Origin of the sequence: Streptomyces lunalinharesii (assembly GCF_039532155.1) — a bacterium.
In the GTDB taxonomy this organism is placed as follows: Bacteria; Actinomycetota; Actinomycetes; order Streptomycetales; family Streptomycetaceae; genus Streptomyces; species Streptomyces lunalinharesii.
Window position 1 is genome coordinate 1 of sequence record NZ_BAAARK010000035.1, and the last position, 57,225, is coordinate 57,225.

48 protein-coding genes, 1 tRNA gene and 1 riboswitch (1 of these 50 only partly in view) are annotated in these 57,225 nt (G+C 72.4%); of the genes, 19 read left to right on the plus strand and 30 right to left on the minus strand.

All coding sequences use genetic code 11. From position 1 onward, the window contains the following. Positions 1-169: 169 nt before the first annotated feature. Genes ABD385_RS33360 through ABD385_RS33370 form a run of 3 tightly spaced genes read right to left on the minus strand, consistent with a single transcriptional unit; the run spans position 170 to position 3,116 of the window. Positions 170-1,342 (minus strand): dipeptidase, encoded by a 1,173-nt coding sequence (locus ABD385_RS33360; protein WP_344583014.1) that lies wholly within the window; start codon positions 1,340-1,342, stop codon positions 170-172. Beyond that, the gene (purE, locus tag ABD385_RS33365) at positions 1,339-1,926 is read right to left on the minus strand and encodes a 5-(carboxyamino)imidazole ribonucleotide mutase (RefSeq protein WP_344583016.1); all 588 of its coding nucleotides are present in this window, start codon (positions 1,924-1,926) and stop codon (positions 1,339-1,341) included. Before purE ends, ABD385_RS33360 begins: the two co-directional genes overlap by 4 nt. After that, a complete protein-coding gene (locus ABD385_RS33370) occupies positions 1,923-3,116 on the minus strand; it encodes a 5-(carboxyamino)imidazole ribonucleotide synthase (protein ID WP_344583017.1) in 1,194 nt (397 codons plus the stop codon). The genes purE and ABD385_RS33370 overlap by 4 nt, the downstream gene beginning before the upstream one ends. Positions 3,117-3,275: 159 nt before the next feature. On the opposite strand from ABD385_RS33370, the gene ABD385_RS33375 reads away from it, so the two are divergent. Both ABD385_RS33375 and ABD385_RS33380 read left to right on the plus strand, forming a co-directional pair. Continuing rightward, positions 3,276-3,716, plus strand: a complete 441-nt coding sequence (locus ABD385_RS33375; RefSeq protein ID WP_344583019.1) for a protease inhibitor I42 family protein — start codon at positions 3,276-3,278, stop codon at positions 3,714-3,716. A 155-nt stretch (positions 3,717-3,871) separates the two neighbouring features. Continuing rightward, complete coding sequence (locus ABD385_RS33380) at positions 3,872-4,381, plus strand: GtrA family protein (protein WP_344583020.1); 510 nt, start codon at positions 3,872-3,874, stop codon at positions 4,379-4,381. Between the two features lie 24 nt (positions 4,382-4,405). On the opposite strand, the gene ABD385_RS33385 is transcribed toward ABD385_RS33380, so the two are convergent. Together ABD385_RS33385 and ABD385_RS33390 are read right to left on the minus strand one after the other, a co-directional pair. Continuing rightward, positions 4,406-5,653 (minus strand): ATP-binding protein, encoded by a 1,248-nt coding sequence (locus ABD385_RS33385; RefSeq protein WP_344583022.1) that lies wholly within the window; start codon positions 5,651-5,653, stop codon positions 4,406-4,408. A gap of 6 nt (positions 5,654-5,659) precedes the next feature. Next, the gene (locus ABD385_RS33390) at positions 5,660-6,340 is read right to left on the minus strand and encodes a response regulator transcription factor (protein ID WP_016575659.1); all 681 of its coding nucleotides are present in this window, start codon (positions 6,338-6,340) and stop codon (positions 5,660-5,662) included. A gap of 509 nt (positions 6,341-6,849) precedes the next feature. On the opposite strand from ABD385_RS33390, the gene ABD385_RS33395 reads away from it, so the two are divergent. Beyond that, positions 6,850-8,376: a peptide MFS transporter gene (locus tag ABD385_RS33395; RefSeq protein WP_344583024.1), complete on the plus strand. Its 1,527-nt coding sequence runs from the start codon at positions 6,850-6,852 to the stop codon at positions 8,374-8,376. Positions 8,377-8,489: 113 nt separating this feature from the next. Here the strand turns inward: ABD385_RS33395 and ABD385_RS33400 are convergent, their stop codons facing one another. From ABD385_RS33400 to ABD385_RS33425, 6 genes are all read right to left on the minus strand, one after another. Beyond that, positions 8,490-9,938 carry a hypothetical protein gene (locus ABD385_RS33400; RefSeq protein WP_344583026.1) on the minus strand — a complete coding sequence of 483 codons (1,449 nt, stop codon included), beginning with the start codon at positions 9,936-9,938 and terminating at the stop codon, positions 8,490-8,492. Then, the gene (locus tag ABD385_RS33405; protein WP_425585537.1) at positions 9,938-11,011 is read right to left on the minus strand and encodes a hypothetical protein; all 1,074 of its coding nucleotides are present in this window, start codon (positions 11,009-11,011) and stop codon (positions 9,938-9,940) included. Before ABD385_RS33405 ends, ABD385_RS33400 begins: the two co-directional genes overlap by 1 nt. A 137-nt stretch (positions 11,012-11,148) precedes the next feature. Beyond that, positions 11,149-12,240, minus strand: a complete 1,092-nt coding sequence (locus tag ABD385_RS33410) for a COG1470 family protein (RefSeq protein WP_344583028.1) — start codon at positions 12,238-12,240, stop codon at positions 11,149-11,151. A 19-nt stretch (positions 12,241-12,259) separates the two neighbouring features. Beyond that, positions 12,260-12,994, minus strand: a complete 735-nt coding sequence (locus ABD385_RS33415) for an LPXTG cell wall anchor domain-containing protein (protein ID WP_344583029.1) — start codon at positions 12,992-12,994, stop codon at positions 12,260-12,262. Between the two features lie 247 nt (positions 12,995-13,241). Next, positions 13,242-13,730, minus strand: coding sequence for an ATP-binding protein (locus ABD385_RS33420; protein WP_275464386.1), 489 nt, complete (start codon positions 13,728-13,730; stop codon positions 13,242-13,244). A gap of 171 nt (positions 13,731-13,901) precedes the next feature. Then, positions 13,902-14,270 (minus strand): STAS domain-containing protein, encoded by a 369-nt coding sequence (locus tag ABD385_RS33425; protein ID WP_344583030.1) that lies wholly within the window; start codon positions 14,268-14,270, stop codon positions 13,902-13,904. Positions 14,271-14,541: 271 nt separating this feature from the next. On the opposite strand from ABD385_RS33425, the gene ABD385_RS33430 reads away from it, so the two are divergent. Next, entirely contained in the window at positions 14,542-15,480 is a 939-nt protein-coding gene (locus tag ABD385_RS33430; protein ID WP_344583032.1) for an RNA polymerase sigma factor SigF, read from the plus strand. A 132-nt stretch (positions 15,481-15,612) separates the two neighbouring features. On the opposite strand, the gene hutI is transcribed toward ABD385_RS33430, so the two are convergent. From hutI to hutU, 4 genes are read right to left on the minus strand one after another with little or no spacing between them, the layout of a single operon-like run. Further along, positions 15,613-16,794, minus strand: a complete 1,182-nt coding sequence (hutI, locus tag ABD385_RS33435) for an imidazolonepropionase (RefSeq protein ID WP_344583033.1) — start codon at positions 16,792-16,794, stop codon at positions 15,613-15,615. A 59-nt stretch (positions 16,795-16,853) separates the two neighbouring features. Further along, positions 16,854-18,209 (minus strand): formimidoylglutamate deiminase, encoded by a 1,356-nt coding sequence (locus ABD385_RS33440; RefSeq protein WP_425585535.1) that lies wholly within the window; start codon positions 18,207-18,209, stop codon positions 16,854-16,856. Beyond that, positions 18,200-19,417, minus strand: a complete 1,218-nt coding sequence (locus tag ABD385_RS33445; protein ID WP_344583112.1) for an allantoate amidohydrolase — start codon at positions 19,415-19,417, stop codon at positions 18,200-18,202. The genes ABD385_RS33440 and ABD385_RS33445 overlap by 10 nt, the downstream gene beginning before the upstream one ends. Positions 19,418-19,434: 17 nt before the next feature. After that, positions 19,435-21,099 carry a urocanate hydratase gene (gene hutU, locus ABD385_RS33450; protein ID WP_344583035.1) on the minus strand — a complete coding sequence of 555 codons (1,665 nt, stop codon included), beginning with the start codon at positions 21,097-21,099 and terminating at the stop codon, positions 19,435-19,437. 236 nt (positions 21,100-21,335) lie between these two features. Here hutU and ABD385_RS33455 point away from each other — a divergent pair, with 236 nt between their 5' ends. From ABD385_RS33455 to ABD385_RS33475, 5 genes are all read left to right on the plus strand, one after another. After that, positions 21,336-21,860: a hypothetical protein gene (locus ABD385_RS33455; RefSeq protein ID WP_344583037.1), complete on the plus strand. Its 525-nt coding sequence runs from the start codon at positions 21,336-21,338 to the stop codon at positions 21,858-21,860. Next, positions 21,857-22,201, plus strand: coding sequence for a transcriptional regulator (locus ABD385_RS33460; RefSeq protein ID WP_344583039.1), 345 nt, complete (start codon positions 21,857-21,859; stop codon positions 22,199-22,201). The genes ABD385_RS33455 and ABD385_RS33460 overlap by 4 nt, the downstream gene beginning before the upstream one ends. Further along, positions 22,198-23,235: an ABC transporter ATP-binding protein gene (locus ABD385_RS33465; RefSeq protein WP_425585536.1), complete on the plus strand. Its 1,038-nt coding sequence runs from the start codon at positions 22,198-22,200 to the stop codon at positions 23,233-23,235. The genes ABD385_RS33460 and ABD385_RS33465 overlap by 4 nt, the downstream gene beginning before the upstream one ends. Before the next feature lie 26 nt (positions 23,236-23,261). Continuing rightward, the gene (locus ABD385_RS33470) at positions 23,262-24,242 is read left to right on the plus strand and encodes an ABC transporter permease (protein ID WP_344583041.1); all 981 of its coding nucleotides are present in this window, start codon (positions 23,262-23,264) and stop codon (positions 24,240-24,242) included. 294 nt (positions 24,243-24,536) lie between these two features. Beyond that, the gene (locus ABD385_RS33475) at positions 24,537-25,871 is read left to right on the plus strand and encodes a type III PLP-dependent enzyme domain-containing protein (RefSeq protein ID WP_344583043.1); all 1,335 of its coding nucleotides are present in this window, start codon (positions 24,537-24,539) and stop codon (positions 25,869-25,871) included. Between the two features lie 22 nt (positions 25,872-25,893). Here the strand turns inward: ABD385_RS33475 and ABD385_RS33480 are convergent, their stop codons facing one another. Both ABD385_RS33480 and ABD385_RS33485 read right to left on the minus strand, forming a co-directional pair. Next, positions 25,894-26,814, minus strand: a complete 921-nt coding sequence (locus ABD385_RS33480; protein WP_344583045.1) for a MurR/RpiR family transcriptional regulator — start codon at positions 26,812-26,814, stop codon at positions 25,894-25,896. A 215-nt stretch (positions 26,815-27,029) separates the two neighbouring features. After that, positions 27,030-28,082: a sigma-70 family RNA polymerase sigma factor gene (locus ABD385_RS33485; protein ID WP_344583047.1), complete on the minus strand. Its 1,053-nt coding sequence runs from the start codon at positions 28,080-28,082 to the stop codon at positions 27,030-27,032. Between the two features lie 192 nt (positions 28,083-28,274). Between ABD385_RS33485 and ABD385_RS33490 the strand changes: the two genes are divergently transcribed. Both ABD385_RS33490 and ABD385_RS33495 read left to right on the plus strand, forming a co-directional pair. Then, positions 28,275-29,687, plus strand: coding sequence for a purine-cytosine permease family protein (locus ABD385_RS33490; protein WP_344583114.1), 1,413 nt, complete (start codon positions 28,275-28,277; stop codon positions 29,685-29,687). Positions 29,688-29,728: 41 nt separating this feature from the next. Beyond that, positions 29,729-30,133, plus strand: coding sequence for an alpha/beta hydrolase family protein (locus tag ABD385_RS33495; RefSeq protein WP_344583049.1), 405 nt, complete (start codon positions 29,729-29,731; stop codon positions 30,131-30,133). A 290-nt stretch (positions 30,134-30,423) separates the two neighbouring features. Here ABD385_RS33495 and ABD385_RS33500 read toward each other — a convergent pair whose 3' ends face one another. Then, positions 30,424-31,812 carry a cystathionine beta-synthase gene (locus ABD385_RS33500; RefSeq protein WP_344583051.1) on the minus strand — a complete coding sequence of 463 codons (1,389 nt, stop codon included), beginning with the start codon at positions 31,810-31,812 and terminating at the stop codon, positions 30,424-30,426. A 226-nt stretch (positions 31,813-32,038) separates the two neighbouring features. Between ABD385_RS33500 and ABD385_RS33505 the strand changes: the two genes are divergently transcribed. From ABD385_RS33505 to ABD385_RS33515, 3 genes are all read left to right on the plus strand, one after another. Beyond that, entirely contained in the window at positions 32,039-33,067 is a 1,029-nt protein-coding gene (locus tag ABD385_RS33505) for an SGNH/GDSL hydrolase family protein (RefSeq protein WP_344583053.1), read from the plus strand. A gap of 234 nt (positions 33,068-33,301) precedes the next feature. Next, positions 33,302-34,522, plus strand: coding sequence for an acetyl-CoA C-acetyltransferase (locus tag ABD385_RS33510; protein ID WP_344583055.1), 1,221 nt, complete (start codon positions 33,302-33,304; stop codon positions 34,520-34,522). 457 nt (positions 34,523-34,979) lie between these two features. Then, the gene (locus ABD385_RS33515; protein ID WP_344583057.1) at positions 34,980-35,996 is read left to right on the plus strand and encodes a hypothetical protein; all 1,017 of its coding nucleotides are present in this window, start codon (positions 34,980-34,982) and stop codon (positions 35,994-35,996) included. Here the strand turns inward: ABD385_RS33515 and ABD385_RS33520 are convergent. Continuing rightward, entirely contained in the window at positions 35,960-36,352 is a 393-nt protein-coding gene (locus ABD385_RS33520; protein WP_344583059.1) for a hypothetical protein, read from the minus strand. The genes ABD385_RS33515 and ABD385_RS33520 overlap by 37 nt on opposite strands. Before the next feature lie 106 nt (positions 36,353-36,458). Between ABD385_RS33520 and ABD385_RS33525 the strand changes: the two genes are divergently transcribed. After that, positions 36,459-36,686: a DUF4287 domain-containing protein gene (locus tag ABD385_RS33525; RefSeq protein WP_344583061.1), complete on the plus strand. Its 228-nt coding sequence runs from the start codon at positions 36,459-36,461 to the stop codon at positions 36,684-36,686. 83 nt (positions 36,687-36,769) lie between these two features. Here ABD385_RS33525 and ABD385_RS33530 read toward each other — a convergent pair whose 3' ends face one another. Then, positions 36,770-37,600, minus strand: coding sequence for a Bax inhibitor-1/YccA family protein (locus ABD385_RS33530; RefSeq protein ID WP_344583063.1), 831 nt, complete (start codon positions 37,598-37,600; stop codon positions 36,770-36,772). Between the two features lie 556 nt (positions 37,601-38,156). Here ABD385_RS33530 and ABD385_RS33535 point away from each other — a divergent pair. Together ABD385_RS33535 and ABD385_RS33540 are read left to right on the plus strand one after the other, a co-directional pair. After that, entirely contained in the window at positions 38,157-41,006 is a 2,850-nt protein-coding gene (locus tag ABD385_RS33535; RefSeq protein WP_344583116.1) for a bifunctional glycosyltransferase/CDP-glycerol:glycerophosphate glycerophosphotransferase, read from the plus strand. Then, positions 41,006-42,175 (plus strand): glycosyltransferase, encoded by a 1,170-nt coding sequence (locus ABD385_RS33540; protein WP_344583064.1) that lies wholly within the window; start codon positions 41,006-41,008, stop codon positions 42,173-42,175. The genes ABD385_RS33535 and ABD385_RS33540 overlap by 1 nt, the downstream gene beginning before the upstream one ends. A gap of 113 nt (positions 42,176-42,288) precedes the next feature. Here the strand turns inward: ABD385_RS33540 and ABD385_RS33545 are convergent. Next, positions 42,289-42,370, minus strand: a tRNA-Leu gene (locus ABD385_RS33545). Between the two features lie 500 nt (positions 42,371-42,870). Between ABD385_RS33545 and ABD385_RS33550 the strand changes: the two genes are divergently transcribed. Next, entirely contained in the window at positions 42,871-43,653 is a 783-nt protein-coding gene (locus tag ABD385_RS33550) for an ABC transporter ATP-binding protein (protein WP_344583066.1), read from the plus strand. Between the two features lie 63 nt (positions 43,654-43,716). After that, complete coding sequence (locus tag ABD385_RS33555) at positions 43,717-46,245, plus strand: ABC transporter permease (RefSeq protein WP_344583068.1); 2,529 nt, start codon at positions 43,717-43,719, stop codon at positions 46,243-46,245. A 127-nt stretch (positions 46,246-46,372) separates the two neighbouring features. On the opposite strand, the gene ABD385_RS33560 is transcribed toward ABD385_RS33555, so the two are convergent. From ABD385_RS33560 to ABD385_RS33600, 9 genes are all read right to left on the minus strand, one after another. Then, positions 46,373-47,683: a class I SAM-dependent methyltransferase gene (locus ABD385_RS33560; RefSeq protein WP_344583070.1), complete on the minus strand. Its 1,311-nt coding sequence runs from the start codon at positions 47,681-47,683 to the stop codon at positions 46,373-46,375. 201 nt (positions 47,684-47,884) lie between these two features. Next, a complete protein-coding gene (locus ABD385_RS33565; RefSeq protein ID WP_044376135.1) occupies positions 47,885-49,273 on the minus strand; it encodes an NAD(P)/FAD-dependent oxidoreductase in 1,389 nt (462 codons plus the stop codon). A 470-nt stretch (positions 49,274-49,743) separates the two neighbouring features. Then, positions 49,744-50,685: a Ppx/GppA phosphatase family protein gene (locus ABD385_RS33570; protein WP_344583072.1), complete on the minus strand. Its 942-nt coding sequence runs from the start codon at positions 50,683-50,685 to the stop codon at positions 49,744-49,746. Further along, complete coding sequence (locus ABD385_RS33575) at positions 50,682-51,284, minus strand: DUF501 domain-containing protein (RefSeq protein ID WP_344583073.1); 603 nt, start codon at positions 51,282-51,284, stop codon at positions 50,682-50,684. Before ABD385_RS33575 ends, ABD385_RS33570 begins: the two co-directional genes overlap by 4 nt. Before the next feature lie 125 nt (positions 51,285-51,409). Continuing rightward, positions 51,410-51,901, minus strand: coding sequence for an FtsB family cell division protein (locus tag ABD385_RS33580; RefSeq protein WP_344583074.1), 492 nt, complete (start codon positions 51,899-51,901; stop codon positions 51,410-51,412). Between the two features lie 198 nt (positions 51,902-52,099). Further along, positions 52,100-53,416 (minus strand): phosphopyruvate hydratase, encoded by a 1,317-nt coding sequence (gene eno, locus ABD385_RS33585; RefSeq protein WP_344583075.1) that lies wholly within the window; start codon positions 53,414-53,416, stop codon positions 52,100-52,102. Positions 53,417-53,722: 306 nt separating this feature from the next. Next, positions 53,723-54,406 (minus strand): transglycosylase family protein, encoded by a 684-nt coding sequence (locus ABD385_RS33590; RefSeq protein WP_344583077.1) that lies wholly within the window; start codon positions 54,404-54,406, stop codon positions 53,723-53,725. 7 nt (positions 54,407-54,413) lie between these two features. Then, positions 54,414-54,583: riboswitch (cyclic di-AMP (ydaO/yuaA leader) on the minus strand. A gap of 259 nt (positions 54,584-54,842) precedes the next feature. Next, positions 54,843-55,865 carry a transglycosylase family protein gene (locus ABD385_RS33595; protein WP_344583079.1) on the minus strand — a complete coding sequence of 341 codons (1,023 nt, stop codon included), beginning with the start codon at positions 55,863-55,865 and terminating at the stop codon, positions 54,843-54,845. 238 nt (positions 55,866-56,103) lie between these two features. Then, positions 56,104-57,225: the 3' portion of a cytochrome P450 family protein gene (locus ABD385_RS33600; protein ID WP_344583080.1), read on the minus strand. It continues 255 nt past the right edge of the window; only the last 1,122 of its 1,377 coding nucleotides appear in the window; its start codon lies off the right edge, out of view; the stop codon is at positions 56,104-56,106.

Genomic DNA, 57,225 nt, shown 5'->3' on the forward strand with positions numbered 1-57,225 from the left:
CGGGTTGGCGGGTGGTGGGGTGCCCGGACGTAAAGCGCAGCAGTCCGGGCACCCCACCACCCGCCAACCCGACACCGCACCTACCTACAAGCCCCGCGCAGCGGCAACGCGCCGCAGGCGCAAACAGCAACCACGGCGGGGCAACCGACAACGTGGGAAGAAACGCCCGTCAGGGCGTAACGTTCGACGGCCCCCGTCGCCCCGCCTCCGCGCGGGCGACGGACTCCGCGTCGCGGAGCACGCGGACCGCGTTCTGCCAGGTCAGTTTGGCCAGGTCGGACGGTGACCACGTGCGGTCGAGGAGTTCGGCGACGAGGTTCGGGTAGCCGGCGACGTCGGCGAGGTCGGCGGGGGTGAAGGCGGTGCCGTCGAAGTCGCCGCCGATGCCGATGTGGTCGATGCCGGCGACCTCGCGCATGTGGTCGAGGTGGTCGGCGACGGTGGCCGCGGTGGCCGTCGGGCGCGGGTGGGCGGCCTCGAAGGCGCGTTGGACCGCCATGCCCCGTTCGGTGGTGTCGAGGTGGTGCAGGCCGTGGGCGCGCATGTTCTCGTCGGCGCGCAGCGTCCATTCGACCGCCGCGGGCAGCACGAACTTGGGGACGAAGGTGGCCATCGCGACGCCGCCGTTGGCGGGCAGTTGGGCCAGGACGTCGTCGGGGACGTTGCGCGGGTGGTCGCAGACCGCACGGGCGGAGGAGTGCGAGAAGATCACCGGCGCGGTGCCGACCCGGAGCGCGTCGCGCATGGTGTCGGGCGAGACGTGCGAGAGGTCGACGAGCATCCCGCAGCGGTTCATCTCGCGGACGACCTCTTCGCCGAAGGCCGAGAGGCCGTGGTGGCGCGGGGTGTCGGTCGCCGAGTCCGCCCAGTCGTTGTTGTCGTTGTGGGTGAGCGTCATGTAGCGGACGCCCAGGGCGTGGAAGGCGCGGAGCGTGGCCAGCGAGTTGTTGATCGAATGGCCGCCCTCGGCGCCCATGAGGGAGGCGATCCGGCCCTCGGCGCGGGCCGCCTCCATGTCGTCGGCGGTGGTCGCCAGGCGTAGGTCGGCTGCGTAGCGGGTGGTCAGCTGGTGTACGACGTCGATCTGTTCCAGGGTGGCGCTGACGGCGTGGTCGCCGGCGTAGTCGGAGCGTACGTACACCGACCAGAACTGTGCGCCGACCCCGCCGGCCCGCAGCCGGGGGATGTCGGTGTGCAGGCTGGCACTCTGGTCGGTGGCGACGTCGCGCCGGTCGAGGTCGTAGCGGACCTGTTCGCGCAGCGCCCAGGGGAGGTCGTTGTGGCCGTCGACGACCGGCCAGTCGGCGAGGAGTTGCCGCGCCGCGTCCAGGGCGGCCGTCACTTGCCGCCTCCGAAGCCGAACCCGGCGGATCCGGCGACCTTGTTGCGCAGCCGGCGGCCCTTCTCGGTGGCCTGCTCGTTCAGTTCCTGCTGGAACTCCCGCATGCGGGCGAGGAGTTCGAGGTCGTGCGCGGCGAGCATCCGGGCCGCGAGCAGTCCGGCGTTGCGGGCGCCGCCGACCGAGACGGTGGCGACCGGGACGCCGGCCGGCATCTGGACGATGGAGAGCAGGGAGTCCATGCCGTCGAGGTACTTCAGCGGGACGGGGACGCCGATGACCGGCAGGGGGGTGACGGAGGCGAGCATGCCCGGCAGGTGGGCGGCTCCCCCGGCGCCGGCGATGATCGCCTTGAGGCCGCGGCCGGCCGCCTGCTCGCCGTACGCAACCATCTCGTGCGGCATGCGGTGGGCCGAGACCACGTCGACCTCGTAGCGGATCTCGAACTCTTCCAGGGCCTGGGCGGCGGCTTCCATGACGGGCCAGTCGGAGTCGGAGCCCATGACGATGCCGACGACGGGGGAGTCGGTGGCGCGCGGGGCGGCGCTCGTCGAGGGGTGGCGGTCGGGCGACGGGCGGGCAGTCATTCCGTGATCGTTCCTCGCAGGTAGCCGGCGGCGTGCGCGGCGCGCTCACGCACGTCCGCCAGGTCGTCGCCGTAGGTGTTGACGTGCCCGACCTTGCGGCCCGGCTTCACGTCCTTGCCGTACATGTGAATCTTCAACTGCGGATCACGGGCCATGCAATGGAGGTAGGCCGCATACATGTCCGGGTAGTCACCGCCGAGGACGTTGGCCATCACCGTCCAGGGGGCGCGCGGGCGGGGATCGCCCAGCGGGAGGTCGAGGACGGCCCGGACGTGGTTGGCGAACTGCGAGGTGATCGCGCCGTCCTGGGTCCAGTGGCCGGAGTTGTGCGGGCGCATGGCCAGCTCGTTGACGAGGACGGCGGGCGCGCCGTCGGCGTCCCTGACCTCGAACAGCTCGACCGCGAGGTGCCCGACGACGCCGAGTTCGTCGGCGATCCGCAGGGCGAGCTGCTGGGCGCGGGCGGAGAGGTCGGCGGAGAGGTCGGGGGCCGGCGCGATCACGGTGTCGCAGACGCCGTCGACCTGGACGGACTCCACGACCGGGTAGGCGACGGCCTGGCCGTGCGGGGAGCGGACGACGTTGGCGGCGAGTTCGCGGACGAAGGGGACCTTCTCCTCCGCCAGGACGGGCACGCCGGCGAGGAAGGGCTCCGCCGCCTCCTTGGAGGATCGCACGACCCACACGCCCTTGCCGTCGTAGCCGCCGCGGACGGTCTTCAGGACCACCGGGAAGTCGCCCGGCCACCCTCCGTCGACGGGGCCGTCCGCGCCGCTTCCGCTGATCTCGGCCGCGAAGCGCGCCGCGTCGGCCGGGTCGGACACGATGCGGTGGCGCGGGCAGGGCGCCCCGATGGCGTCCAGTTTGGCCCGCATCACGCCCTTGTCCTGGGCGTGCACCAACGCGTCCGGGCCGGGCCGGACGGGGATGCCCTCGGCCTCCAACGCCCGCAAGTGCGCGGTGGGGACGTGCTCGTGATCGAAGGTGATCACGTCGCACCCGCGGGCGAAGGCGCGCAGGGTGTCCAGATCGCGGTAGTCGCCGATGACGACTTCGCTGACCACCTGCGCCGCCGCATCCTGCGGGGTGTCACTGAGGAGCTTGAACTTGATGCCGAGGGGGATACCCGCCTCGTGGGTCATACGGGCGAGCTGACCGCCGCCGACCATGCCGACTACCGGGAACGTCACGCCCCCAGGGTAGCCGCCGACAGTCGTGCACCCGACCCCGAGTTGGAGGATCGTCCGAGGCAGGCGTTCGAGGATGATCGGGAAGATCGACCACCGCGGTGAGGTTCCGGACCGGCGGCGGGGCGGTTCCGCCCCGGCCCGGTGATGGGGGGAGTCCGCATGGAGAGCGGCGACATAACGAGGAGTTCCCGGGCGCTGGTGACCGTCATCGCGGTCGCCGCGCTGCTGATCGCCGTCTACACGGTGATCAGCGAACTGTCCGGGCCGGAGGTGTACGGCCCCGACGACACCGAGATCGCGGTCTCCGCCGGCGACCGCTTCACCATCGAGGTGCCCGACGACCCCGCGGACGGCTACCGGTGGATCGTCGCCGCCCCGCGACCGGATCCGGCCGTTCTGCGGGCCGCCGGCGAGGAGGCCGTGCCGGCGGCCGCGGCCGGTGGGCGGCCGTCCCCGGGCCAGGACTCGCGCGCACTGGACTTCGAGGCCGTCCACCCGGGCCGCACCGACCTGCGGTTGCTGCGGTGCCGGCGGTGCGCGACCGGGGCGGCGGACGAGCCGGGGGCGCACGCCCTCAACTTCCGGATCACGGTCGACTGAGCGGCCTCGCGCCCCACCCGCCGTGACCGCATTCGTGCGCCCCGTCGCGGGACGGACCGCCCGCGCACCGGCGCACAGGAGCCGTGGTTAGCATGAGGGTGCCTACCGGGTCGCCGGCCCGCCTACCGCCCACGACGGGGAGCTGAACGATCACCATGAGTGAACGGAGCGCACTGCGGTCGAGGCTGGAGGCGCTCACCCGGGAAATCGTGAAGTTCGGTGCCGTCGGCGGGGCCGGCGTGGTGGTGAACTTCGCGGTCTTCAACCTCGTCCGGCACCTGACCGAGCTGCCGGTGGTCCGGGCGAGCATCGTGGCGACGGTGGTGGCCACGGTCACCAACTACGTCGGCTACCGCTACTTCGCCTACCGGGACCGCGACAAGCGCGGCCGGACCCGCGAGCTGACGCTGTTCCTGCTCTTCAGCGTGGTCGGGCTGGTCATCGAGAACGGCATCCTCTACACCGCGACCTACGGCTTCGACTGGGACAGCCCGCTGCAGAGCAACGTCTTCAAGTTCCTCGGCATCGGGATCGCCACGCTCTTCCGCTTCTGGTCGTACCGCACCTGGGTCTTCCAGGCGCTGCCCGCCCGGGAGGCGGTGGAGACCGCCGAGTCGTTCCTGGCGGACGGCTCCCGGCTGCCGAGCGGCGCCACCCGGAAGTAGCCGCCGCCCACCACCCGGTGGGGCTCACTCCTCGGTGGGCTCGCCCTCCCGGGCCAGGAAGAGGGCGAAGACCGGCGGGTGTTGCTGGAGCAGCTCCAGACGGCCGCCGTCCGCCTCGGCCAGGTCACGGGCGACGGCGAGCCCCAGGCCGGTGGAGTTGCGGCCGGAGACGGTCCGTTCGAAGACCCGCGAGCCGAGGTCCGGCGGGACGCCGGGACCGGCGTCGGTGACCTCCACGACCGCCTGGTTGCCGGTGACGCGGGTGCGCAGCGCGACCGTGCCGTCGCCGTGCATCAGGGAGTTCTCGATCAGGGTGGCGAGCACCTGGGCGACCGCGCCGGGGGTGCCGACGGCCCGCAGGCCCTTCTTGCCGGAGCGGACGATGGCCCGTCCGGCGCTGCGGTAGGCCGGGCGCCACTCCTCGATCTGCTGCTTGACCACCTCGTCGAGGTCGAAGGCGACCGCCGAGCCGGAGCGCGGGTCCCGGGAGTTGGTCAGCAGCCGCTGCACCACGTCCGTCAGCCGCTCCACCTGGGCCAGTGCGATGGTGGCCTCTTCCTTGACGGTGTCCGGGTCGTCGGTGAGGGTGATCTCCTCCAGCCGCATGGACAGCGCGGTCAGCGGGGTGCGCAGCTGGTGGGAGGCGTCGGCGGCGAGCCGCCGCTCGGCGGTGAGCATCCGGGCGATCCGCTCGGCGCTGGCGTCCAGCACGTCGGCGACCCGGTCCAGTTCCTGGACGCCGTAACGGCGGTGGCGGGGCCGGGGGTCGCCGGAGCCGAGCCGCTCGGCGGTCTCGGCGAGGTCGGTGAGGGGGGCGGTGAGCCGGCGGGCCTGCCGGACGGCGAGCACCACGGCCGCCAGGATCGCCAGCAGCGCGACGGCCAGGATCACCAGCAGGGTCCGGCCGATCTCCGCGCTGACCGTGGAGCGGGACTCCTGGACCCGGACCGATTCGCCGCGGTCGCCGCGCACCTCCGACTCGATCACGTCGCCGACCGGTCGCTGCCCGATCTCGATCTTCGGCTTGCCGGGGACCGTGATCTCGGCGTAGCGGTGGGCGGTGATCTGCTCCGAGAGGATCTGCGGGGTGATCTTCTCGCCGCTGCCCAGTCGGCTCTCCACTATCCCGACCAGCCGGACCGCCTCGGAGGCCACGCTCTCCTGTGCGCCGGACTGGATGGTGCGGGTCTCGACGATCACCAGGGAGACGCCGAAGACGGCGATGACGACGAGCACCACGGCGAGCGTGGAGTTGATCAGTCGGCGGCGCACGGGCCCCTAGCTCTTTTCGAAGCGGAAGCCGACCCCACGGACGGTGGCGATGTACCGGGGGTTGGCGGCGTCGTCCCCGAGCTTCTTGCGGAGCCAGGAGATGTGCATGTCCAGCGTCTTGGTGGACGACCACCAGGTGGTGTCCCAGACCTCGCGCATGAGCTGGTCACGGGTGACAACCCGGCCGGCGTCCCGCACCAGGACCCGCAGCAGGTCGAACTCCTTCGCCGTGAGCTGGAGTTCCTCGTCGCCCATCCAGGCGCGGTGCGACTCGACGTCGATCCGCACGCCGTGGGTGGCCGGCGGCTGCTGGGGCTCGGCGGTGGAGCCGCGGCGGAGCAGGGCCCGGACCCGGGCGAGCAGTTCGGCGAGCCGGAAGGGCTTGGTGACGTAGTCGTCGGCGCCGGCGTCCAGCCCGACGACGGTGTCCACCTCGTCGGCGCGGGCGGTCAGCACCAGGATGGGGAAGGAATGGCCTTCGTTGCGCAGCCGGCGACAGACCTCGAGACCGTCCATGCCGGGCAGTCCCAGATCCAGGACCACGAGGTCGATGTTGCCCTGGAGACCGGCGTCGAGGGCAGTCGGGCCGTCCTCACGCACCTCGACGTCGTAACCCTCGCGGCGCAGGGCGCGGGCGAGCGGCTCCGAGATGGACGCGTCATCCTCGGCGAGCAGTACACGGGTCATGGGCCGATGGTAGTCCGATGTATCGACAGGCAGGGGCGGACCAGCACGGATGGGCGACAGCGGGCCGGTTTCCACGCCCGCTCGCACGTCTCGTGACCGCGGGCGCACGGGTGCGGGCGCGGTCGTACGGGCGGTTGCGGACGGTTCCGCACGCCAGTGTGAGCGTTCTCTCACCACTCCCAACCGGCCGGTGCGCGGACGTATGGTGTCCGGAACGTTCAACGCACAACCCCAGGACCCGTGGCGCAGAACTGACGTCATCGGTCCTTGTTGTGTGCGGGCCTGGCATCCCCAGTCCCTTACACAGTGAAAGACCTGTCGACCGGGTCCGCCGGCCGCGCTGTTGCGGCACGGGGGCGTGGATCCCGGTGTTCGGCCTCCCGCTGGCCCCCTCTTATGGGTCGAACCTCCCGGACGTGAGGGCGGGCAGGGCGGCGCCGGTGCCGGTCATCCCCCACCCGGGCGCATACCGAACCCCTCGGACGCGTCCCGAGCAGCAAGGAACCACCATGGCGTCCAGCCTGACGAAGGACGCGGCCCAGCAGGGAACCCCTGCCAACGGCGGCAAGACCTTCTTCGGCCACCCCCGCGGCCTGGCCACTCTCTTCATGACCGAGATGTGGGAGCGCTTCAGCTTCTACGGCATGCGTGCCCTGCTCGTCCTGTACCTGATCTCCGGCGGGGCGGACGCCAAGGTGGGCTCCCAGGGCGGCGGACTGGCCATGACGGCCGCCTCCGCGACGGCGATCTACGCCGTCTACATGGCCCTGGTCTACCTGCTCGCCATGCCCGGCGGTTGGTTCGGCGACCGCGTCTGGGGCCCCCGCAAGACGGTGATCGTCGGCTCGTGCGTGGTCATCGCGGGCCACATCGTGCTGGCGATCCCGGGCCAGACCTTCTTCGTCGGCCTGGCGATGGTGGCGTGCGGCTCCGGTCTGCTGAAGTCCAACATCTCCACGATGGTGGGCCACCTCTACGACGGCCCGCAGGACCCGCGCCGGGACGGCGGTTTCACCGTCTTCTACATGAGCATCAACCTCGGGTCCATGGCCGCCCCGATCATCGTCGGCGGCATCGGCCAGGGCCTCAACTGGCACCTGGGCTTCGCCACCGCGGCGCTCGGCATGGCGCTGGGTCTGATCCAGTTCCTGATCGGCACCCGGAACCTCAACCCGCAGAGCAGCCAGGTGCCCACCCCGCTGACCGTCGCGGAGCGCAACGGCTGGCTGCGCAAGGGCCTGATCTGGGCCGTCGTCGCCGCGGTCTTCTACGGCATCGTCGTCGGCACCGGCCACTTCACGCTCAACTGGGCCCTGGTCCCGCTGGCCGTCATCGGCATCTGTGTCCCCTGCATCGTGCTGCTGCGCATCAAGCGGGACAAGGACCTGAGCAGCACCGAGCAGGCCAAGGTCAGTGGCTACCTGTGGTTCTTCTTCGCCGCCGCGGTCTTCTGGATGATCTTCGACCAGGCCGGTTCGACGCTGAGCGTCTTCGCCGAGAAGAACACCGCGGAGTCGGTCTTCGGCCTGGGCTTCCCGTCCTCGTGGATGCAGTCGGTCAACCCCGTGTGGGTGCTGGCCCTGGCCCCGGTCTTCGCCTCGGCGTGGATGGCGCTGGCCCGCCGCAACCGCGAGCCCAGCACCCCGGTGAAGTTCGCCATGGCGATGGTGCTGATCGGCGCCTCGTACTTCTTCTTCCTGCTGCCGATCGCGATGTCGTCCGACGGCACCAAGGTCAGCCCGATGTGGCTGATCACGGTCTACGGCCTGCAGACGATGGGCGAGCTGTGCCTGTCCCCGGTCGGCCTGTCCGTGACCACCAAGCTGGCGCCGCAGAAGTACGCCAGCCAGATGATGGGCGTCTGGTTCCTCGCCGTCACCGCCGGTGACAGCGTCATCTCCCTGGTGTCCATCTCGGGCGCGGACCTCAGCGGGGTGGGAGTGCTGGTCACCGAGGCCGCACTCGCCGTCCTGGCGGGCCTCGCGGTCTTCATGTACCGCAAGAAGATCACGCCGCTCATGGGCGACGTGCACTGATCGGATCCCGGTAGGGGAAGGGCCCGGCGCGCTGGTGCGTGCCGGGCCCTTCCCCCTTTTTTGACCCTGGGGGCGGGTTCTCGCCCTGAGGGGCGCGCCGCGGGCGCGGTCCGTCAGCGGCGCAGTCGCCGCGGGGCGAAGGTGAAGACCGCGGCGCCGAGCAGGAGCACGGTGCCGGCGAGCACGCCGAGGGCGGTCAGCGCGCCGTGGTCGTCCGCACCGGTCTGGGCGAGGCCACCGGCGCTGCCGCTGCCGCCGGACGCGCTGCCCGTACCGGCCGTGCCGCCGGCGCTGGACGTCCCGCCGGTCGAGCCGCCCGAGGTGCCGCCGGGCTGGGCGGCGGTGTCCAGCGCGAGCGAGACCCCGGGGTCCTTCTCCGGGGTGCAGGTGGTGGTGGTGCCGAGGGCGTTGACGGTGAGGACGCCCGGGGTGAGCGTGGCCTTGCCGCTCGCACCGGGCTTGTAGGTGCCCTTGAGGTCGGGGATCTCGATGGGCTGGCCGGACTTGATGGGCTGGGCGTTGGTGGGCCCCTCGACCTTGACGGCGCCCTTGTCGGCGCCGCCCACCTTCACGTCCATCGACGGTTTGACCGACCCCTTGGGGATGTCGGCGGGGCTGTCCATGACGGACTTGGCGAAGTGCACCGTCAGGTCGTAGCCGCCGCCCTTCTTGACGCCGTCGATCTGGACCGGCGAGGTGGCCTTCTTGTCGCCGATGGGCGTCTTGCAGGCGTAGGGGACCGCCACCTCCTTGCCCTTGTACGCGGTGCCGTCGGGGTCGCCGCCCGAACCGCCCGAACCGCCGCTGGTGCCGGATCCGCCGGAGGAGCCGGCGGAACCACTGGTACCGCCGGTGCCACCGGTGCCGCCGCCGGTGGTCGCGCCGCCGGAGCCGGTGGTGCCGGAGCTGGTTCCGCCGGCCGTGGTGCCGCCGCCGGTCGTCCCCCCGCTGCCCGTCGTGCCGCCGGAGGTACCACCGCCGGCCGTCACCTTGAGGGTGACCGCCGGCTGCACCGCCTCCTTGGGCGTGCACTTGGTGTCCGTGGAGATCGGCTTGTTGACGTTGATGTTGTACGCGCCGGGCGTCAGCGTGACCTCGCCCGGCGCGGTGAGCTTCAGCGTGCCCTTCATGACGGACAGCTTCATCGGGCTGTTCTTCGGGATCGGCGGGTTCTGCCGGGGGCCCTGCACGGCCAGGTCGCCGGTCTGCGCCCCGGCGACCTTGATCGTGCCGGTCGGCTGGACGGTGTCCTTGGCCAGGTCGAGGATGCCGGGGTTCTGCGAGGCGGCCTGGACCGTCGTCCAGACCACCTCGACCGCATCGCCGACCTTGGCGGTCGCCGGCGCGGTGACCTCGACCTTGGTGGTGCCCTCCACGGGCGGCAGGCCCGATATCGGCGGCGGCTGGCACTCGGTCTTGTACGCCACGTCGGCCGCCTGCGCGGTGCCGGCGGCGGTGACCACGCCCGCCCCCGCGAGCACCAGCGCGGCCGTCGCGGCCAGGGTCGCTCTCGTGCGCCGTCCGGTCGGCCTCGGGGGCCCGGTCGGCCTCATCAACGTCATCACGGGGAACCTTTCGACGGGGGTCGTTCGGTTGATGTGGTGGACGGTGCGGTGTCCTGGGTGAACCACGGCAGGGCGGCGGTGCCGGCCGGTGCGGTGCCGGGGCCCGTGTCGGGTCGTTCCTGGTGCCGGCTCCGCGGCCGGCCCTGCTGCCGGCCCGTACCGGTGCGCCGCGGGTGCGGGCGGTGCCTCGCCCCTCGGGGGCGGACGGTGGTGCCCGGTCGGGGCGGGCGGACGCGGTCGACGACCGCCATCCCGATCCGGAACACCGCCGTCGGGACGACCAGGCACAGCAGCACCCAGAAGAGCGTCACGCCCCACGGCCGGCCGACCTCCCACGGCTGTTCGACCAGCAGCTTGCCGCCGTACTTGAGGGAGACCAGGTAGTCCCCGTGCGCGCCGGCGGCCAGCTCCACCGGGAGCCTGACCTCGGTCTTCTGCCCGGCACCGACGGTCCCCCGCCACTGCTGGTCCTCCCACTGGGGCGCGAAGACGCCGTGCGAGGTGCCGACCTGGAAGACCGGGTCCTTGGCCGGCGCCGAGCCCAAGTTGCCGACGGTGAGGGTCAGTTCGCGCTGCGGCGGGGCGCCGAACCAGGTGAGCAGTCCGCTGCTGCCGGTCAGTCGGGGCTGCGCGACGACGGCCAGCCGGCCGGTGCTGACGTCCTGCGGCAGCGGTGCGACCGGGTGTCCGGCGACCTTGAACGCGGCGTCGGCGGCGGCCGCCGGGCCGGTCGCGGTCGCCACGTGCACCACGCAGGGGCAGGGTTTGGGCGGTTCGGCGACCGGCAGGGCCTTGCGGAAGGCGCCCCGGTCGTCGGTGGTGACGGTCCGCCCGTCGGCGTTGGCGCACGCGTTGGTACCGCCGATCATGTTCTGGCCGCAGATCAACAGCATCAGCAGGGTGTGCGGGCGCCAGCCCCGCCCGGTGACGGTGACGTCGCCGCCGACGCCCGCCTCCGGCTGGGCGACCGCGGCGGAGGGCTGGTCGACGGCCGCGGCGGCGTGCGCGGCCGGGGCCGGCAGGCCGGGCAACAGGACCGGGAGCACGGCCAGGACGAGGGCGGCGAGCAGGGCGGGCGGCCGGCACCGTCGTCCGCGGCGCCCGGCGGTCCGTCTTCCGTTCGGCCGCGCGCCCGGCCGGCGGCCCGCGCGGGCCCCGCCGTTGCGTCCGTTCCCGGCGTGCTCGCCGCTCTCGCCGTTCTCGCCGTTCACCCGCGCGCCCCTGATCCCGTCTTCGCGACCGTCGTGGTGGAGCTCGTCGTGCCCGTCGTGGTCGTACCGGCCGCCCCGGGCATCCCGGTGCCGTTCGCCGGTCGTGCGCCGGCCGTCGCCCGGGCACCGGGCCGGTGGGACGGGGGCCCACCCCCGTCGTCGGGTCCGGGGCCGGCCCCGCCGTCGCCGGTCGGCGCCGCGCGTCCGGTACGTCCGCGGCGCCGGCGGAGGGCCCAGGCGCCCCCACCGGCCGCCAGGAGGAGCGCGGGCGCGGCGGCCGTGCCCCAGGGGACGGCGGTGTACCCGACGGTGCCGGTGTCCTGCGCCCCGTCCGCCGCGGTCACGGTGAGCGTGACGTCCACCGCGTCCAGGGCGGGCGGATCGGACCAGGTCTCGGTCCGGTCGGTGCGAGCGCCGGGCGGCAGGACGGCCGGCAGGGGGCGGGCCGGCCGGTGCAGCAGCGTGCCGAAGAGGCCGTCGGCGCGGACCGCCACCCGCGGCCGGAGCGCGGTGTTGCCGCGGTTGACCAGGGTGTACCGGATCACCGCCGCGCTCCCCCGCCGGGTCACCGAGACGTGCTCGACGGTGAGCGCGGACAGCGTCGGCCCGCTCACCCGCAGCCGGACGGGGATCCGGATCCGGGTGCCGGGACCGGTGACGGTGAGTGCGGCCGGGTGGCTGCCGGGGGCGGCGGTGCGCGGCACGGCCGCCGTGAACGGCACGCTCGCCTGCGTCCGCGGCGGAACCGTCACCTCCGTCGTGCCGAACGCGAGCCATCCCCCGGCGCCGCGACCCTCGCTCCCGCCGTCGCCGTCGCCGTCGCCGTCGCCGGCCAGTCGTACGGTCACCGGCCGGTCGGACGGGTTGCGGACGGCCAGCCGGTCGGTGAGCGCGCTGCCCGCCGGCCCCTCCAGGTAGAAGGACGTGCGGGCGGCCCCGGTCGGCGCCGCGGACCAGCCGGGTGCGGCGGTGGTGGACGGCCCGGCCGCCGCGGCGGGCGGACGGGCCGCGGCCACCGCGGGGCACGGCAGGACGACGGCGGCCGCGAGGACGGCGCCGGCGGCCGCGGTGCGGGGTCGGAACGGCATCGGCGGCTCCCGGTGGAGGTCAGGCCCGTTGGTGACGGCGGGTCAGCCAGAGCGCGCCGGCCGCGCCGGCCAGCAGCACGGTGCCGCCGAGGGTGCCCAGGGCGATCGCGGAGTCCGCCGGTCCGGTCTGCGGCAGTTGGCCGCCGCCGGTCGACCCGCCCGCCGCCGCGGAGCCACCGCTACCGCCGGATGCGCCGCTACTGCCGCCCGTACCGCCGCTGCCCTTCACGTCCAGGGTCAGCGCCGGCTTGGGGTGGTTGCTCGGCGTGCAGGTGGTGGTGGTGCCCAGCGCCTTGATGGTGAGCGTGGAGGCCGTGAACGTGACCTTCCCGCTGGCCTTGGGGGTGTAGGTGCCGCTCAAGTCGCTGATCTTGATGGGTGTGTTGGCCGGTATCGCCTGGCTGTTGGGCGGGCCGCTGACCGCGACCGTGCCGCTCTCCGCGCCGCCCAGCTGGATCACCGCGCTGGGGCTCATCGCCCCCTTGCCCAGTTCGACGGGGCTGGAGGAGACGCCCTTCTGGAACGACATCACGAGCTTGTACGAGCCGCCGCTGGGCGTCCCCTTGATGTCGATGGGCGAGACCGCCCCCTTGTTGCCGATCGGCGTCTTGCACTGGTAGTTGACGTCGACGACCTCGGCGTGCGCGACGGGCGCGGTGCACAGCACCGCGGAGCCGGCCGCCGCGACCGCGGCCGCGGCCAGCCCGGCCACCCGCCGCGGCCGCCTGCCGTGTTGTGTGTGGAAGCGGGCCACCTTGAGTTCCCCTTCTCCCGGGTGCGCGCCGCCGAATGTTACTGACGGCACATCAGATTGGGCGCTCAAGGTACGCCCGGGAGGGTGTTGAGGGAAGGCACAGCACACCCCCGATGCGCGGCACCGACCGGATCCGTCCACCGGGCGGGCGCCCGCCCCGGCCGCACCCCGGCCCGGCTGCGGCCCGGAACACGACGAAGCGCGGGCCCGTGGGCCCGCGCTCGCCTTCCGTTCGTCCGCCGCCCCTTCAGGAGGGTGCGGCCAGCTCCGCCCAGACGGTCTTGCCGGCGCCGTCGGCGTTGCGCACCACGCCCCAGTCCAGGCACAGCCGCTGCACGATGAACATGCCGTGGCCGCCCGGGCGGCCGGGGCGGTGCGGGCTGCGCGGCGACGGGGAGCCCGCGCCCAGGTCGCTGACCTCCAGGCGGAGCACCTTCGCGGCGCAGCGCAGTCGCAGTTCCTCGGGCCCCTCGGCGTGCAGGCAGGCGTTGGTGACCAGCTCGGAGACGACGAGGAGCACGTCCTCGGCCGCGGCCCGCTGGTCGGCGGTGGCGGCCGGCAGCCAGCCCCAGTCGTTCAGCGCCTCCCGGGCGAAGTCGCGGGCCCGGGCCACCGCGCCCCGGGTGCCGGCCAGGCGCAGCCGACGGATCTGACCTGTGGGGACGGCAGCGGAAGCGCCGGCGCCGCCCGGCTCCGGGCCGAGATCGCCCGGCGGGTACGGCCGGGTGGTGCTCATCAGCGCTTCACCTCACCGATTCGCCTGTTCACGGACAACAGATACCTGACTGATTCAACGGATTCAGGTGTCTCCTGCCCGACCGGACCGTGAGAACACCCACTTCTTGGGAACGGAAGTTGTGACGCCGACTACGTGCCCGGAACGGAGCCGTCCGGGCTTCGCGTCCGGTCAGTCGGCCAGGGCCGCTTCGAGCGAGTCGTGCACGGTGAAAACCGCCTCCGCGCCGGTGATCTCGAAGACCCGGGCCACCACCGGTTGCATCCCGGCCAGATGGACGCCGCCCCCCGCGGCCTCGGCTTTCAGCCGGGCGCCGAGCAGGACGTTCAGCCCGGTGGAGTCCATGAATTCCAGGGGTGAGCAGTCCACCACGAGGCGTGCGTATCCCTCGTCGATGCAGCCTTCCAGCGATTCCCGCAACAGATCCGCGGTGTGGTGATCCAGCTCACCGGCGACCGTCACCACCGCGCTGGCGCCGTGATGGCGGATCTCGACGTGAAGCCGGCCACGGCTTGCACTGCCGACCGTCCCGCGGTCCATCCGAGCGCACCCCTCTTGCTGCCTAAACGACTGTTGTGGTGACGACATTGCTATGACTGCGCGGGTCGAACCCTACGCCTTCCTGACGTTCACCGGTAGCCGTAGAAGGGGCATAGCGCAAGATTGCGGACAACACGCACTTGCCTTCTTCCAGCGAACCCAGGTAGGCGTAGAAGGACACATTCGAAACGGCCGGCTTTGGAGGCGCCGCACACCGCAGCTTCATGCAGAGGCTTCGGCAGCCATATGCCGAGAACGATGGAGGAGACACATGTCACCCCGGCTCGACGAATTGCGTATCGAGGACGAGCAGCGAACCGCTTCGTCGACACCCCGGTCCGATGCGACCGGACGCATTCCTTCCCAAAAGCATGCCGCGGCAATCGACCCAGCGCGCGTGCCCGAGCTCGACGACCTGCCCGAGATCCCGCCGTTCGACGAAGTGGGTCCGGTGGATGCCAGGGCGCTGTCGAAAACGCTCTTCGGGCGGCTGGAAACGCTGGAAGAAGGCACGCACGAATACGCGTACGTCCGCAACACCCTGGTCGAGCTGAACCTCGCCCTGGTGAAGTTCGCGGCCTCTCGGTTCCGTTCCCGCAGTGAACCGATGGAGGACATCGTCCAGGTCGGCACGATCGGTCTGATCAAGGCCATCGACCGTTTCGAGCTCAGCCGCGGCGTGGAATTCCCGACGTTCGCGATGCCGACCATCGTCGGCGAGATCAAGCGTTTCTTCCGCGACACCAGCTGGTCCGTGCGGGTTCCGCGACGTCTGCAGGAACTCCGCCTGGACCTGGCGAAGGCGGGCGACGAACTGGCGCAGAAGCTGGACCGGTCGCCCACGGTCGGCGAACTCGCCGAACGCCTCGGCATCACCAAGGACGAGGTCGTCGAAGGGATGGCCGCGAGCAACGCGTACACCGCGAGCTCGCTGGACGCCCAGCCCGAGGAGGACGACAGCGAAGGCGCGCTGGCGGACCGGATCGGTTACGAGGACCACGGCCTCGAAGGCATCGAATACGTCGAGTCGTTGAAGCCGCTGATCGCCGAACTCCCGCCCCGGGACCGGAAGATCCTCTCCCTGCGGTTCGTCGCCAACCTGACGCAGTCCGAGATCGGCGACGAGCTGGGCATCTCGCAGATGCACGTCTCCCGGCTGCTCTCCCGCACCCTCGTCCGGCTCCGCAAGGGCCTGATGATCGAGGAGTGACCTCGCGGTCGGCGCCGGCCCCGCACGGCCGGCTGACGCCCGTGCACACGAGGGCCCGCCCCGGAATCGTCCGGGACGGGCCCCCTGTGCGTCCGGGGCGTCCCCGCGCCCGCCGACGGCGTCGCGGCGGCGTCAGAGGCGCACGCCGCGGTGCCAGACGTCGGTGACCAGCGGCACGCCCGGCCGGTAGGCGAGGTGGACGTGGGACGGGGCGTCCAGCAGGACCAGGTCGGCGCGGGCGCCGGGGCCGATCCGGCCGACGTCGTCGCGGCGCAGTGCCCGGGCGCCGCCCGCGGTCGCCGACCACACCGCCTCGTCCGGCGTCATCCCCATGTCGCGCACGGCCAGGGCGATGCAGAACGGCATCGAGCTGGTGAAGGACGAGCCGGGGTTGCAGTCGGTGGAGAGCGCGACGGTGGCGCCGGCGTCGAGCAGCGGACGGGCGTCGGGCCACTGGGCGCGGGTGGAGAACTCGGCGCCCGGCAGGAGCGTGGCGACGGTGTCCGACTGGGCCAGCGCGTCGATGTCGGCGTAGGTGAGGTGGGTGCAGTGGTCGGCGGAGGCGGCGCCGACCTCGACGGCGAGCTGCACGCCGGGGCCGTGGCCGAGCTGGTTGGCGTGCACCCGGGGCACCAGGCCCTTGGCCTTGCCGGCGGTGAGGATGGCGCGCGCCTGGTCGGCGTCGAAGGCGCCCCGCTCGCAGAAGACGTCGACCCAACGGGCGTGCGGGGCGCAGGCGTCCAGCATCGGTCCGGTGACCAGGTCGACGTAGCCGGCCGGGTCGTCGGCGTAGTCGGGCGAGACGATGTGTGCGCCGAGGAAGGTGACCTCGTCGGTGTGGGCGGCGGCGATGCGCAGCGCGCGGGCCTCGTCCTCGACGGTCAGGCCGTAACCGGACTTGGTCTCCTGGGTGGTGGTGCCCTGGCGCAGGCCCTCGGCGAGGTAGCGGGCGACGTTGGCGTGCAGTGCGTCGTCGCTGGCGGCGCGGGTGGCGGCGACGGTGGTGCGGATGCCGCCGGCGGAGTAGGGGCGGCCGGACATCCGGGCGTTGAACTCGGCCGTGCGGTCGCCGGCGAAGACCAGGTGGGAGTGGGAGTCGACGAAGCCGGGCAGGCCCGCCCGGCCGGCCGCGTCGACGGCGTTGTCAGTGGCCGGTGCTTTGCTGGAGGGACCGACCCAGGCGATGCGGTCGCCGTCGATGACGACCGCGGCGTCCTGGATCAGACCGAGGGGGCCTTCGCCGAGGGAGGGGTCGTTGGTGACGAGCTGGGCGATGTGGGTGATGGCGGTGGTCGGCGGGGAGGTCGTCGTCATCGCGGGGGTGTTCTCCTTCGTCCGCGGGCGGCGGGGCCCGGGCGTCGGGTGGTCAGGGGTCAGCCGCGCACGGCGGCGATGGCGTCGGCGAGGGCGGCTGGCACGTCGGGCACGCGCGTGTGCGTCCCGTCGCGGACGATCTGTCGACCACCCACGACCGTGTGGCGCACGTCCGCCGCGGTGGCGGCGAATACGGCCGTCTCGGCGCCCAGTCGCGGTACCGGTCCGGCGGTGCGTACGGAGTCCAGCCGGATCGTGGTGAGGTCGGCGAGCGCCCCCGGTGCGAGGGTGCCGGCGTCGTCCCAGCCCAGGGCGGCGTGCCCGTCGGCGGTGGCGGCGCGCAGCAGGGCGGCGGCGGTCCAGTGCCCCCGGGTGCGGGTGCGCAGCCGCTCGTTGAGTTCCATGGCGCGGGCCTCTTCGAGCAGGTCGATGACGGCGTGGCTGTCGCTGCCGAGGGAGAGCGGGCTGCCCTGTTCCTGGAGCGCCACGGCCGGGCCGATGCCGTCGGCGAGGTCCCGTTCGGTGGTCGGGCACATGCACACGCCGGTGGTGCTGCCGCCGAGCAGCGCGATGTCCTCGTCGGTGAGGTGGGTGGCGTGCACGGCGGTGGTGCGCGGGCCCAGCACCCCGTGGTCGGCGAGCAGTTGGGTGGGGGTGCGGCCGTGGGCCGCGCGGCAGGCGTCGTTCTCCGCGGTCTGCTCGGAGAGGTGGACGTGCAGCGGTGCCTGCTGCCGCCGCGCCCAGTCGGCGATGGCTGCCAGCTCCCCGGCGGGGACGGCCCGTACGGAGTGCACGGCGGCGCCGATCCGGGCGTGCTCGGCGCCCTTGAGGGCGTCGGCGCGCTCCGCCCAGGCGTCCGCGGTGCCGTCGGAGAAGCGCAGTTGGTGCTGGTTGGGCGGGTCGCCGAAGCCGGCGGAGAGGTAGGCGGTGTCGAGCAGGGTGATCCGGATGCCGGCGTCGGCGGCGGCCGCGATCAGGGCCTGCCCCATCGCGTTGGGGTCGGCGTAGCGGGTGCCGCCGGGCGCGTGGTGCAGGTAGTGGAATTCGCCGACGCAGGTGATGCCGGCGAGCGCCATCTCGGCGTAGGCGGCGCGGGCGAGCGCGTAGTAGCTGTCCGGGGTGAGCCGGTCGGCGACGCCGTACATCACTTCGCGCCAGGTCCAGAAGGTGCCGCTGCCGACCTGGACGGAGCCGCGCAGGGCGCGGTGGAAGGCGTGGCTGTGGGCGTTGGCGAGGCCCGGGAGGGTCAGGCCGTGGAGCGCCTCGGCGCCCGGCGGGGGTGCCGGGGCGTCGGTGCGGACGGCCGTGATCCGCCCGTCCGCCGTCTCCACGGTCACGCCCGAGGCGACGTGCGAGCCGAGCCAGGCGTGTTCCAGCCAGTACGTCATCGGTGTTGCCTGCGGCGTCAGCGGCACGCCAGCCCCTCCAGTACGTCGGCGAGTGCGGTGACCCCGGCGACGCAGTCGTCCTCGGTGGCCGCCTCGGCCGGCGAGTGCGAGACGCCGGTCGGATTGCGGACGAACAACATGGCCGTCGGGACGGTTGCGGACAAAATACCCGCGTCGTGTCCGGCGCCGGTGCCCAGGACCGGTACCGGCCGTTCGCCCTGTTTGCCGAGGAGGGTGCCCAGTTCGTCCCGCAGGGCGTGCTGGAACTCCACGACGGGGGTGAAGGACTCGCGGACGACGTCGAGGTCGACGCCGTCGTGGGCGGCCCGGTCGGCGGCGGCCCGCTCGATGCCGGTGATCACGGCGTCCAGGGTGTCCTGGCCGGCGGCGCGGGCGTCCAGCCAGCCGCGGACCAGCGAGGGGATGGCGTTGACGCCGTTCGGCTCGACGCTGATCTTCCCGAAGGTGGCCAGGGCGCCGGTCAGCCGGGCCTGCTCGCGGGCGGCGAGCACGGTCGCGGCGTAGGAGAGCATCGGGTCGCGGCGGTCCTGGAGGCGGGTGGTGCCGGCGTGGTTGGCCTCGCCGCGGAAGTCGAACCGCCAGCGGCCGTGCGGCCAGATGGCGGAGGCGATGCCGACCGGGTCGCCGGACAGGTCGAGGGCGCGGCCCTGCTCGACGTGGAGTTCGACGAACGCCCCGATGGCGGCGAGCCGCTCCGGGTCGGGGCCGATCGCCTCGGGGTCGTGGCCGGCGCGCTCCATGGCCTGCGGCAGGGTGACGCCGTCGCCGTCCCGCAGCCGGTGCGCGGCCTCGGTGGTCAGGACGCCGGCGGACAGTCGGGAGCCGACGCAGGCCAGCCCGAAGCGGGCGCCCTCCTCGTCGCCGAAGTTGACGATCGCCAGCGGCCTGCCGAACTCCGTTCCCCGCCGGCGGAGTTCGTCGAGGGCGGCGAAGGAGGACACCACGCCCAGCGGGCCGTCGAAGGCGCCGCCGTCCGGGACGGAGTCCAGGTGCGAGCCGGTGACGACGGCCTCGCCGGGGGCCACGTCGCGGTAGGTGGTGGCGCCGAGCCAGGCCCACTGGTTGCCGTTGCGGTCGAGTTCGTAGGCGAGTCCGCGGGTCTCGGCCTGGGCCCGGAACCACGCGCGGCAGTCGGTGTCCGCGCCGGTCCAGGCGAAGCGGCGGTAGCCCCCGGAGGAGGAGTCGCGCCCGAGCGGCCGCAACTCCTCCCACATCTCGTGGAACGACGGGCTCACGCGCCCTCGCCCTCGCGCATCGGGATGCGGACGCCCCGCTCGGCGGCCACCTCGTCGGCGCGCTCGTAGCCGGCGTCGACGTGGCGGATGACGCCCATGCCCGGGTCGTTGGTGAGCACCCGGCGGATCTTCTCGCCGGCCAGCGGGGTGCCGTCGGCGACCGTGACCTGTCCGGCGTGGATCGAGCGGCCCATACCGACGCCGCCGCCGTGGTGCAGGGAGACCCAGGAGGCGCCGGAGGCGACGTTGACCATGGCGTTGAGCAGCGGCCAGTCGGCGATCGCGTCCGAGCCGTCCTTCATGGCCTCGGTCTCGCGGTACGGGGAGGCGACGGAACCGCAGTCGAGGTGGTCGCGGCCGATGGCCAGCGGGGCCTTCAGGGTGCCGTCGGCGACCATCTCGTTGAACCGCTCGCCGGCCTTGTCGCGCTCGCCGTAGCCGAGCCAGCAGATCCGGGCGGGCAGGCCCTGGAAGTGGACCCGCTCCCCCGCCAGCTTGATCCAGCGGGCCAGCGACTCGTTCTCGGGGAAGAGGTCGAGGATGGCGCGGTCGGTGGCGGCGATGTCGGCCGGGTCGCCGGAGAGCGCCGCCCAGCGGAACGGGCCCTTGCCCTCGGCGAAGAGCGGCCGGATGTAGGCGGGGACGAAGCCGGGGAAGGCGAACGCCCGCTGGTATCCGGCGAGCTGGGCCTCGCCGCGGATGGAGTTGCCGTAGTCGAAGACCTCGGCGCCGGCGTCCATGAAGCCGACCATGGCCTCGACGTGCCGGGCCATCGACTCGCGGGCGCGCTGGGTGAAGTCGGCGGGCTTCTCGGCCGCGTAGGCCGCCATGTCGGCGAAGTCGACGCCGACGGGCAGGTAGGCGAGCGGGTCGTGGGCGCTGGTCTGGTCGGTGACGATGTCGATCGGGGCGCCCTCGGCGAGCATCTGCGGGAGGAGTTCCGCGGCGTTGCCGAGCAGGCCGATGGAGAGCGGCTTGCGCTGGTCGCGGGCCTCGACGGCGAGCTGGAGGGCGTGCTGGAGGCTGTCCGCCTTCACGTCCAGGTAGCGGTGCTCGATGCGGCGCTCGATGGCGCGCGGGTCGCAGTCGATGCAGATCGCGACGCCGTCGTTCATGGTGACGGCGAGCGGCTGGGCGCCGCCCATGCCGCCGAGGCCGGCGGTGAGGGTGATGGTGCCGGCCAGCGTCCCGCCGAACTTCTTCGCCGCGACCGCGGCGAAGGTCTCGTAGGTGCCCTGGAGGATGCCCTGGGTGCCGATGTAGATCCACGAACCGGCCGTCATCTGGCCGTACATGGTGAGGCCGAGGGCCTCCAGGCGGCGGAACTCCTCCCAGTTGGCCCAGTCGCCGACGAGGTTGGAGTTGGCGATCAGCACCCGCGGCGCCCACTCGTGCGTCTGCATCACGCCGACCGGCTTGCCGGACTGGACGAGCATCGTCTCGTCCTGCTTGAGCGTGGTCAGGGTGCGCACCATGGCGTCGAAGGAGCGCCAGTCGCGGGCGGCCTTGCCGGTGCCGCCGTAGACCACGAGCTGGTCCGGGTGTTCGGCCACCTCCGGGTCGAGGTTGTTCTGCAGCATGCGCAGCGCGGCTTCCTGCTGCCATCCCCGTGCGCTCAGCTCCGTACCGCGCGGTGCCCGCACGGGTCGCGGTCCCGACATGGGCCGTGCCTCCCTGACTGTGAATGGATTGACCTATTCACAGTCTGGAGCCACTGAATACCGCTAGTCAACAGGGCGCGGCGAGAGCTTTCCCCATCCCGCCATTTCGACTTGCCCAGCGGGAAAGTCAAGTGTTAGCTTTCCTAGTGGGAAAGTTGGACGGGGGCGCCACCGGCGGCCCCCGCACCGTCCGTGCGACACGGACCGTCCGACACGTCTACGGGGAGGCGAAGGACATGACGCCACCAGTCGATGCCGAGCAGGCCTGGAAGGACCTCCAGCGCATCCGGGTCCCGCAGGAGCGGGTGTACGACGAGGTGGAGCGCTGCGCACACGGCGACCGGCGGTCGACGTACGTGACCGCCGCGCTGATGTGGCTCTTCCTCGCCGGTTACGGGCTCAAGCTCCCACCCTGGGGCTCCTTCTTGATGCTCGCCCTCTACGTCGGCGCGCTGGTCGTCCTGGCGGTCGTCTACAGCCGCCGGACCCGCGTGCGGCTGCACCGCTCGCGGTACACCTGGCGCAGCTTCGCCACCTTCCTCGCGGGCGCGGCCGTCAGCGGCGGCACGATCCTCCTCACCGGCTTCCTGACCGAACAGCTGGCACTGCCCTACGGCAGCCTGATCCAGGCCACCGTCTCCGCCGGCGCCTTCCTGCTCTTCGTCGGCCCCGCCAACCGCTGGGCGATCAGCCCGCTGCGGAGCCGCGCGCTCGGCGACCGCTCCCCGACCACCGTCCATGAGGAGGAGGCAGACCGTTGAGCACGCCCTCGGGCTTCGACGAACTGATCCATCCGTCCACCCGGCTGTCCGTGGTGGCCCTGCTGGCCGCCACGGAATGGGCCGACTTCCCGTTCATCCGCGACAGCCTCTCGCTCAGCGACTCCGCGCTCTCCAAACAGCTGCACACGCTGGAGGAAGCGGGATACCTGGAGATCCAGAAGGAGGGCGGCGGCCGCAAGCGCCGCACCAAGGTGCGCCTGACGGCCCGGGGCCGCACCGCCTTCGAGGGACACGTCGCCGCGCTCCGCGCCATCGTCGAGGGCGCGGGCTCCGCTCCGGTCCGACCGGCGCCCCACCAGCACGCGGAGGCGGGCCGATGACCACGACCGCACGCCCGGAGGCCACCACGATGACCACCACACCCGCACCCACCACCGCACCCACCACCGCACCCACCGCGGCGGCCGGCGCCGCACCGGTCGTCGAGGCCCACGACCTGCGGATGCGTTACGGCAGCACCGACGTGCTCCGGGGCGTCGACCTGGAGATCCGACGCGGCGAGATCTTCGCCCTGCTCGGGCCCAACGGCGCCGGGAAGACCACCACGGTCGAGATCCTGGAGGGGTTCCGGCAGCGGTCCGCCGGCGAGGTGCGCGTCCTCGGGACCGACCCGGCCCGCGCCGACGACGCCTGGCGCGGCCGGATCGGGCTGGTCCTGCAGTCCTGGCGCGACCACCGCCGCTGGCAGGTCGCCGAGTTGCTGACGCACTTCGCGACGTACTACCCGGATCCGCGCGACCCTGCCGAGCTGCTCGACCTGGTCGGCCTCACCCACCAGGCGCGGCAGCGCGTCGACCGGCTCTCCGGCGGGCAGCGCCGCCGCGTCGATGTCGCGCTCGGCATCATCGGCCGGCCCGAGTTGCTCTTCCTGGACGAGCCGACCACCGGCTTCGACCCCGAGGCGCGCCGGGACTTCCACGACCTGATCGAGCGCCTGGCCCGCACCGAGGGCGTCACGATCCTGCTGACCACCCACGACCTGGCCGAGGCCGAGCGGTTGGCCGACCGCATAGCCATGCTGGTCGACGGCCGGATCCGGGCCTGCGGCACACCGACGGAGCTGGGCCGGCGGGCCGCCGCACAGGCCGAGGTCCGCTGGACGGCGCCCGACGGCCGGCCGCGCCACGAGCGCACCTCGGACCCGTCCGGCCTGGTGTGGGAGCTGCACCAGGAGACGGCCGGTCCGATCGCGGACCTGGAGGTGCGCCGCCCGACGCTGGAGGACACCTACCTGCACATGGTGCACCGGCAGGCCACGGACACCGCCGACACCGATGGCACCGATGGCACCGACGACGGCGCACACCGCACCGGCTTCCCGGCCGGCGCCGACACGGGGGAGGCAGCGGCATGAGGGGAACGGACATGAGGGGGACGGACATGACGGCGACGACGGACACCGGCCCGACGGCGCCGGCCCGCGGCGCGGGGAGCGGGGACGGCGTGGGGAGCAGCCACGGCGCGGGGACCGGCGACGGGGCGGCCGGGCGGGGCGAAGCCCGACTCCGGCGGCTGCGCGCCCTGCGGGCGGGGGTGCGGCGCGGCGGCATCGAGCTGCGCCACCTCCTGCGCGACCGCAAGGAGATGAGCGGCTATCTGAGCAACGTCGTGGTGGCCCTGGTGCTCGCCACCTTCATCAGCGACGACGTGCCCGGCACCCGGATCCCGATGGCGCAGTTGACCCTCTCCGGGTTCGCCGCGTACCTGCTGTTCCAGATCGGCGTGATCAACCTCCCGCAGATGCTGGTGACCGAGCGCGAGGAGGGCACCCTGCTGCGGTTGCGGGCCACCCCCGGCGGCATACCGGCCTACCTCGTCGCCAAGGCGTTGCTGGTCGTGGGCATGGCGCTGGCCACCCTGGTGGTCCTGCTGGGCGCCGCCGCGGCGCTGGTCGACGGGCCGCTGCCGCACGGCCCGGGCGGTTGGCTGACGCTGTTGTGGGTCACCGGCCTCGGCCTGCTCGCCGTCGTCCCGTTGGGCGCCGCGATCGGGGCGGTGCTGCCCAATCCGCGGGAGGCACTGGCGTTGATCATGCTGCCCGCGATGGCCCTGCTGGTCACGTCGGGTGCGATGTTCCCGCTCACCACGCTGCCGACCGTGGTGCAGAACATCGCCTCGGTCTTCCCGCTGCGGTGGATGGCGCAGGGCCTGCGCGCGTCCCTGCTGCCGGACGCCGCCCGCGCCGCCGAGCCCGCCGGCTCCTGGCAGCTGCCCACCGTCGCCGCGGTCCTGGCCGCCTGGGCCGTCCTGGGCTTCCTGTTGGCGGTGCCGCTGCTGCGCCGGGCCGCCCGCCGCGAGTCCGGCTCCCGACTGACCGCCCGTCAGTCCAAGGCCCAGCTGGGCGGCGCGCCCGCGGCCTGAGCCCGGGCCCGCCGCCCTCCGCGGCCCCACCCCCGCCGCGCCTCCGGGACCCCACCGCGGGCGCGGCGGGGGCGGGCCGTTGCGGGCCCCGCGGCCGGCGTCGAAGACCGGTGCGCACGACGCGCGAGCAGCGGACGAGCGGCGAACGCACAGCGCACGGCGACGCACTGCGTAACGTCACGCCCGGCAGCCCACCGACGGCACACAAGATCACCACAACATGGCCACCGGAAGGGCTCCGACCTCCCCCTCCGATCGTGGCGCCGGGCACCCGTCGGATGATGAAGTTGCGTCATGACCTTCACGGACCGAGACCGTGCCGTTCAGGCAGCCATCACCCAGGGCCTGATCGGCCCCGGTCAGCCCGTGGCCGGGCTGCTCGACGTCGCGGGCATCCGCCGCTCGGCGGCCGAACTCCGTTCCGCGTTCGCGGAGTTCACCGCCCCCGGCACCCAGGTGCTGCACGCCTTCGCGGTGAAGGCCGCCTCGCTGGTGCCCGTACTGCGGCTGCTGGCCCAGGAAGGGATCGGCTGCGAGGTGGCCAGCCCCGGCGAGCTGGCGCTGGCCCGGGCCGCCGGCGTCCCGGCCCGGCACACCGTCCTGGACTCCCCCGCCAAGACCCTCCCCGAACTCCGTGAGGCGCTGGCCCTCGGCATCGCGGTCAACGTCGACAACCACGAGGAACTCTCCCGCATCGACCGGATGATGGCCTCGGCTCCGTCCGCCGCGCCGATAGGGCTCCGGGTCAACCCGCAGATCGGCGGCGGCGCCATCGGCGCGATGAGCACCGCCACCGACACCTCCAAGTTCGGCGTCCCACTGCGCGATCCGGGCGCCCGCGACTGGGTGGTCCGGGCCTGCCTGGATCGCCCGTGGCTGACCCGGCTGCACGCCCACGTCGGTTCCCAGGGCATGCCGCTGGAGCGGATGGCGGAGGGCGTCCGGGCGCTCTACGACCTCGCCGAGGAGATCAACGAGCAGGCCGGCTCCCCCCGGATCACCACCCTCGACATCGGCGGGGGCCTGCCCGTCAACTTCTCCTCGGACGCCGTCACCCCGACCTACCGGGAGTACGCCGCGCTGCTCCGCTCGGCCGTCCCCGGCCTGTTCTCCGGGCGCTACGGCCTGGTCACCGAATTCGGGCGGTCGCTGCTGGCCAAGCACGGCATGGTGCTGGCCCGCGTCGAGTACGCCAAGTGGGCCGGCGGCCGGTCGATCGCGCTGACCCACGCCGGGGCGCAGGTCGCCACCCGCACGGTCTTCGCGCCCGCGTCCTGGCCGATCCGGGTGGCGGCGTACGACGCGGCGGGGCGGCCGAAGACCGGGGCGCCGGTGCCGCAGGACATCGCCGGACCGTGCTGCTTCGCCGGCGACCTGGTCGCCGAGAACCGGCCGCTGCCCCGTCTGGAGGCCGGCGACCACGTCGCCCTCCTGGACACCGGCGCGTACTACTTCTCCACCCACTTCGCCTACAACTCGCTGCCCCGCCCCGGCGTCTACGGCTACGCGCCGGCCCCCGACGGCACCCACGCCTTCGCGACCGTCCGCACCCCGCAGACGCTGGAGGAACTCACCGCGGAGAGCGGCGCCGAGCACGCGGACGGCCTGCGGAAGCTGGCGCTGGGCTGAGCGGTGGCCGGGCCGCGGCCGCTCACTCCACGAACAGCTGGCGCTCCGCCGCCTTGGCGTCGAACTCCTCCAGGCGGGCCTGCGCGTCCGGGAGGTCGTCGCACATCGCCTCCAGCAGGACGCGCCCCAGGAGCATCGGGGCGCAGGCGGTGTCGAAGGCCAGGCCGGTGCCGACCGGCGCCGGCAGCAGCAGGTCGGTGTGGTGGGCGACGGGGGCGAAGGCGCTGTCGGCGACGGTGACGACGGCGAGCCCGGCGCTGCGGGCGTAGGCCAGCGCCTCGACGACCTCGCGGGGGTGCCGGGGCAGGGCGAAGCAGAGCAGGGCGGTGGCGCCGGCGTGCACCGCGGCGTCGATGCGGTCGGTGAGCAGGGTGCCGCCCTCGTCCAGCAGCCGCACGTCGGGGTGCACCTTGCGCGCGAAGTAGACGAACCCGGCGGCCTGGGCGGTGGCGGCGCGCAGCCCGAGGACCGGGAGCGGCCGGGAGGCCGCGAGGAGGCGACCGGCCTCGGTCACCGGGCCGGGGTCGGCGAGCGCCTCGGCGAGGTGGCGGAGGTTGTCGATCTCCGCCTGGACGGCCTGCTGGTACTCGTTGTCCACCCCGCAGGCGCCGGGCTGCTCGGCGGGGGCGACGTCCCGCAGGTGGCGGCGGAGCGCCGGGTAGCCGTCGAAGCCGAGCGCGACGGCGAAGCGGGTGACGGACGGCTGGCTGACGCCGGCCAGCTCGGCCAGTTCGACGCTGGAGAGGAACGGCGCGTCGGCGGCCCGCCGCACCATGCAGTGGGCGATCCGCCGCTGGGTGGGCGTCAGCCGGTGCCCTTCGAAGAGCCGCTGGAGGCGGGCGCCGGTGCCGGTGGCACCGCCCGCTGCCGTGCTCCCCGTCGCGCCCGTCCCGCGCGGCTGCGTCCCGTTGGTGCGGACGCCGTTCTCCCCGTCCCCGCTCATCGCCTCTTCTTCCCGGCCCGGTCAGTCCGGGGCCTTGACGTCGGTGCACCGACTGTACGGAATTCCTCGGCCGTGTCGGTCCCGGGTCCGCGGCCGGGCCGAGCGCGGCGGCGGAATCCGGCCGTCCGGGCGGCACCCGGCCGCCGCCCACGCCGTGCCCCGGCCGGCCTCGACTCCCCGGCTCCCGGCTCCCACCCGTGCGCGCACCGCCCGGACTACCCCGGGTACCGCAACGGCACCCCGAACAGCGAGAAGAGCCGCTCGGCGTCGAGGAAGGCGTGCAGCGCGGTGACGTGGCCGTCGGCGAGTTCGACGACCTGGAGGGCCCAGGGGGTGCCGTCCGCGCGGTACTGCGCGAAGGCCGGCGTCCCGTTCGCGGACAGCGGCACCAGGTGGGAGCCGCGGCAGCCGCAGCCCGGCCCCAGCATCCACCCGACGACGTCGGCGCGGCCGCGCAGCCACAGCGCGTACGGGGGCATCGACAGGGTGCAGTCCTCGTGCAGCACGGCGGTCAGGGCCGCCATGTCGAAGCGTTCGAAGGCGTCGACGTAGCGCTTGAGGAGGTCCCGTTGGGCGGCGTCCAGCGGTCGGGCCGGGGGCGCGGCCGGGTCGTCGCCGGTGGCGGCCAGGGTCGCCCGGGCGCGCTGGAGGGCGCTGTTGACGGAGGCGACCGAACTGTCCAGCAGCTCCGCGACCTCGCTCGCCGACCAGCTGAGCACCTCGCGCAGGATCAGCACCGCCCGCTGCCGCGGGGCCAGCCGCTGGAGCGCGGAGACGAACGCCAGCCGGACCGATTCGCGGGCGAGGGCGGTGTCCGCCGGGTCGCCGGCCCGGGCCAGCACCCGCTCGTCGGGGACCGGCCCGATCCAGGTGGTCTCCGGCAGGCCGGTCCCGATCGGGGTGTCGAGGCTCGCCGGGGAGGCGAGGTCCATCGGGCGGGCCCGGCGGCTGCTGCCCTTGAGCAGGTCCAGGCAGACGTTGGTGGCGATGCGGTAGAGCCAGGAGCGCAGCGAGGCCCGCCCCTCGAAGCGGTGGTGGCCGCGCCAGGCCCGGACCATCGTCTCCTGGACGGCGTCCTCGGCCTCGAACGCGGAGCCGAGCATCCGGTAGCAGTAGCCGGTCAGTTCGGTGCGGTGCGCCTCCAGCCGGTCGGCCAGGTCGTCCCGTTCCGGTGGCCGTCGGTCGGCGTCCGACGCGGCCCCGTCCGGGCCGGGCGCCGGGTCCCCGCCGGTCGTGGCGTGCTCCGCGCTGTGGGTGGACTGCTTCATGAGATCCGCCGTTTCCCCGTCCGCCGACGTCCGGCCTGCGTGCCCAGACCGTACCGGAGCGGCGGGCACCAGTCTGCTCCGTGCGCCGGGACCCCGCGAGCGGGCGAATCGCCGCCGACCTATTGACCTCCCATTCATCGACCCTGATCCTGCATGGATCCATACATGCAGCGCGGCGAAGAGGCGGCACCCATGGCAGGCGTGATCGAACGGCGCTCGATCGACGTCGTCCCGGACGACGAACGGCACGGCAGCGCGGTCAGCCAGTTCACCCTCTGGCTCGGCGCCAACCTCCAGGTCACCGCCGTCGTCACCGGCGCCCTGGCGGTGGTCTTCGGCGCCGCCGCGTTCTGGGCGCTGATCGGCCTGCTGCTGGGCAACCTCGCGGGCGGCGCGGTAATGGCGCTGCACTCCGCACAGGGCCCGCGGCTCGGCCTGCCGCAGATGATCACCTCCCGGGCGCAGTTCGGGGTGCGCGGGGCGGTGGTGCCGCTGGCGCTGGTCATCGTGATGTACATCGGCTTCTTCGCCAGCGGCAGCGTGCTCGCCGGGCAGGCGGTGGGCGAGCTGACGCACCTCGGCCAGACGACCGGGATCGTGCTCTTCGCCGCCGTCACCGCACTCGCCGCGGCCGTCGGCTACCGCCTGATCCACCTGCTCGGCAAGGTCGCCGGCCTGGTCTGCGCGCTGGCCTTCGTCTACCTGGGCGTCCGCCTGCTGGAGCGCGCCGACCTCGGCACCCTGCTGCACGACCGCGGCTTCGCGCTGCCGGTCTTCCTGCTCGCGGTCTCGCTCTCGGCGTCCTGGCAGCTGGCGTTCGGCCCGTACGTGGCGGACTACTCCCGCTACCTGCCGCGCCACACCTCGCCCCGGGCGACCTTCTGGTGGACGCTGGGCGGTTCGGTGCTGGGCGCGCAGTGGTCGATGACGTTCGGGGCGCTGGCGGCCGCCGCGGCCCCGGGCGCGTTCGTCGGCCACGAGGTCGGCTACCTCGTCGGGCTGGGCGGCACCGGGCTGATCGCCTCGCTCCTCTACTTCGTCATCGCCTTCGGCAAGCTCACCATCAACATCCTCAACACCTACGGCGGCTTCATGTCGCTGGTCACCAGCGTCAGCGGCTTCCGCGGGCAGCGGAGCCTCTCGGCGCGCGGCCGCTCCGCGTACCTCGCCGGCATCATGGTGGCCGGCACCGCCGTGGCCCTGTTGGGCAAGGACTCCTTCCTCACCTCGTTCAAGGACTTCCTGCTCTTCCTGCTGACGTTCTTCACGCCCTGGTCGGCGATCAACCTCGTCGACTACTACCTGATCTCCAAGGAGCGCTACGACGTCCCGGCGCTCAGCGACCCGGCCGGCCGGTACGGCGCCTGGAACGTCCGCGCGCTGACCGTCTACGTCGTCGGCGTGCTCGCCCAACTCCCCTTCCTGGCAACGGCGTTCTACACCGGCCCGCTGGTCGCCCCGCTCGGCGGCGCGGACGTCTCCTGGCTGGTCGGCCTGGCGGTGCCGGCCGTCCTCTACTGGTTCGCCGCCCGCCACGACACCGCGCGGCTGGCGGACCCGCGGCTCGCGGAGGGGCAGCAGGCTCCGCTCGAATCGGGGGGCTAGCCCTACCGCGCCGCCCGCCGTCCGGCCGTAGCCTCGGGGGCATGGCGAGACACGACCCGGAGCTGAAGAAGGACCTCGACGCGACCCTCCAGACCCGCAAGGAGCTGGGGCCGGAGTACGAGTCCGAACTGGTGGAGTCCTTCCTGACGAAGCTCGACGAGGACGTCGACCGGCGGGTGCGCCGGCACCTGGCCGAGCAGCAGATGCAGGTGGCCCGCGGGGCGCAGCCGCCGCGGGCACCGGCGGCCGGCACCGAGTTCTGGCAGCGCTTCGCGATCGTCGTGGTCTCCCTGGTGCTGGCCATCCCGCTGTCCGCGATCGCGGTGGCCAACGCCGGGCTGGTCGGCCTGACGGTGTGCTGGGTCGGCATCCTCGGCGTCAACGCCGCGCACGGCCTGGCGCAGCGGTCACCGGCCGCGCGGCGGACGGAAGCGGACCGCGGCTGAAGCACGGGGCGGGAGTGAGTGCGGGGACCGCCGCACCCCGGCCGGAGCCGGGGGCGGGACGACGGCGGTCCCCGCGCGAGACGCGAACCGGGTCAGGGCCGGTCGTCGCATCCTGGCGATCGTGGAGGTCCGGGAGCCGCTCCGGAGGTCCGCATCGCCTGCACAACAATGTGCCGGAGAAGTGTTAAGCGCGTGCTGCGTGCACGTGACGCATACGTACACCTTGCGGCGACGGGCCTTTTCCTGACGGACACTTGACGCCGCGCCGGGCACGGCGCGGCGTCCGGCGGCTACTTGGCGACGCCGCGGGCCAGGAACGCCAGCAGGTCCTGCCGGCTCACCACGCCCTTGGGCTTGCCCTCGACGAGGACGATCGCCGCGTCGGCGTTCTCCAGCACCGCCATCAGGTCGGAGACCGGCTCGCCCGAGCCGACCTGCGGCAGCGGCGGGCACATGTGCTTCTCCAGCGGGTCGGAGAGCGAGGCGCGCTGCGTGAACAGCGCGTCCAGCAGCTCCCGTTCGACGACCGAGCCGACGACCTCGGCGGCCATCACGTCGGGGTGCCCGGCGCCCGGCTTGACGATCGGCATCTGCGAGACGCCGTACTCGCGGAGCACCTCGATGGCCTCGCCGACGGTCTCCTCCGGGTGCATGTGCACCAGGGACGGCAGCTCGCCCTCCTTGTGCTGGAGGACCTCGCCGACCCGGGCCGCGGTGCCGCCCTCCTCCAGGAAGCCGTAGTCGGCCATCCACTCGTCGTTGAAGATCTTGGAGAGGTAGCCGCGGCCACTGTCCGGGAGCAGGACGACCACCACGTCGTCCGGCCCGAGCCGCTCGGCGACCCGCAGACCGGCCACCACGGCCATCCCGCAGGAGCCGCCGACCAGCAGGCCCTCCTCCTTGGCCAGCCGCCGGGTCATCTGGAAGGCGTCCTTGTCGGAGACCGCCACGATCTCGTCGGCGACCGTGCGGTCGTAGGCGGTCGGCCAGAAGTCCTCGCCGACGCCCTCGATCAGGTACGGCCGGCCGGAACCGCCGCTGTAGACGGAGCCCTCCGGGTCCGCGCCGATGACCTGGACCCGGCCGTCACTGGCGTCCTTGAGGTACCGGCCGGTGCCGCTGATCGTGCCACCGGTGCCGACGCCGGCCACGAAGTGGGTGATCCGCCCGTCGGTCTGCTCCCACAGCTCGGGACCGGTGGTCTCGTAGTGCGAGCGCGGGTTGTTGGGGTTGCTGTACTGGTCGGGCTTCCAGGCGCCCGGCGTCTCGCGCACCAGGCGGTCGGAGACGTTGTAGTACGAGTCGGGGTGCTCGGGGTCCACCGCCGTCGGGCAGACCACCACCTCGGCGCCGTAGGCCCGCAACACGTTGATCTTGTCCGTCGACACCTTGTCGGGGCAGACGAAGATGCACTTGTAGCCCTTCTGCTGGGCCACGATCGCCAGGCCCACCCCGGTGTTGCCGGAGGTCGGCTCGACGATGGTGCCGCCCGGCTGCAACTCGCCCGACTCCTCGGCGGCCTCGATCATCCGCACCGCGATGCGGTCCTTGACCGACCCTCCGGGGTTGAAGTACTCGACCTTCACCAGGACGGTTGCCTGGATCCCTTGAGTGACGTTGTTGAGTCGCACGAGCGGGGTGTTGCCGACGAGCTCAATCATCGAATCGTAAAACTGCACGGTGGTCTCCGCGGTCGGGGGCACGCTCTCCTGCGCCCGTACAGCCAGCCTATTGCCCAGGTGGACCATGGGCGCACGAGTTCGATCACCGGGCTCCCCCGGGGTCCGGTGCGTTGCGCCACCGCCCGGAACGGGCATTTACCCGGTGAAGGAGTTCTCGGGGTTCACGAGCGCGTCCGGCCGGCTGGCCGCGGCGCGCCCGCGCTGCACGGGGAGGTGCCGGTCGATGGTGACGACGGTGAGGACGGGGTCCAGGGCGAGGGTGGCTCGGCGGATCGCGACCGCGGCCGCGTTCGGCGGCGGCGGGGTCGGGCTGCTGGGCGTGGCCGGCGTCGGGCTGCTGCTGACCGAGGTCCGGCTGGCCCGCCGCACGGTGGGCGGCTCCAGCGACGTCCCGCCGTGCGCCGACGGCCGCTACGGCGCCGCCTTCGGCCACCGCACCGACCGGCCGCCGCTGCGGCTGGGCTTCCTCGGCGACTCCACCGCGGCCGGCCAGGGCGTCCACCGTCCCTCCCAGACGCCCGGGGCGCTGCTCGCCTCCGGCCTGGCCGCGCTCGCCGAGCTCCCGGTCGACCTCCACAACGTGGCGCTGCCCGGCGCCCGCTCCGACGACCTGCCCCGCCAGGTGGAGCTGCTCCTCGCGGACGGCACGGAGCCCCCCGACCTCTGCGTCATCATGATCGGCGCCAACGACGTGACCCGCCGGCTGCCGCCCGCGGAGTCGGTGCGGCACCTGTCCGAGGCGGTGCGGGTGCTGCGCACCGCGGACTGCGAGGTGATCGTCGGCACCTGCCCCGACCTGGGCACCATCGAGCCGGTCTACCAGCCGCTGCGGTGGGTGGCCCGCCGGCTCTCCCGGCAGTTGGCCGCCGCCCAGACCATCGGCGTCGTCGAGAACGGCGGCCGGACGGTCTCGCTCGGCGCGCTGCTCGGCCCGGAGTTCGAGGCCCGCCCGCGGGAGCTGTTCGGCCCGGACAACTACCACCCCTCCGCCGAGGGGTACGCCACCGCCGCGATGGCCCTCTTCCCGACGGTGTGCGCGGCGCTCGGGCTGTGGCCCGAGGAGGAGCGGCCCGAACCGGCCCGGCGCGAGGGCCTCCTGCCCGTCGAGCAGGCCGCGGCCCGGGCCGCCTCCGAGGGCGGCACGGAGGTCACCGCCTCCCGCGCCCCCTGGGCCCTGCTCAAGCACCGGCGGCGCCGGCAGCTGCCGGCCGCGGAGGAGAACCCGGCGGACCGGCCGTCGGTCACCGGCTAGCCGCCCCCGCGCGAGGCGGTGCGGGGGCGGCGGAACGGGAATAGCCGCTCCGCCCCCGCCGTTCCCCATAAGCGCTCGCTTAGAAAAGAGGCCCGCATCACAGCACGCACCCCGTGACCTCTCGCACTACGTGCAGGTAACTTCCCAGACGGTCCGCCCTGTTCGCCGCCCACCGCCCGGTCGCCACCGCGCCGGGGCACCGGACGCCGCACCCACTCACCTCTTGGAGCCGTGATGCCCGAAGCCGTGATCGTCTCAGCCGCCCGCTCTCCGATCGGCCGCGCCTTCAAGGGCTCGCTCAAGGACCTGCGCCCGGACGACCTCACCGCGACGATCGTGCAGGCCGCCCTCGCCAAGGTGCCCGGGCTGGACCCGACCGACATCGACGACCTGATGCTGGGCTGCGGCCTGCCCGGCGGCGAGCAGGGCCACAACCTCGGCCGCATCGTGGCCGTCCAGATGGGGATGGACCACCTGCCGGGCTGCACCGTCACCCGGTACTGCTCCTCCTCGCTCCAGACGACCCGCATGGCGCTGCACGCCATCAAGGCCGGCGAGGGCGACGTGTTCATCTCGGCGGGCGTCGAGATGGTCTCGCGCAGCGTCAAGGGCAGCTCCGACGGCCTACCGGACACCCACAACCCGCTGTTCGCCCAGGCCGAGGCGCGCACCGCGGCGCGCGCCGAGCAGGAGGGCGCCGACTGGCACGACCCGCGCGCGGACGGGCTGGTCCCGGACGCGTACATCGCGATGGGCCAGACCGCGGAGAACCTCGCCCGCCTCAAGGGCGTCACCCGCCAGGACATGGACGAGTTCGGGGTGCGGTCCCAGAACCTCGCCGAGCAGGCGATCAAGAACGGCTTCTGGGAGCGCGAGATCACCCCGGTGACGCTGCCCGACGGCACCGTCGTCGCCAAGGACGACGGCCCGCGGGCCGGCGTCACGCTGGAGGGCGTGCAGGGCCTGAAGCCGGTCTTCCGCCCCGACGGCCTGGTGACCGCCGGCAACTGCTGCCCGCTGAACGACGGCGCCGCCGCCCTCGTGATCATGTCGGACACCAAGGCCCGCGAGCTGGGCCTGACCCCGCTGGCGCGGATCGTGTCCACCGGCGTCTCCGGCCTCTCCCCCGAGATCATGGGGTACGGCCCGGTGGAGGCCAGCAAGCAGGCCCTCGGGCGGGCCGGCCTCTCGATCTCCGACATCGACCTGGTGGAGATCAACGAGGCGTTCGCGGCGCAGGTCATCCCCTCCTACCGCGACCTGGGCATCGACCTGGACCGCCTCAACGTCAACGGTGGCGCGATCGCCGTCGGCCACCCCTTCGGCATGACCGGCGCCCGGATCACCACCACCCTGATCAACTCCCTCCAGTGGCACGACAAGCAGTTCGGCCTGGAGACCATGTGCGTCGGCGGCGGCCAGGGCATGGCGATGGTCATCGAGCGGCTGAGCTGAGCCGGGCGGGGCCGGGCCGACGCCCTCCGCCCCGACGCCTGCGCGCGCACCGAAGGGTGCGCGGGGAAACGGACCAACTCCCGCTCCCCGCGCACCCTTCGCGCTCCTCCGGGCACCTTCCGTGACGGCGAGTGACCCAGGCCACTCGGTGACAAGATCGCGACCCAATCGCCCCCAGGATTGTGACCAACATCCCGATGAAGCAGCGTTCTTGCAGCTCAGCCGGGGGGTGAGGCACCGCGACAGCCCTCGCCGACCCCCCATTCAAGGACATACCACCCTGCGATCTCTCGCCGACCTCGGTCACGCTGTTGTAGGAAGTCCGAGAACAATCTGCTAACGGGAGTACGCCGGTGACCGGTCCGCGACAGTGTGTGGTGCGTATGCCCGGAAGTGAGCGAACCACCGAAAGGTGCGCGCCTCGCGAGTGCGAGGCCGAGCGAAGCGAGGTTTCGGCATGAGTGTCACCACCCTCGCCCTGCTGCTGACCGCAGCAGTGGCCGTGGTGCTGGGCGCCGTCGCCCTGTGCACCGCCCGTGTGCTGCGCCGCCAGATCACCGCGCTGCACGCCGAGCTCGTCGCCGCCCGCGCGGACGCCACCGCCCGTGCGGAGGCCGCGAGCGTCGCCGCCGCGGCGGTCCCGGCCGCCCGTGGGGTACCCACCGGCGAGACCCCGCTCGCGGACATACGCGCCGCCGTCGCGGACGCGCTGGCCGAGGAGCGGGAGCGGGAGCTGGCCGAGGCGCGCGCCTTCTGGGCCGCGCAGGAGGCCAGGGAGTCCCTGAACGCGGACGCCCCGTCGCTGTCCGGGCCGCTGCCCGGCCTCGGTGACGACGGTCCGTTCGACGGCCGCGAGGGCCGGCGCGAGCAGTCCGAGCGGCTGGAGCTGGACCGGTTCGACGGGCATCCGTTCGTGCCGCGCCAGGCGGACCTGGCCGGGCTGGAGTCGCTGCTGGGCCCGGACGGCCTGGAGCCGCTGCCCGCGCTGGAGCCCGTCGAGGCCCTGGAGTCACTGGAGTCGCTGGAGGCCCTGGAGTCCGTCGAGGCGCTGGAGGCCCTGGACGCGCCGGAGTTCGAGCTGGCCGAGGAGAGCGAATCCGCCGAACTCGCCGCCGCCCGCCGGCGCCACCCCTCGCACCCGGACTTCTCCCCCGTGCCGGCCGTCGCCGACCACGAGCGCACCGTGGCGCGCCTGGCGGAGCTGGCCCACGAGGGCACCCCGCTCGCCGACGTCCGCCCCGGCCCGCTGGGCACCCTGGACGTCTACGTCTTCGCGGACGGCACGACGCTCTGCCTGACCCCCGGCGACCGCGAGACCGCCGAGAGCGTGGCCGCGGCGCTGCGCGACGGCCACCGCCCGGTGCTGCTCGGCGGTTCGGGGATCTCCGGGGCGTACGCGCTGACGTTCTCGTGGGGCCGGCGCCGCGACGAGAACGTCTACATCCTCGCGGACCGGGTCATCGCCTCGCTCTGAGCCGTGTCCCGAACGCGCTGCACGGCCTCCGCCAGATGCGTGGCGGGGGCCGTTTTCGCGTCAGCTTCCGCACCGCCGGGGCCGTCCGCCACCGCGCCGGCGGCGGACGCGCGCAGCGCCTCGACGAGGTCGTGTCCGGCCACGGCGAGTTGGTCGCCGACCGCGAAGATCCCGGCGTCCGGGAGTTCCCGGGCCGGCGCCCCGGGGCGTTCGATCAGCTGCGCGCGGGTCGCCAACTCCCGCGCCAGCGCCAGCCCTTCGGCCGCGGCACCGCGGCGCAGGGCGCTCTGCGGAAGCGCCCGGAGTCGGTCGGCGAGCGCGTCCACGGTGGTCTGCAAAGGCATCACGTCAAGCACGGCGCGAGCCTAAGCACAACTCCGGGGTGGTTGCCAATGCCGGAAGCCTCAGGCACGGTGAGCTGAAGAACGGAAGAACCAGCATCGACCGCGTCCGGAGGCGCCGATGTCTCAGTCCTTCTCCGACGAAACCCACCGGAACATGCTCTCCCGCATCCCACACTGCACCGGCCGGGAAATCTCCGATTGGCTGCGCACCGTCGAAGAGGGTCCCGCCCTCGTCCGCTTCGACGAAAAGGTCAGTTGGCTGCGCGGCGCGCACGACCTCTCCTACGGTCACGCCAAGGCGATCGTGCACGAACACGATCTGCGGCGCGCAGCCCGCAAGTTCTGACCGGGCCCGGGACCGCGGTCCCGGAACGCGCGAGGGGCCCGCGGGCAGTTGCCCACGGGCCCCTCGTCCGTCGCACCCGGGTGTCAGTCGCGCAGGATCGAGATCAGGCGCAGCATCTCCCAGTAGATCCACACCAGGGTCGTGGTCAGGCCGAACGCGGCCAGCCAGGACTCCTCGCGCGGTGCGCCGTAGGCGACGCCGTCCTCGACCTGCTTGAAGTCCATGGCGAGGAAGAGCGCGCCGAGGACGACGCCCACGATGCCGAAGACGATGCCCAGGCCGCCGCTGCGGAAGCCGAGGCCGTCACCCCCGGCGAACACCATGAAGAGCAGGTTGACCAGCGACAGCAGCACGAAGCCGAGCGCCGCGATCATCACGAAGCGGGTGAAGCGCGCGGTGACCCGGACGATCCGGGTCTTGTAGGCGACCAGCATGGCGACGAAGACCGCCATCGTGCCCAGCACCGCCTGCATGGGGGCGCCGTTCATCTTCGGCAGGTCGTTGATGAAGCCGCTGAGCGCGCCGAGGAAGACGCCCTCCAACGCGGCGTAGCCCAGGATCAGCGCCGGGACGGGCTTGCGCTTGAAGGACTGGATGAAGCCGAGCACCGTCGCGGCCAGTCCCGCGCCGATGGCGAAGGCGAGCTGTCCGGTCAGGAACAGCCAGCCCGCGGTGGCGCCGACGATGACCGTGCCGAGCGTCAGGCCCGTGCGCACGACGACGTCGTCCATCGTCATGGGGCGGGTCTGCGGGGTGTACTGCGGTGCGTGCTGCGGCGCCTCGGTGGCGTACGGGTTGGCTCCGGCGTACGGGTTGGCGGCGGGGCCCCCGGCCTGCGGCGGTGCGTTGAAGCCCGCGTAGCCGGTGCCTCGGCTGAACCCCCGTCGCGAGAAGACCGGGTTGCTGCTCCTCATCTCACTCCTCCATGGCCGCCCTGCGCGGCCTTGACGCAAGCGTAATGGCTTGGCAAAGACGCGTCTCTCGTTCTTGGGCAGGATCTTCCCCCACCCCACGCAGTACACGTCCTCTACGGGGAAGACGTCCAGGGGCGCACGGAGGTGCCCGAACCGGCCGATCCGATGCCGGCCGGCGCCGTCTTCGTCACACCTGCCGCTGTGTCATGTGCCACTCGCCGGCGCTCGGGCCGGGCATCCGGGCCGTCAGATAGGTCCGGACAAAATCCGGGTAATCGATCTTTTCCCGCCGTCGTCGAACGGCCATTTCCCCACCCCGTCAACTCCGGGAGCCCGGGGTCACCGGCATGATCCGAATCCGATAAATGTCTGATCGCGCCACGCCTGGGCAACCGATTGACCAGAGCCCTCGTCATACTGGCTAGCCGGTACCTGCCCTTGCTCGGGCAGTACCCCGTCACCACGTGTAGCGGTCCGGGTGCGGGTGGTCGTAAACCCCGTGTGCAGATGGGGCTATTCTGGCCGGAAACAGCAGCGAAAGAGGGTTGAGGTGCCTGTGCCTGACGTCTCAGTAGTCGTCATTGTCTACAACGACGCCGACCGGTTGCCGACCGCGGTCCAGTCCGTGCTGGACCAGACGCTCCGGGACGTCGAGGTGGTGATCGTCGACGATTGCAGCACCGACAGTTCTTTCGAGGTCGCGCAAGCGCTCGCCGCCACCCACCCCGAGCGGGTCAGAGCCTTCCAGCTGCCGGAGAACAGCGGTGCCGGCGGAGAGCCGCGTAACCACGGCATCCAGCACACTCGGGGACAGTACGTCATGTTCCTGGACAGCGATGACGTCCTGGAGCACAACGCCTGCCGCAATTTGCTGGAGGCCGCGGAGGAAACCGGCTCGGACATCGTCTCCGGCCTCTGCGTCCGCGTCCACAAGGACACCCGGAACCAGAAGCGTGACGAGTGGTACTCCTGGCTCTATTCCACGACGCGCACCCTTGAGTCCGTTACGGAATTGCCGGACCTTTTCGTCTGGGACACCCTCTCCACCAACAAGTGCTACCGGCGCGATTTCCTCATCGAGAATGACCTCCGCTTCCCCAAGGGGATGTTCTACGAAGACCTGATGTTTATCGCCGACGCCTATCTCGCGGCGAAGCGCATCACCCTGATCCCCAATCAGGTCTACTTCTGGAACGTCTTCGAGAAGGCCGCCGTGAAGTCGGTGACGAACCGACGGCACGAGATGACGAATTACATCCACCGGCTGGAGGTCCACCGGCGGATCGACGCCGCACTGGTGGAGCGCGGGCTCACCGAGATGAAGCTCGCCAAGGACGTCAAATTCCTCAAGCACGACCTGGTGCTGCACCTGCGGGACCTGCCCTTCCGGGACGACGCGTACCGCCAGGAGTTCGCCGCGCTCTCCCAGGACTACCTCGCCAACCTCTCACCCGAGGCGTACGAGCGGGTCCTGCCGATACAGGCCATCTGCGCCTACCTGCTCCAGCAGGGTGACTGGGACAACCTCATCCCGGCGGTCGACACCCTCATCAACCGCGACAAGCTCTCCTCGCCGCTGGCCCAGCACGACGGCCGGATCTACTGGTGCGACGGGCACTTCGACGACGCGTTCGGCCGCCAGGTGCTGGACGTGACGGACGTCGGCTACCACGAGAAGCCGGTCAACCAGCTGTTCCTGCGCAACCAGCTCACCCGGTTCGCCCAGGAGGGCAACACCGTCTCGCTGGCCGGACGGATCACCAATCCGCTCGGCGTGGTCCCCGAGGGCGCCAAGCTCGCCGGCGCGCTGGAGTTCAGCGCCCGCCGCCGCAGCCTGCAGTCCTTCACCTTCCCGGTCCAGACGGTGCGCCACGACGGCGACACCGTGGTGTGGGAGAGCGCAACGGACCTCACCGCACAGCTGCGCCCGCTGGGCATCGTCGACACCATCTGGGACGTCCGGCTGCGGCTGACCGTCGACGGGGTGCCCACCACCTCCCGGCTGACGGTGGCCGACACCGAGCTGGCCGGCGGACCGCTGCCGATCCGGCCGCGACTGAGCCGGATGGTCGCCGACCACATCGAGCCGCACATCTCCTCCAAGGGCCACCTGGCGTTCCGCCTGATCAGCGAGGGCCAGAACGCCGAGCGCGTGCAGGAGCTCATCGCCAAGAGCGTCCGCGGCAAGCCGGGGATCCTGGCGAAGAGCGGCTTCCGCAAGGCCAAGGCGCTGCGCAAGACGCTGACCTCCGGGGACACCAAGCTGCGCGCGTACCACGAGGTCTTCAGCCGGCTGCCGATCAAGAAGCGCACGGTGGTCTTCGAGAGCCACCTGGGCAAGCAGTACAGCGACAGCCCGCGCGCCATCTACGAGGAGATGCGCCGGCAGGGCCTGCAGTTCGAGGCGATCTGGGCGTACGCCGGGTCCCCGAAGGACTTCCCCAAGGACGCCACCCTGGTCAAGCGCTGGTCGCTGCCGTACCTCAAGGCGCTGGCGCAGGCCGAGTTCTGGGTGGACAACCAGAGCTACCCGCTCAAGCTGACCAAGCGCCCCGAGACCACGTACCTCCAGACCTGGCACGGCTCGGCGCTGAAGAACATGGGCTTCGACCAGCCCTCGCTCAAGGCGCAGACCCGTCAGCAGCAGGCCGAGCAGCAGCAGTCGCTGGACCGCTTCGACCGGTTCCTGTGCCGCACCGAGCACGACGCGCGGACGCTGGCCAAGGCGTTCCGCCTGAAGGAGAAGACCCTGCTGCGGGTCGGCTACCCGCGCAACGACGCGCTGGTCAAGGCGCGGCTGCGGGAGACCGAGCTGGGCCACCGGGAGCGCGGTCCGCTCGCCGCGGAGCTGGGCATCCCCGCGGACAAGAAGGTGCTGCTGTACGCGCCGACGTTCCGCAAGGCGGGCGGCCGGCACGGCCGGTTCGCGCTCCCCTTCGACGTGGAGCGCTTCGCCGACGAGTTCGGCGACCGCTACGTCCTGCTCGTCCGCTCGCACTACCTCAACCACGTGGTGCTGCCGCCGACCGTGCAGGGCCGGGTCGTCGACGTCTCCGCGCGGCACGACATCACGCCGATCCTGGAGCTGGCCGACGGCCTGGTCACGGACTATTCGTCGGTGATGTTCGACTACTCGCTGCTCGACCGGCCGCTGATGTTCTTCACCTACGACTACGACGAATACGTGCACGAGGGCCGCGGAACGTACTTCGATCTGCTGGAGCACGCCCCCGGCCCGGTGGTGCGCACCGAGGACGATTTCTTCGAGGCCATGGCGTCTTTCGAGTCCCAGCAGCAGGAATACGCCAAGGACCGCAAGGAATTCGTCGCCAAGTTCGGGGAATACGACCAGGGCGACGCAGCACAGAGCATCGTCGACCAGTTCTTTGCGCAGTGGAGCCGTTGATGACCAAGTCGAACGCAGCCGGGCCGCGGGACATCTTCTTCGTCTCCAACAGCGTCAACGAGCTGGGCGGCATCACCAGTTGGTCGCACCAGATGGCGCGCCTGTTCGCCGAGCAGGGCCACCGGGTGCACGTCGTCGGGATCGTGCCGCCGCCCGAGGGCCGGGTCCACGAACTCGGCCCCGACCTGCCCTACGAGACCACCACGCTCTACGACGCGCACCCGCCGAGCGTCCGCCCGGTGCGGGGCCTGAAGGACAAGCTGAACGTCGTCGAGCAGCGCCGCCGGGCCGCCCGCGAGGCCGGCATGCACGAGCAGGCCGCCAAGATGAGCGCGCTGTTCCGGGCCGCGCGGCCGCACGGCGTGGTGATCGTCACCCAGGTGTGGGCGATGGAGTGGGTGGCGCTGGCCGACACCGCCGGTCTGGCGGTCATCGGGATGAGCCACGAGTCGTTCGAGACCTGCCGCAAGTCGTCCCGGTTCGCCCGCGTCAAGCGGTTTTACCAGGACGTCGACCGGATGCTGCCGCTCACCCGGGAGGACGCGGACAAGTGGATCCGGCAGCGGATGGACAACGTCGGCTTCATGCCGAACCCGCTGCCGTTCTTCCCCGACGTGCCCTCCGCGCGTTCCGAGAAGGTCGTCACGAGCATCGGCCGGCTGCACGAGGAGAAGGGCGTCGACCTGCTCCTGGAGGCGTGGGCGAAGGTCACGCCGCAGCACCCGGACTGGACGCTGCGGATCTACGGCTCCGGCGAGGAGGCCGAGGCGCTGCGCAAGCAGGCGGCCGAGCTGGGGGTGACCGATTCGGTCGAGTGGATGGGGCGCACCAGCGACGTCGCCGGCGCGCTGCGCGGGAGCGCGGTCTTCGCGCTGAGCTCGCGCGGTGAGGGCTTCCCGCTCGCTCCTATGGAGGCGATGGCCACCGCGGTGCCGTGCGTGGCGTTCGACGTGGCGCCCGGCGTCCGCGAGATCATCACCGACGGCACCGACGGCTTCCTGGCCCCGCCGGGCAACATCACCGAATTCGCCCGGCACCTCGACGCCCTGATGTCGGACGAGGAGCTGCGGAACCGGATGGGCGAGCTGGCCCGGGAGAACATCCAGCGGTTCTCGACCGACGAGATCGTCGGCCGCTGGGAGGCGCTGTTCGCGCTCGTGGAGCGCTGAGCGGGGCCCGCGGAATACCGAGGAGGGGCCGCCGGGTAATCCCGGCGGCCCCTCTCGGCAAGTAAGTTGAATATTCAGGTATTTACGGGTCTTTGTCCCGCTGCCCGCGGAAGTGCCCGGAGCCGGACTTGAACCGGCACGGCCCGAAGGCCAGCGAGGTTTAAGCTCGCCGTGTCTGCATTCCACCATCCGGGCTTGGGGTCCCCCATGCCACCCTCCAAGAAGGCAGCACGAGCGTAGCCCGCAGCGCACCAACCCCATCGGCCGCACTTCCCGAGGTTGTCTTATTTTATTGGCAACTGAGGGGGCATCAGTGACCGCCAGGGCCCCCGGCACATGCCTGATGCCCATGTTCGGCGGTGCCTGCGAGGGCGAAATTCGACCCTGAATTGACGAAAATTCGACGCCCGCGCGCGAGCCGGTCGACGCCCCTCCCGGGCCCTTCCCAGGCACTCCGTCGCCGCCCCGCGCGGCGGCCGGAAGGCGCCGCGCGCCTCAGGGACGGCGTCATACCCAGGGATGACGGAGCGCGGGGGAGCTAATCCCTTGGGGTGGGCCAAGGACGGTCACACGGGTTGACGTCCGGAGCAGTGGGCTGCCGCACGATGGAAACCGATGTTCCACCGCCCGCCCGCCGCGGCCACCGTGCCGGTGCGGGAGCGGCCCGTTCCCCGTCCCGACAGGAGTCCCTTCCCGTGACCACCACCCACTCCGGCGTCTCCCTCGCCGGCCGCAGCACCGCGGTGGCCGCCCGCGCCACGGATCTCACCAAGGTCTACGGACACGGCGAGACCCAGGTGGTCGCCCTGGACGCGGTCTCCGTCGACTTCCGGCAGGCCCAGTTCACCGCGATCATGGGCCCCTCCGGGTCCGGCAAGTCCACGCTGATGCACTGCATGGCCGGCCTGGACGCGATCTCCGGCGGGTCCGCGCGGATCGGCGACGTCGAGCTGACCGGGCTGAAGGACAAGAAGCTCACCCAGCTCCGACGCGACAAGATCGGCTTCATCTTCCAGGCGTTCAACCTCCTCCCGACGCTCACCGCGCTGGAGAACATCACCCTCCCCATGGACATCGCCGGCCGGAAGCCGGACCGTGCCTGGCTGGATCGGGTCGTGGAGACCGTCGGCCTCGCCGGCCGGCTCAAGCACCGCCCCAGCCAGCTCTCCGGCGGCCAGCAGCAGCGCGTGGCGGTGGCCCGCGCCCTGGCCTCCCGGCCCGAGATCATCTTCGCCGACGAGCCCACCGGCAACCTCGACTCCCGATCCGGCGCCGAGGTCCTCGGCTTCCTGCGCAACTCCGTGCGCGAGCTGGGCCAGACGGTGGTGATGGTGACCCACGACCCGGTCGCGGCGTCGTACGCGGACCGCGTCATATTCCTCGCCGACGGCCGGATCGTCGACGACATGCCCAACCCCAGCGCCGACATGGTGCTGGAGCGGATGAAGGGCTTCGACGCCAAGGGCCGCACCAGCTGATCACCGGCAGCCACCTCTCCCACCCCGGACACCCCGGACCACTCCTCCAGGACTGACCCACCCATGTTCCGTACCGCCTTGCGCAATGTGCTCGCGCACAAGGCCCGGCTGCTGATGACCGTGCTCGCCGTGATGCTCGGCGTGGCCTTCGTCTCCGGCACCCTGGTCTTCACCTCGACCCTCTCCGACGCCCTCCAGGCCAGCTCCCGCAAGGGCTTCGACAACGTCGACGTGGCCATCCAGCGCGGTGGCAACCGCGCCGACGCCGCCCCCGGCGCACGCTCCGCGCTCGATGCGAAGCTGCTGGACCGGGCCGCGCACCTGCCCGGCGCCGCCTCGGCGACCGGCACCGTCTCCGGCTTCACCGCCATCGCCGACAAGAGCGGCGCGATGATCGGGAACGGCTTCTCGACCAGCGGCAGCAACTACTTCCCCGGCCACGACGGCACCGACGCGCGCTACCCGATGCGCAGCGGCGCGGCCCCCAAGGGCCCGCACGAGTTCGCACTGGACGCCCGCACCGCCGACCGCGGCGGCTACAAGGTCGGCGACACCGTGCGGATATCCGTCGACGGCCCGGTCCGGGAGCAGAAGCTGACCGGCGTCTTCACCACCGACGACGGGGCGGTCGGCGCCGGCGGCAGCCTCGCGCTGTTCGACACCGCCACCGCGCAGCAGCTGTTCGCGGCCCCCGGCCAGTTCGACGAGATCGACATCAAGGCCGCGCCCGGCACCTCCCAGGCGGCGCTGAAGGACGCGGTGGAGAAGATGCTGCCGCACGGCGCCGAGGCCACCACCGGCCGCGAACTCGCCGACGAGCAGGCGAAGATGATCGCCCAGAGCATGAACGGCATGAAGACCGGCCTGCTGGCCTTCGCCGGCATCTCCCTCTTCGTCGGGGTGTTCATCATCGCCAACACCTTCACCATGCTGGTCGCCCAGCGCACCAAGGAGCTGGCGCTGATGCGCGCGGTCGGCGCCAGCCGCCGCCAGGTCACCCGCTCGGTGCTGAGCGAGGCGTTCGTGGTCGGTGCGGTAGCCGCGGTGATCGGCCTGGCGGCCGGCATCGGCATCGGCGCCGGGCTGCGCGCGCTGATGGGCGCCACCGGCGCCACGGTGCCCGACGGCCCGCTGGTGGTCTCGCCCAGCACGGTCGTGATCGCGCTCGTGGTCGGCATCGTCGTCACGGTGCTGGCCGCCTGGCTGCCCGGCCGCCGGGCCGCGAGGATCCCGCCGGTCGCCGCGATGAACAGCGTGCACGCCACCGCCACCACCAAGTCGCTGGTGGTCCGCAACACCATCGGTGCGCTCTTCGCGGGCGCCGGCACCGCCGCGGTGCTGGTCGCCACCGGGATGTCCGACGGCAAGGCCACCATGGGCGGCGGCGCGGCGCTGCTGCTGATCGGCGTGTTCGTGCTGACGCCGCTGCTGTCCCGTCCGCTGATCGCGCTGGCCTCGCCGGTGCTGCGACTCTTCGGGATATCCGGCGTCCTCGCCCGGCAGAACGCCGTCCGCAACCCGCGCCGGACGGCCGCCACCGCCTCCGCGCTGATGATCGGGCTGACCCTGATCACCGGCCTGACGGTGATCGCCGGCAGCGTGCAGCAGGGCATCGACAAGATGGCCACCTCCGCGCTGAAGGCCGACTACGTGGTCTCCATGGCGAGCCGGTCGCCGCTCTCCCCGGACGTCGCGAAGAAGCTCGCGACCGCGGACGGGGTCACCGCGTCCAGCCCGCTGCGCAACTCCCCGTCCCGGATCGGCGGCGACGTCGAGTACCTGACCGGGGTCAACGGCAAGGACTTCGGCAAGCTCACCCAGCTCGACTTCACCGCCGGCTCCCTCGGCGCGCTGCACGGGGACCGGGCCGTGGTGGACGACTCCCTCGCCAAGGAGAAGGGCTGGCACCCCGGCTCCCGCGTCCCGGTGACCTTCGAGGACGGCAAGCAGGGCACGCTGACCATCGGCGGCGTCTACCAGGGCAACCAGGTGATCCGGGGCCTCCTCCTGGACAACGGCACGCTCGCCCCGCACCAGAAGCACGCCACCGACATGCAGGTGATGGTCAAGACGGCGCACGGTGCCACCCCGGAGGCCAAGGAGTCCCTGGTCAAGGCGCTCGGCAAGAACCCCGCGATCACCATCGCGGACAAGAAGGACGTCTCCAACGCCATCGCCCAGACCTTCACCCTGCTGCTGAACATGGTCTACGGCCTGCTGGCCATGGCGGTGATCGTGGCGGTGCTCGGCGTCGTCAACACCCTGGCGATGTCGGTCTTCGAGCGCTCCCAGGAGATCGGGATGCTGCGCGCCATCGGCCTGGACCGCCGCGGCATCAAGCGGATGGTGCGCCTGGAGTCGCTGGTGATCTCGCTCTTCGGCGGGGTGCTGGGCATCGGCCTGGGCGTGTTCTTCGGCTGGGCGGCCGGTGAGTTGATCGGCGGCTCGCTGCCGACCTACGAACTGGTGATGCCCTGGGGCCGGATGGCCGTCTTCCTCGCGATGGCGGCGCTGGTGGGCGTGCTGGCCGCGCTGTGGCCGGCCCGCCGGGCGGCGAAGCTCAACATGCTCCAGGCCATCAAGGCGGAGTAGCCGGCCCGCCGCCGCCCGGCGGCCCCGGACGGCCCGAGGGCCCCGGTCCCCCGCCCTGTCGGGTGGGACCGGGGCCCTCGGCCGTGGGGCGCCCCGCCGGACCGGCCGCCGCACGGCGCCCGGCGGGTCAGTCCCGCCAGTCGCGGGCCCGCAGCGGCATGGCGGCGGCGCCGGAGTCCGGGGTGCGGACGGCGAGGATCTGGTTGACCCCTATGCGGTTGCGCTCGAACGACAGCGCCGAGGCGGCCATGTAGAGCCGCCAGACCCGGGCCCGGCCGGGGGACGTGAGCCGCATCGCCTCGGTCCAGTGGGCCTCCAGGTTGGCCACCCACTGGCGCAGGGTCAGCGCGTAGTGCTCCCGGATCGCCTCGACGTCCCGGACCTCGAAGCCGGCCTCCTCCAGTTGGCCGGCCGTCCGCCCCACCGGCGCCAGCTCGCCGTCGGGGAAGACGTAGCGGTCGATGAACTCGTCGACCCGGTACGTCTCCTCGTCCGCCAGCGGCCGCCGCGCGATCTGGTGGTTGAGCAGCCGTCCGCCGGGCTTCAGCAGGTCGTGCAGCAGACCGGCGTACTCCGCGTACTGGGCCCGGCCGACGTGTTCGGCCATCCCGATCGAGGAGATCGCGTCGAACGGCCCGTCGGCGATCTCGCGGTAGTCCTGGACCCGGATCTCGATCCGGTCGGCGAGCCCGGCGTCGGCGATCCGCTTGCGGGCGTAGGTGGCCTGCTCCTCGGAGAGCGTGATGCCGACCGCCCGGACGCCGTACTCGCGGGCCGCGTGCAGCACCATCGAGCCCCAGCCGCAGCCCACGTCCAGCAGCCGCTGGCCCTCCGTCAGGCCGAGCTTGCGGCAGATCAGGTCGAGCTTGGCGCGCTGGGCGTCCTCCAGTGTCTCGTCCGGGGCCTCCCAGTACGCGCAGGAGTAGACCATGGACGGGCCGAGCACCAGCGCGTAGAAGTCGTTGCCGACGTCGTAGTGGTGGCTGATGGCCTGCCGGTCGCGGAGCAGGGAGTGCAGTGCCCCGCGGCGCGGCCGGGCCTCTTCGACGGGCGGCGCGGGCGGGACGGGCAGCCCGGCCAGGGAGAGCAGTTCCTTGCCGGCGGCCCGGACCTCGGGGCGGGCCAGGGCCCGCAGCGCGGCGGCGCGGGCGGGCTTCGGGGCGGCACTGCCGCGCTCCCAGATCAGCCCGGCGAGCAGGTCGAGCGCTTCGTAGAGGTCCCCGTCGACGTCGACGTCACCGGCCACCCAGGCCCGGGCCAGGCCCAACTCGCCCGGCTTGAACAGCAGTCGCCGCAGGGCCCGACGATTGCGGACGACCAGCACGGGGGCGCCCGGGGGACCGGCCTCGCTGCGGTCCCAGGCGCGGATCCGCACCGGGAGCGGGGTACCCAGCACCTCCTCGGCGAGCTTGGTGAGCCGTCCAGCGGCACCGGCCATGTCGCAACACCTCCGTCATGACGAGTCGGGCAAAGAAGTTTCACCCACCACGTAAACGCCAAGTGGGGACCCAGATAGTCCCGTTCGCCTGCTAGAGAACAACACGGCGTGCAGATTCGGCCACATCCGAGCACGCCGAAGGGCGCCCGCCCCACGGATGGCGGACGCCCTTCGGGCTGGTCGGAGTACCCGACCGATGGTTCAGGAAGCCTTGGCCTTCGGCTTGTCCCCGTCGGCCGCGGCGGCCGGAGCCGGCGCCGGCTTGGCTGCCTCGTAGAACTCCTCGCGGGGGTTCTCCATGGCGCCGAGCGAGACGACCTCGCGCTTGAGGAAGACGGCCAGCGTCCAGTCGGCGAAGACCCGGATCTTGCGGTTGAACGTCGGCATCGCCATGCCGTGGTACGCGCGGTGCATGTACCAGGCGAGACGGCCCTTGAGCTTGATCTTCATCTTGCCCATGACGATCATCGCGACGCCCTTGTGCAGGCCGAGACCCGCCACCGCGCCCTTGTTGGCGTGGCTGTACTCCTTCTGCGGGAAGCCCCGCATGCCGGAGACCACGTTGTCGCCGAGGACCTTGGCCTGCCGCAGCGCGTGCTGCGCGTTCGGCGGGCACCAGGCGTTCTCGTTGCCGTTCTTGCGGCCGACCAGGTCGGGGACCTGGGCGTTGTCGCCGGCCGTCCAGATGTAGTCGGTGCCCTTGACCTGGAGGGTGGGCTCGGCGTCGATGTGACCGCGCGGGCCCAGCGGCAGGCCGAAGCGGGAGAGCGCCGGGTTCGGCTTGACGCCGGCGGTCCACACGATGGTGTTGGACAGCACCTCGAGGCCGTTGTCCAGGATGACGTGGCCGTCGACGCAGGACTTCATGCCGGTCTTGAGGTAGACCTCGACGCCCCGGGACTCCAGGTGCTCCTTGCCGTAGGCGCCGAGCTTGGGACCGACCTCGGGGAGGATCTTGTCCGCGACGTCGACCAGCAGGAAGCGCATGTCCTCGCGCTTGACGTTCTTGTAGTACTTCGCGGCGTCGCGGGCCATGTCCTCGACCTCGCCGACGGTCTCCGCACCGGCGAAGCCGCCGCCGATGAAGACGAAGGTCAGCGCCTTGCGGCGGACCTCCTCGTCGGTCGTGGAGTCAGCCTTGTCCAGCTGCTCCAGGACGTGGTTGCGCAGGCCGATGGCCTCCTCGATGCCCTTCATACCGATCCCGTTCTCGGCCAGGCCGGGGATCGGGAAGGTGCGGGAGACGGCGCCCATCGCGACGACCAGGTAGTCGAAGGGCAGCTCGTACGCATCGCCCACGAGCGGGGCGATGGTGGCGACCTTGCGGTCCTGATCGATGGTGGTCACCCGGCCGGTGAGGACCTCCGCCTTGGGCAGCACGCGCCGCAGCGGGACCACAACGTGACGGGGGGAGATGCTGCCGGCCGCAGCTTCAGGGAGGAAGGGCTGGTACGTCATGTACGAGCGCGGGTCGACGACCGTGACGGTCGCCTCGCCGTACCGCATCTTCTTCAGGATGCGGCGTGCCGCGTACAGGCCTACGTACCCACCGCCTACAACGAGGATCCTGGGACGCTCCGTGGTGCTCATGCAATCGAGTATCCACCCCCACTTGGGGGGTCGCTCGTGAGCCCCTTCACAAGAATGACGAAGGCATCTGCTACACTCCGCCGTCCCCGTGACCGACGCCATAGCGCGTTCGGGGAACCACGGTATAACGCGACACGTTGGATACCCCTGTTGATCAGGGATTGTCCCCTCGCGAAGGGCCGTACCAAGGCCCTTCAAGGCACTCGCGTAACACGGTGGAGACCCACCGTAGACCCCGCAATCCTCGGGCAGATGAGTCCTAGGACCTTCGAATGAGGGTCGAATGACCCTCCACTTCGCCCGGGAGGCGGGTTTTTCATGTGAAGGATTTCACGAACTTTCTTCCCGGACGGCCTTCCCGGCCCCCTCCGGGGCCCCCGAAACCCGCTCGGACGGCGCCGCGACCGCTCAAAAGCCGCGGTGCGGGCGGTGGTTGCGGCGCCGTGCGCGGGGCCTGACCGGGCCGCCGGTCAGGCGATGCTCCAGGCGATTCCGTCCAGAATGTCGTGTTCGCTGACGACGACCTCGTCGGCGCCCACCCGCTCCATGATCGACAGCAGTACGAGGGCGCCGGCGGCGATCACGTCGACCCGCCCCGGGTGCATGACGGGGATCGCCGCGCGCTCGGCGTGGGTGGAGGTCAGCAGCCGCTCGGTGATCTCGGCGACCGTGGCCCGGGACATCCGGGAGTGGTGGATGGCCGCCGACTCGTACGTCTCCAGGCCGAGCGCGACCGCGGCGACGGTGGTCACCGAACCGGCCAGGCCGACCAGCGTGGCGGCCTCGGTCAGCGGGACGGTCTCCTCGGCGCGGTCCAGGGCCGCGGCGATGTCGGCCTTGATGGCGGCGATCCGCTCCGGCGCGGGCGGGTCGGAGACCACGCCGTCGTGGACCAGGTGGCGCTCGGTCATCCGGACGCAGCCGACATCGACCGAGCGCGCCGCCCGGACCGACCGGTCGCCGAGCACGAACTCCGTCGAGCCGCCGCCGATGTCCACCACGAGGTAGGGCAGTGCGATGTGCGGGTGGCCGGTCAGCTCCTTGGTGGCGCCGACGAAGGAGAACTCCGCCTCCTGGTCCCCGCTGATCACCTCGGGCTCGACGCCGAGGATGTCCACCACCCCGCGGACGAACGCGTCGCGGTTCTCCGCGTCCCGGGACGCGGAGGTCGCCACGAACCGCAGCCGCTCCGCACCCAGTTCCTCGATCACCGCGGCGTACTTCCGGCAGGCCGCGAAGGTGCGCTCCAGCGCCTCGGGCGCCAGCCGCCCCGTCCGGTCCACGCCCTGGCCCAGCCGGACGATCTCCATCCGCCGGTCCAGGTCCTTCAGTTCACCGGTCTCCGGGTCGAGGTCGGCGACCAGCAGGCGGATGGAGTTGGTACCGCAGTCGATGGCGGCGACCCGCTTCACTTGGCGTCTCCTTCGGGGCCGCGGCCGCCGTCGGCGGCGTCCGGCCGGGTTGCCGAGGTGTGCGCGGGGCCCGCGGCGGGCTCCGCGCAGGGCGTCACGCAGGGGCCCTTGCGCCACCACTCGGGGAGCATGGCCAGGGCCTCGTCGCCGAGCGGGTTGACGCCCGGGCCGGCGGCCAGCGAGTGGCCGACGAGCACGTGCAGGCACTTGACCCGGTCGGGCATCCCGCCCGCGCTCGGGAAGCCCTGGAGCACCTCGATGGCGTCCCGCCGGCGGATGTAGTCCTCGTGGGCCGCGCGGTAGGCGGCGGCCAGCTCGGGGTCGTTCGCCAGTCGCTCGGTCATCTCCTTCATCACGCCGTTGGCCTCCAACGTGCCGATCGCGGACGCGGCCCGCGGGCAGGTGAGGTAGTAGAGCGTGGGGAAGGGGGTGCCGTCCTCCAGGCGCGGTGCGGTCTCCACGACGTCCGGCTGCCCGCACGGGCAGCGGTGCGCGATGGTGCGCAGGCCGCGCGGCGGGCGGCCGAGCTGGTCCTTGAAGGCGGCGATGTCCGCGGCGGTGGGCTCGGTGGGCTCGGTCTGGGGCGGGGGGGTGTCCATGTGCGCTTTCGGTCAGGGCCGGAGGTGGGTGGCGGCGGGGCCGGGCGGCGGCGGGAGACCGGTGGCGTCCCGCGCGAGCGCGTCGGGCCCGCGCGTACAGTCTCCCCGGTCGTGGCCGTCGCGGGCTACCGCCCGATCGTGGCGGCGGCGGGTCCCGCGGCGTCGGCCGCGTCGGCCGCGTCGACGTCGGTCCAGAGCTTGTCGTACCAGGGGCGCTGGGCCGCCTTGGCCTCCTTGGGGGCGGCGCGGACGCCGGAGCCGTCCTGGACGACGTACCCGGTCTCGCCCGGCATGACGTAGTGCAGGTGGCGGCGGGCCTGCTGCCGGACGTAGGCCGAGTCCTGCCAGCGGGCCTTCTCGTCGCGCAGCCGGTCGAGCGCGGCGGCGGCGTCCTGGGCCTTGCGGCGCTGGTCGGCGATGTCCGAACGCTGGGAGATGTACTGCCGCATCGGGTAGGCGAGGGCGACCACCAGCGAACACATCACCAGCGCCAACAGGGCGGCGCGGCCGGTGAGGCGGTTGCGGCGGGGTCGCCGCTTGGCGCGGTGGACGCGGGCGGCGGCCTGTTCGCCGAGCGCCTTGAGCCGGGTCGCGGTGGAGAACCGGTCCGCGGGCACGTCGCCTCCCCTTCAGCTTCCGTCCCGACGTCGTCATGACGTACGTCCCCGGCAACGGTACGGGACCGGTGCCGGGGACGGTGTGCTTCGTCCCGGCCGCGCCCCCTCGTCGAGTCCTCGGACCCTCGAAGAGCGCGGCCGGACGGTGCGGTGCTGCTGCCGTGCGGCGCGCGGGGCGCCGACGGCGTCAGGGCGTGGTCAGCCCTTGAAGCGCGGGAAGGCGGAGCGGCCCGCGTACACCGCGGCGTCGTCGAGGATCTCCTCGATGCGCAGCAGCTGGTTGTACTTGGCGACGCGCTCGGAGCGGGCCGGGGCGCCGGTCTTGATCTGGCCGCAGTTGGTGGCGACGGCGAGGTCGGCGATGGTGACGTCCTCGGTCTCGCCGGAGCGGTGCGACATCATGCACTTGAAGCCGTTGCGCTGGGCCAGCTCGACGGCGTCCAGGGTCTCGGTCAGCGAACCGATCTGGTTGACCTTGACCAGGAGGGCGTTGGCGGAGCCCTCCTCGATGCCGCGGGCCAGGCGCTCGGGGTTGGTGACGAAGAGGTCGTCGCCGACGAGCTGGACCTTGGCGCCGAGCTTGTCGGTGATGACCTTCCAGCCGGCCCAGTCGTCCTCGAACAGCGGGTCCTCGATGGAGACCAGCGGGTAGGCCGCCACCAGCTCCTCGTAGTACTCCGTCATCTCGGCGGCGGAGCGCTCCTTGCCCTCGAACTGGTACTTGCCGTCCTTGTAGAACTCGGAGGCGGCGACGTCCAGCGCGAGCGCGATGTCCTGGCCGGGGGCGTAGCCGGCTTCCTTGATGGCTTCCAGGATCAGGTCCAGGGCCTCGCGGTTGGAGCCGAGGTTGGGGGCGAAGCCGCCCTCGTCGCCCAGGCCGGTGGCCAGACCCTTGGCCTTCAGCACCTTCTTGAGGGTGTGGTAGACCTCGGCGCCCCAACGCAGGGCCTCGGAGAAGGACTCCGCGCCGATCGGGGCGATCATGAACTCCTGGATGTCCACGTTGGAGTCGGCGTGCGAGCCGCCGTTCAGGATGTTCATCATCGGGACGGGCAGGACGTGCGCGTTCGGGCCACCGAGGTAGCGGAACAGCGGCAGGTCGCTGGCCTCGGAGGCGGCGTGCGCGACGGCCAGGGAGACGCCGAGGATGGCGTTGGCGCCCAGCGAGCCCTTGTTGTCGGTGGCGTCCAGGTCGAACATCGCCTGGTCGATCAGCCGCTGCTCGGTCGCGTCGTAGCCGACGAGCTCCGGGCCGATCTGCTCGATGACGGCGAGGACGGCCTTCTCCACGCCCTTGCCGAGGTAGCGGTTGGGGTCGCCGTCCCGCAGCTCGACGGCCTCGAAGGCACCCGTGGAGGCGCCGGACGGCACCGCGGCACGGCCGGTGCTGCCGTCGTCGAGGCCGACCTCGACCTCGACCGTGGGATTACCTCGCGAGTCGAGAATTTCGCGGGCTACGACGACGTCGATGGACGGCACGTTGTCTCCTTCGTGGGTGTCTGGAGTTCTCGGCATGAGCCTAACGGCCTCGGACGGATCCGCTCGCCTGTGGCCCGCTCCGTGGGACGAAAAACCCCAACAAGCAGGCTAAAAGCCCAGTTCACGGGAGGTTTGCGGGCAATGTTCGCTGAGCGGGGAACGTCGCGCCGGGCCGTCGGCGGGGCACCGGGATCGGTGCACGTCAGGACGGTCGCCGGGGCGGTCCAGGCGGGACGGCCGGGCCGCGGTGGGGTTCCGGGGCCCGGGAACGGAGAAGCCCCGCCGTGGCGCGCTCGGGGGTACGCGCCACAGCGGGGCAGCTCTCTCGGCAACCGGGACGGCTCAGATGCTGAGCTTCTGGCCCGGGAAGATGAGGTTGGGGTTGCCGCCGACGACGGACTTGTTGGCCGCGTAGAGCGACTTCCAGTGGGTGCCGTGCGCCTTGGCGATCTTGGCGAGGGTGTCGCCGGCCTTGACGGTGTAGGTGTCGCCGGAGCGGTGCGACTGCTGCGGGGCCGGCTGGGCCTTCTCGGCCTTCTCGCGGACCGGGGCGGACTTCTTGGTGGTGCCCTCGGTCTGCTTGCGGGCCTCGGAGGCGCCCTGGCTCTTCTTGACGGTGGCGCCGCCGGACGTGTCGACGTTGGCGGCCGGGCCACCGGAGGTCAGGTTGCCGGCGCCGGCGCAGGTCCAGGCACCCGGGCCCTGGATGGCGAGGAGCTTCTCGGCGACGGCGATCTGCTGGGACTTGGTGGCCAGGTCGGCGCGGGCCGCGTACTGGGTGCCACCGGCGGCGGCCCAGCTGGAGTTCGAGAACTGCAGGCCACCGAAGTAGCCGTTACCGGTGTTGATCGACCAGTTGCCGCCGGACTCGCACTGGGCGACCTTGTCCCAGGTGGCGACCGAGGCGGCGGAAGCGGAGGTGGCACCCATCAGCGGGACGGCGACGGCGGCGCCGGCGACACCGGCCAGGGTGGCGACGCGGACGGCCTTGGAGCTGCGGCGGTGCTTGCCCTTGTTGATCAGCATCGTGCGTTCGTTTCCTCACCGACGCCTACGAGGTGAGCTGTCGGGTTCGGGCCGTGTGAGCTGCCCGGCCGCGTGTGCTGCACACGCGACTTCACCCCAAGCCGACTGACCCGTTCTCACGGGCGGGGTCGGCACTTACCTTGGGTCCCCCGCTCCTGCCTTCGGCGCTTGCGCGTCGTCGACTCCGACCGCCGGCAGGACTCGGCGTGCGATCGAAGGGCCCGCTTTGGCGAGCGGTCCTGACCGTAATCAGTAATCCCGTTGGTGTTCAAACCCCATCTTCTGAACCAAGTTGACCGTTTTTGATCATCGCGGTGGTCATTTCCGCAGGTCGGCACCGGTATGAGAACGGGGGGCGAACCGGGGTCCGCCCCCCGCAACGAGAGCCATATCTCACTTTTACGGAACGCCGCGAAAAACGACGAACTGCCGGTAACTACCCCTGTGTCCGGCCGAGATCGAGCAGCTGGCCGGGGTGGATGAGGTCCGCGTCGGCGCCGATGACGCCCTGGTTGCGGTGGTAGAGCGCCGGCCAGCCGCCCGGCAGGTCATGGCGGTCCGCGATGGCTGACAGGTTGTCACCGGCGCGCACGCGGTAGCTGTCGGTCTTCGCCGGGGGCGTGCGGGGCGTCTCCCCGCCGCGCGAGGCATGCCGGCCGCTGCCGCCGTCCCGGTCCTGGGCGGGGTCCGTGCCGTCGTCCGGCGTGCCGCGGTGCTTGCCGGCGGCGGGCGGCGTGCCCGGCTCGGCGGGCCGGTCGGGTCCGGCGGAGTCCGACGGGGACGCCGGGGCACCGGGGTCGGCCGGGTCGGACGGCGAGGGGGACGCCGGGTCGGACGGCTTCCCCGAAGGGGAGTCGCCCGGCGTCGCGGAGTCGGACGGGGCGGGAGTGGCGGACGAGGAGTCCGTCGGGTCCGGGGTCACCGGGGGCGCGTCCGGGGCGTCGGTACCGGCGTCGGCACCCGCGTCGGCACCGGTGCCGGTGTCGGAACCGGCGGAGGCGCCGTCGGACGGCGCGGGGGTCCTGCCGGCCGGGCCCGCCTGATCCTGGTCCCCGGCCGTGTCGGAGGGGTCGCCGGTGCCGGTGTGGCCGTGGGACGGGCGCGGCGCGGGCCGGGTGGTGGCGCCGGGGTCGACGGCGGGCTTGCGGCCGCCCTTGGTCAGTCCGGCCTTCACCGCGCAGCTGGGGAAGGCGTCCGGGCCGCGGTCGTCGAGGATCGCCTCGGCCACGGCTATCTGCTGGGCGCGGCTGGCGAGGTCGGGGCGGGAGGCGTAGGCGGAGCCGCCGTAGTCGTCCCACATCTCCTGGGTGAGCTGGACGCCGCCGTAGAAGCCGTTGCCGGTGGCGGCGCTCCACACCCCGCCGCTCTCGCACTGTGCGACGCGGTCCCAGGTGGACGCGTCGGCTGCCTGGGCACCGCCCGCGGTGAACAGCGGGAGGGCCAGGCCCGCGCCGGTCACTCCTGCCGTGACAAAGATGGCCGGTGCTTGTCTGGGGCGACGGTGTCGGCCGTTCCCGGAACGCATGCGGTTGCCTTTCGCGCGGCGGTTGAAGTTGTCGGACCGGTGTCGGCGGGAACACCGGGCGGCAGCCCGGGGCCGGCCCCGATCGTCGGTCGAAAGGTAGCCGGGGTCACGGGCAGTCACAAGCCGGTGTAGCGGAGATCACGCAATGGTCACGCAACTGACGAAGTGTCAATTACGGCATGGCACCAGGTCGGGACGGTTCGGGCGTGAACTCCACCGGCAGGGTGCGCAGTCCGCGCATGATGAGCCCGCCGCGCCAGCGCAAATCGTCAGGTTCCGCCGCAAGTCGGAAGTCCGGAAGGCGGGTCAGCAGGGTCGTCAGCGCGGTCTGCCCTTCGAGCCGGGCGAGCGGCGCGCCGAGGCAGTAGTGGATGCCGTGCCCGTAGCCCAGGTGCGGGTTGTCACGCCGGGTGAGGTCGAGCACGTCCGGCTCGTCGAACCGCGCCGGATCGCGGTCGGCGGCGGCCAGCACCACCAGGACCGGGTCCCCCTCGGCGATCCGCTGGCCGCCGAGCGTCAGCTCCCGGGTCGCGTACCGCCAGGTGGCCAGCTCCACCGGCCCGTCGTAGCGGAGCAGCTCCTCGACGGCGGTGCCGAGCAGTTCCTCGTCGCCGGCCGCGAGCGACTTCTGGAGCAGTTCGCGCTGTGCGGGGTGACGGAGCAGGGTGTGGGCGCCGTTGCCGATGAGGTTGACGGTGGTCTCGAAGCCGGCGAAGAGCAGGATGAAGGCCATCGCGGCGGCCTCGTTCTCCGTGAGGTGCTCGCCGTGGTCGGAGGCCCGGATCAGCCCGGAGATCAGGTCGTCGCCGAGGTCGGCCCGCTTGCGGTGGATCAGCTCGGCCAGGTACGCCCGCATCTTCTTCACGGACCGGGCGACGCCGCCGCGCGGCCCGCCGCCGTGCCGGATCATCATGCCGGCCCAGTCCCGGAAGTCGTCCTGGTCCTCGGGCGGGACGCCGAGCAGGTCGCAGATCGCGTAGATCGGCAGCGGGAACGCGAACTCGTGGATCAGGTCCGCGCTGCCCCGCTGCGCGAAGCCGTCGATCAGCCGGTCGGTCAGCTCCTGTATGCGCGGCGCGAACGCGGCGACCCGGCGCGGGGTGAACGCCTTGGAGACCAGGCGGCGCAGCCGGGTGTGGTCCGGCGGGTCGATGTTCAGCAGGTGCGTCATCAGGTTGGCGCCGCGTTCGCCCGGAATGCCGGTCTTGCCCTTTCCGTGCGCGGCCTCGGAGTGGTGCACCGGGTTCTTCGACAGCCGCGCGTCGGCCAGCGCCTGCCGGGCGTCCGGGTAACG

Coding starts and splice junctions, on each gene's coding strand:
- purE (WP_344583016.1), bottom strand. CDS start 1,926: ATGACTGCCCGCCCGTCGCCCGACCGCCACCCCTCGACGAGCGCCGCC.
- ABD385_RS33375 (WP_344583019.1), top strand. CDS start 3,276: ATGGAGAGCGGCGACATAACGAGGAGTTCCCGGGCGCTGGTGACCGTC.
- ABD385_RS33380 (WP_344583020.1), top strand. CDS start 3,872: ATGAGTGAACGGAGCGCACTGCGGTCGAGGCTGGAGGCGCTCACCCGG.
- ABD385_RS33390 (WP_016575659.1), bottom strand. CDS start 6,340: ATGACCCGTGTACTGCTCGCCGAGGATGACGCGTCCATCTCGGAGCCG.
- ABD385_RS33395 (WP_344583024.1), top strand. CDS start 6,850: ATGGCGTCCAGCCTGACGAAGGACGCGGCCCAGCAGGGAACCCCTGCC.
- ABD385_RS33400 (WP_344583026.1), bottom strand. CDS start 9,938: ATGACGTTGATGAGGCCGACCGGGCCCCCGAGGCCGACCGGACGGCGC.
- ABD385_RS33410 (WP_344583028.1), bottom strand. CDS start 12,240: ATGCCGTTCCGACCCCGCACCGCGGCCGCCGGCGCCGTCCTCGCGGCC.
- ABD385_RS33420 (WP_275464386.1), bottom strand. CDS start 13,730: ATGAGCACCACCCGGCCGTACCCGCCGGGCGATCTCGGCCCGGAGCCG.
- ABD385_RS33425 (WP_344583030.1), bottom strand. CDS start 14,270: ATGGACCGCGGGACGGTCGGCAGTGCAAGCCGTGGCCGGCTTCACGTC.
- ABD385_RS33430 (WP_344583032.1), top strand. CDS start 14,542: ATGTCACCCCGGCTCGACGAATTGCGTATCGAGGACGAGCAGCGAACC.
- hutI (WP_344583033.1), bottom strand. CDS start 16,794: ATGACGACGACCTCCCCGCCGACCACCGCCATCACCCACATCGCCCAG.
- ABD385_RS33445 (WP_344583112.1), bottom strand. CDS start 19,417: ATGTGGGAGGAGTTGCGGCCGCTCGGGCGCGACTCCTCCTCCGGGGGC.
- hutU (WP_344583035.1), bottom strand. CDS start 21,099: ATGTCGGGACCGCGACCCGTGCGGGCACCGCGCGGTACGGAGCTGAGC.
- ABD385_RS33455 (WP_344583037.1), top strand. CDS start 21,336: ATGACGCCACCAGTCGATGCCGAGCAGGCCTGGAAGGACCTCCAGCGC.
- ABD385_RS33465 (WP_425585536.1), top strand. CDS start 22,198: ATGACCACGACCGCACGCCCGGAGGCCACCACGATGACCACCACACCC.
- ABD385_RS33470 (WP_344583041.1), top strand. CDS start 23,262: ATGACGGCGACGACGGACACCGGCCCGACGGCGCCGGCCCGCGGCGCG.
- ABD385_RS33475 (WP_344583043.1), top strand. CDS start 24,537: ATGACCTTCACGGACCGAGACCGTGCCGTTCAGGCAGCCATCACCCAG.
- ABD385_RS33480 (WP_344583045.1), bottom strand. CDS start 26,814: ATGAGCGGGGACGGGGAGAACGGCGTCCGCACCAACGGGACGCAGCCG.
- ABD385_RS33485 (WP_344583047.1), bottom strand. CDS start 28,082: ATGAAGCAGTCCACCCACAGCGCGGAGCACGCCACGACCGGCGGGGAC.
- ABD385_RS33490 (WP_344583114.1), top strand. CDS start 28,275: ATGGCAGGCGTGATCGAACGGCGCTCGATCGACGTCGTCCCGGACGAC.
- ABD385_RS33495 (WP_344583049.1), top strand. CDS start 29,729: ATGGCGAGACACGACCCGGAGCTGAAGAAGGACCTCGACGCGACCCTC.
- ABD385_RS33505 (WP_344583053.1), top strand. CDS start 32,039: ATGGTGACGACGGTGAGGACGGGGTCCAGGGCGAGGGTGGCTCGGCGG.
- ABD385_RS33510 (WP_344583055.1), top strand. CDS start 33,302: ATGCCCGAAGCCGTGATCGTCTCAGCCGCCCGCTCTCCGATCGGCCGC.
- ABD385_RS33515 (WP_344583057.1), top strand. CDS start 34,980: ATGAGTGTCACCACCCTCGCCCTGCTGCTGACCGCAGCAGTGGCCGTG.
- ABD385_RS33525 (WP_344583061.1), top strand. CDS start 36,459: ATGTCTCAGTCCTTCTCCGACGAAACCCACCGGAACATGCTCTCCCGC.
- ABD385_RS33530 (WP_344583063.1), bottom strand. CDS start 37,600: ATGAGGAGCAGCAACCCGGTCTTCTCGCGACGGGGGTTCAGCCGAGGC.
- ABD385_RS33540 (WP_344583064.1), top strand. CDS start 41,006: ATGACCAAGTCGAACGCAGCCGGGCCGCGGGACATCTTCTTCGTCTCC.
- ABD385_RS33555 (WP_344583068.1), top strand. CDS start 43,717: ATGTTCCGTACCGCCTTGCGCAATGTGCTCGCGCACAAGGCCCGGCTG.
- ABD385_RS33560 (WP_344583070.1), bottom strand. CDS start 47,683: ATGGCCGGTGCCGCTGGACGGCTCACCAAGCTCGCCGAGGAGGTGCTG.
- ABD385_RS33565 (WP_044376135.1), bottom strand. CDS start 49,273: ATGAGCACCACGGAGCGTCCCAGGATCCTCGTTGTAGGCGGTGGGTAC.
- ABD385_RS33575 (WP_344583073.1), bottom strand. CDS start 51,284: ATGGACACCCCCCCGCCCCAGACCGAGCCCACCGAGCCCACCGCCGCG.
- eno (WP_344583075.1), bottom strand. CDS start 53,416: ATGCCGAGAACTCCAGACACCCACGAAGGAGACAACGTGCCGTCCATC.
- ABD385_RS33590 (WP_344583077.1), bottom strand. CDS start 54,406: ATGCTGATCAACAAGGGCAAGCACCGCCGCAGCTCCAAGGCCGTCCGC.